46 protein-coding genes and 1 pseudogene (1 of these 47 only partly in view) are annotated in these 57,671 nt (G+C 56.2%); 15 read left to right on the top strand and 32 right to left on the bottom strand.

Annotated elements, in window-relative coordinates; genetic code table 11:
- Positions 1-47: 47 nt before the first annotated feature.
- Together UTM25_RS06765 and UTM25_RS22610 are read right to left on the bottom strand one after the other, a co-directional pair.
- Positions 48-320 (bottom strand): hypothetical protein, encoded by a 273-nt coding sequence (locus UTM25_RS06765; RefSeq protein ID WP_182015724.1) that lies wholly within the window; start codon positions 318-320, stop codon positions 48-50.
- A gap of 79 nt (positions 321-399) precedes the next feature.
- Positions 400-576 (bottom strand): YnfU family zinc-binding protein, encoded by a 177-nt coding sequence (locus UTM25_RS22610; protein ID WP_213076229.1) that lies wholly within the window; start codon positions 574-576, stop codon positions 400-402.
- A 153-nt stretch (positions 577-729) separates the two neighbouring features.
- Between UTM25_RS22610 and UTM25_RS06760 the strand changes: the two genes are divergently transcribed.
- Positions 730-963 (top strand): hypothetical protein, encoded by a 234-nt coding sequence (locus UTM25_RS06760; protein ID WP_004132711.1) that lies wholly within the window; start codon positions 730-732, stop codon positions 961-963.
- A gap of 19 nt (positions 964-982) precedes the next feature.
- Here UTM25_RS06760 and UTM25_RS06755 read toward each other — a convergent pair whose 3' ends face one another.
- Together UTM25_RS06755 and UTM25_RS06750 are read right to left on the bottom strand one after the other, a co-directional pair.
- Entirely contained in the window at positions 983-9,565 is an 8,583-nt protein-coding gene (locus tag UTM25_RS06755) for a GH36-type glycosyl hydrolase domain-containing protein (RefSeq protein ID WP_194399250.1), read from the bottom strand.
- Between the two features lie 155 nt (positions 9,566-9,720).
- On the bottom strand, positions 9,721-9,885 hold the full coding sequence (locus tag UTM25_RS06750) for a YnfU family zinc-binding protein (RefSeq protein WP_265095224.1): 165 nt from the start codon (positions 9,883-9,885) through the stop codon (positions 9,721-9,723).
- Between the two features lie 64 nt (positions 9,886-9,949).
- Here UTM25_RS06750 and UTM25_RS22605 point away from each other — a divergent pair.
- Together UTM25_RS22605 and UTM25_RS06730 are read left to right on the top strand one after the other, a co-directional pair.
- Positions 9,950-10,444: pseudogene (locus UTM25_RS22605) on the top strand (helix-turn-helix domain-containing protein); the annotation flags it as partial.
- A 63-nt stretch (positions 10,445-10,507) separates the two neighbouring features.
- Positions 10,508-10,786, top strand: coding sequence for a hypothetical protein (locus UTM25_RS06730; protein WP_233469358.1), 279 nt, complete (start codon positions 10,508-10,510; stop codon positions 10,784-10,786).
- Positions 10,787-10,828: 42 nt separating this feature from the next.
- Here UTM25_RS06730 and silA read toward each other — a convergent pair whose 3' ends face one another.
- Genes silA through UTM25_RS06710 form a run of 4 tightly spaced genes read right to left on the bottom strand, consistent with a single transcriptional unit; the run spans position 10,829 to position 16,997 of the window.
- On the bottom strand, positions 10,829-13,969 hold the full coding sequence (gene silA / locus UTM25_RS06725; protein WP_320714505.1) for a Cu(+)/Ag(+) efflux RND transporter permease subunit SilA: 3,141 nt from the start codon (positions 13,967-13,969) through the stop codon (positions 10,829-10,831).
- 10 nt (positions 13,970-13,979) lie between these two features.
- A complete protein-coding gene (locus UTM25_RS06720; RefSeq protein WP_194399252.1) occupies positions 13,980-15,230 on the bottom strand; it encodes an efflux RND transporter periplasmic adaptor subunit in 1,251 nt (416 codons plus the stop codon).
- Between the two features lie 11 nt (positions 15,231-15,241).
- On the bottom strand, positions 15,242-15,583 hold the full coding sequence (cusF, locus tag UTM25_RS06715; protein ID WP_194399253.1) for a cation efflux system protein CusF: 342 nt from the start codon (positions 15,581-15,583) through the stop codon (positions 15,242-15,244).
- Between the two features lie 28 nt (positions 15,584-15,611).
- Positions 15,612-16,997, bottom strand: a complete 1,386-nt coding sequence (locus UTM25_RS06710; protein WP_194399254.1) for an efflux transporter outer membrane subunit — start codon at positions 16,995-16,997, stop codon at positions 15,612-15,614.
- A 162-nt stretch (positions 16,998-17,159) separates the two neighbouring features.
- Here UTM25_RS06710 and UTM25_RS06705 point away from each other — a divergent pair, with 162 nt between their 5' ends.
- Both UTM25_RS06705 and UTM25_RS06700 read left to right on the top strand, forming a co-directional pair.
- Positions 17,160-17,843 (top strand): copper/silver response regulator transcription factor, encoded by a 684-nt coding sequence (locus UTM25_RS06705; protein ID WP_159515639.1) that lies wholly within the window; start codon positions 17,160-17,162, stop codon positions 17,841-17,843.
- The gene (locus tag UTM25_RS06700) at positions 17,833-19,287 is read left to right on the top strand and encodes a Cu(+)/Ag(+) sensor histidine kinase (RefSeq protein ID WP_194399255.1); all 1,455 of its coding nucleotides are present in this window, start codon (positions 17,833-17,835) and stop codon (positions 19,285-19,287) included. The genes UTM25_RS06705 and UTM25_RS06700 overlap by 11 nt, the downstream gene beginning before the upstream one ends.
- Before the next feature lie 4 nt (positions 19,288-19,291).
- Here the strand turns inward: UTM25_RS06700 and UTM25_RS06695 are convergent, their stop codons facing one another.
- Complete coding sequence (locus UTM25_RS06695) at positions 19,292-20,197, bottom strand: LysR substrate-binding domain-containing protein (RefSeq protein ID WP_194399256.1); 906 nt, start codon at positions 20,195-20,197, stop codon at positions 19,292-19,294.
- A 117-nt stretch (positions 20,198-20,314) separates the two neighbouring features.
- On the opposite strand from UTM25_RS06695, the gene UTM25_RS06690 reads away from it, so the two are divergent.
- Complete coding sequence (locus UTM25_RS06690; RefSeq protein WP_194399257.1) at positions 20,315-21,715, top strand: MFS transporter; 1,401 nt, start codon at positions 20,315-20,317, stop codon at positions 21,713-21,715.
- 101 nt (positions 21,716-21,816) lie between these two features.
- On the opposite strand, the gene UTM25_RS06685 is transcribed toward UTM25_RS06690, so the two are convergent.
- The 3 genes from UTM25_RS06685 to UTM25_RS06675 are packed head-to-tail and all read right to left on the bottom strand — an operon-like array spanning position 21,817 to position 24,527.
- Positions 21,817-22,812, bottom strand: a complete 996-nt coding sequence (locus UTM25_RS06685) for a DUF2891 domain-containing protein (protein ID WP_194399258.1) — start codon at positions 22,810-22,812, stop codon at positions 21,817-21,819.
- A 9-nt stretch (positions 22,813-22,821) separates the two neighbouring features.
- Positions 22,822-23,808: a DUF979 domain-containing protein gene (locus UTM25_RS06680; protein WP_039262431.1), complete on the bottom strand. Its 987-nt coding sequence runs from the start codon at positions 23,806-23,808 to the stop codon at positions 22,822-22,824.
- The gene (locus tag UTM25_RS06675; RefSeq protein WP_194399259.1) at positions 23,805-24,527 is read right to left on the bottom strand and encodes a DUF969 domain-containing protein; all 723 of its coding nucleotides are present in this window, start codon (positions 24,525-24,527) and stop codon (positions 23,805-23,807) included. Before UTM25_RS06675 ends, UTM25_RS06680 begins: the two co-directional genes overlap by 4 nt.
- A 199-nt stretch (positions 24,528-24,726) precedes the next feature.
- Between UTM25_RS06675 and UTM25_RS06670 the strand changes: the two genes are divergently transcribed.
- On the top strand, positions 24,727-25,272 hold the full coding sequence (locus UTM25_RS06670) for a winged helix DNA-binding protein (RefSeq protein ID WP_023311843.1): 546 nt from the start codon (positions 24,727-24,729) through the stop codon (positions 25,270-25,272).
- Between the two features lie 2 nt (positions 25,273-25,274).
- Here UTM25_RS06670 and glgX read toward each other — a convergent pair whose 3' ends face one another.
- From glgX to treZ, 3 genes are read right to left on the bottom strand one after another with little or no spacing between them, the layout of a single operon-like run.
- Positions 25,275-27,350 carry a glycogen debranching protein GlgX gene (glgX, locus tag UTM25_RS06665; RefSeq protein ID WP_320714501.1) on the bottom strand — a complete coding sequence of 692 codons (2,076 nt, stop codon included), beginning with the start codon at positions 27,348-27,350 and terminating at the stop codon, positions 25,275-25,277.
- Positions 27,351-27,365: 15 nt separating this feature from the next.
- Entirely contained in the window at positions 27,366-29,834 is a 2,469-nt protein-coding gene (gene treY / locus UTM25_RS06660; protein WP_194399261.1) for a malto-oligosyltrehalose synthase, read from the bottom strand.
- Positions 29,831-31,618, bottom strand: coding sequence for a malto-oligosyltrehalose trehalohydrolase (gene treZ, locus UTM25_RS06655; RefSeq protein WP_320714499.1), 1,788 nt, complete (start codon positions 31,616-31,618; stop codon positions 29,831-29,833). The genes treY and treZ overlap by 4 nt, the downstream gene beginning before the upstream one ends.
- Positions 31,619-31,750: 132 nt before the next feature.
- On the opposite strand from treZ, the gene UTM25_RS06650 reads away from it, so the two are divergent.
- The 4 genes from UTM25_RS06650 to UTM25_RS06635 all read left to right on the top strand — a co-directional run bounded on the left by UTM25_RS06650 (position 31,751) and on the right by UTM25_RS06635 (position 35,155).
- The gene (locus UTM25_RS06650) at positions 31,751-32,278 is read left to right on the top strand and encodes a GNAT family N-acetyltransferase (RefSeq protein ID WP_194399263.1); all 528 of its coding nucleotides are present in this window, start codon (positions 31,751-31,753) and stop codon (positions 32,276-32,278) included.
- 77 nt (positions 32,279-32,355) lie between these two features.
- Complete coding sequence (locus UTM25_RS06645) at positions 32,356-33,114, top strand: 5'-nucleotidase, lipoprotein e(P4) family (RefSeq protein WP_194399264.1); 759 nt, start codon at positions 32,356-32,358, stop codon at positions 33,112-33,114.
- 141 nt (positions 33,115-33,255) lie between these two features.
- A complete protein-coding gene (locus tag UTM25_RS06640) occupies positions 33,256-34,242 on the top strand; it encodes an MBL fold metallo-hydrolase (protein WP_194399265.1) in 987 nt (328 codons plus the stop codon).
- A 1-nt stretch (position 34,243) separates the two neighbouring features.
- Entirely contained in the window at positions 34,244-35,155 is a 912-nt protein-coding gene (locus UTM25_RS06635) for a LysR family transcriptional regulator (RefSeq protein WP_194399266.1), read from the top strand.
- Here UTM25_RS06635 and UTM25_RS06630 read toward each other — a convergent pair.
- Positions 35,146-36,030 (bottom strand): LysR substrate-binding domain-containing protein, encoded by an 885-nt coding sequence (locus UTM25_RS06630; protein WP_194399267.1) that lies wholly within the window; start codon positions 36,028-36,030, stop codon positions 35,146-35,148. The genes UTM25_RS06635 and UTM25_RS06630 overlap by 10 nt on opposite strands.
- Positions 36,031-36,142: 112 nt before the next feature.
- Here UTM25_RS06630 and UTM25_RS06625 point away from each other — a divergent pair, with 112 nt between their 5' ends.
- Positions 36,143-37,630, top strand: a complete 1,488-nt coding sequence (locus UTM25_RS06625) for a UbiD family decarboxylase (RefSeq protein ID WP_194399268.1) — start codon at positions 36,143-36,145, stop codon at positions 37,628-37,630.
- 62 nt (positions 37,631-37,692) lie between these two features.
- On the opposite strand, the gene UTM25_RS06620 is transcribed toward UTM25_RS06625, so the two are convergent.
- Complete coding sequence (locus UTM25_RS06620) at positions 37,693-39,114, bottom strand: hypothetical protein (protein ID WP_194399269.1); 1,422 nt, start codon at positions 39,112-39,114, stop codon at positions 37,693-37,695.
- Positions 39,115-39,334: 220 nt separating this feature from the next.
- Between UTM25_RS06620 and UTM25_RS06615 the strand changes: the two genes are divergently transcribed.
- Together UTM25_RS06615 and UTM25_RS06610 are read left to right on the top strand one after the other, a co-directional pair.
- The gene (locus UTM25_RS06615) at positions 39,335-39,622 is read left to right on the top strand and encodes a VF530 family DNA-binding protein (RefSeq protein WP_194399270.1); all 288 of its coding nucleotides are present in this window, start codon (positions 39,335-39,337) and stop codon (positions 39,620-39,622) included.
- 7 nt (positions 39,623-39,629) lie between these two features.
- Positions 39,630-40,922 (top strand): glycoside hydrolase family 10 protein, encoded by a 1,293-nt coding sequence (locus UTM25_RS06610; RefSeq protein ID WP_194399271.1) that lies wholly within the window; start codon positions 39,630-39,632, stop codon positions 40,920-40,922.
- A gap of 39 nt (positions 40,923-40,961) precedes the next feature.
- On the opposite strand, the gene dsbG is transcribed toward UTM25_RS06610, so the two are convergent.
- From dsbG to UTM25_RS06575, 7 genes are all read right to left on the bottom strand, one after another.
- Positions 40,962-41,720 (bottom strand): thiol:disulfide interchange protein DsbG, encoded by a 759-nt coding sequence (gene dsbG / locus UTM25_RS06605; RefSeq protein ID WP_194399272.1) that lies wholly within the window; start codon positions 41,718-41,720, stop codon positions 40,962-40,964.
- A gap of 41 nt (positions 41,721-41,761) precedes the next feature.
- A complete protein-coding gene (locus UTM25_RS06600; protein ID WP_194399273.1) occupies positions 41,762-42,373 on the bottom strand; it encodes a DsbA family protein in 612 nt (203 codons plus the stop codon).
- Positions 42,374-42,380: 7 nt separating this feature from the next.
- The gene (locus UTM25_RS06595) at positions 42,381-44,405 is read right to left on the bottom strand and encodes a protein-disulfide reductase DsbD family protein (RefSeq protein ID WP_194399274.1); all 2,025 of its coding nucleotides are present in this window, start codon (positions 44,403-44,405) and stop codon (positions 42,381-42,383) included.
- Between the two features lie 47 nt (positions 44,406-44,452).
- The gene (locus UTM25_RS06590; protein ID WP_194399275.1) at positions 44,453-44,824 is read right to left on the bottom strand and encodes a hypothetical protein; all 372 of its coding nucleotides are present in this window, start codon (positions 44,822-44,824) and stop codon (positions 44,453-44,455) included.
- Positions 44,825-44,911: 87 nt separating this feature from the next.
- Positions 44,912-45,472, bottom strand: coding sequence for an RNA polymerase sigma factor (locus tag UTM25_RS06585; protein WP_194399618.1), 561 nt, complete (start codon positions 45,470-45,472; stop codon positions 44,912-44,914).
- Between the two features lie 5 nt (positions 45,473-45,477).
- A complete protein-coding gene (locus tag UTM25_RS06580; protein ID WP_194399276.1) occupies positions 45,478-45,897 on the bottom strand; it encodes a hypothetical protein in 420 nt (139 codons plus the stop codon).
- Positions 45,898-46,053: 156 nt separating this feature from the next.
- Positions 46,054-46,293, bottom strand: a complete 240-nt coding sequence (locus UTM25_RS06575) for a hypothetical protein (protein ID WP_133549050.1) — start codon at positions 46,291-46,293, stop codon at positions 46,054-46,056.
- A gap of 316 nt (positions 46,294-46,609) precedes the next feature.
- Here UTM25_RS06575 and UTM25_RS06570 point away from each other — a divergent pair, with 316 nt between their 5' ends.
- Positions 46,610-47,251 (top strand): hypothetical protein, encoded by a 642-nt coding sequence (locus UTM25_RS06570; RefSeq protein ID WP_194399277.1) that lies wholly within the window; start codon positions 46,610-46,612, stop codon positions 47,249-47,251.
- Positions 47,252-47,632: 381 nt separating this feature from the next.
- Here the strand turns inward: UTM25_RS06570 and UTM25_RS06565 are convergent, their stop codons facing one another.
- The 8 genes from UTM25_RS06565 to UTM25_RS06530 all read right to left on the bottom strand — a co-directional run.
- The gene (locus UTM25_RS06565) at positions 47,633-49,183 is read right to left on the bottom strand and encodes a methyl-accepting chemotaxis protein (protein WP_194399278.1); all 1,551 of its coding nucleotides are present in this window, start codon (positions 49,181-49,183) and stop codon (positions 47,633-47,635) included.
- Positions 49,184-49,272: 89 nt separating this feature from the next.
- A complete protein-coding gene (locus UTM25_RS06560) occupies positions 49,273-50,289 on the bottom strand; it encodes a LacI family DNA-binding transcriptional regulator (protein ID WP_194399279.1) in 1,017 nt (338 codons plus the stop codon).
- Positions 50,290-50,317: 28 nt separating this feature from the next.
- Complete coding sequence (locus UTM25_RS06555) at positions 50,318-51,724, bottom strand: sucrose-6-phosphate hydrolase (RefSeq protein WP_194399280.1); 1,407 nt, start codon at positions 51,722-51,724, stop codon at positions 50,318-50,320.
- Positions 51,724-53,094, bottom strand: coding sequence for a sucrose-specific PTS transporter subunit IIBC (locus UTM25_RS06550; RefSeq protein ID WP_194399281.1), 1,371 nt, complete (start codon positions 53,092-53,094; stop codon positions 51,724-51,726). Before UTM25_RS06550 ends, UTM25_RS06555 begins: the two co-directional genes overlap by 1 nt.
- A 66-nt stretch (positions 53,095-53,160) precedes the next feature.
- A complete protein-coding gene (locus UTM25_RS06545; protein ID WP_194399282.1) occupies positions 53,161-54,678 on the bottom strand; it encodes a carbohydrate porin in 1,518 nt (505 codons plus the stop codon).
- A gap of 173 nt (positions 54,679-54,851) precedes the next feature.
- Positions 54,852-55,742 (bottom strand): aminoimidazole riboside kinase, encoded by an 891-nt coding sequence (locus UTM25_RS06540; protein WP_194399283.1) that lies wholly within the window; start codon positions 55,740-55,742, stop codon positions 54,852-54,854.
- An 88-nt stretch (positions 55,743-55,830) separates the two neighbouring features.
- Complete coding sequence (locus tag UTM25_RS06535; RefSeq protein ID WP_194399284.1) at positions 55,831-57,042, bottom strand: EAL domain-containing protein; 1,212 nt, start codon at positions 57,040-57,042, stop codon at positions 55,831-55,833.
- Between the two features lie 95 nt (positions 57,043-57,137).
- On the bottom strand, positions 57,138-57,671 hold the 3' end of the coding sequence (locus UTM25_RS06530) for an alpha/beta hydrolase (RefSeq protein ID WP_194399285.1). It continues 948 nt past the right edge of the window; only the last 534 of its 1,482 coding nucleotides appear in the window; its start codon lies beyond the right edge, outside the window; its stop codon occupies positions 57,138-57,140.

Here is a 57,671-nt window from a genome sequence, read left to right as displayed (position 1 = left end):
TGAATTGTAAGCCAGCAAATTTATTCTGTTATAAATCCATGGTTTTATCATTGATACTCAAGGAATTGTCTTCTTGATTCATCATCATCAAGGTACTCAAAAGAAAGAAGCCGAATTTTGGTAAGTTTATAAAACCACTCACAATCGTTTCGTTGAATAATTTCGCCTGGTTTGAAACATATCCCGGATGCCACCCGAATAATCGCATATTTACCATTACTAAACCTGACCCGGTGAATACAGAAAAGTTGGCCAGCCTGTCCGTGACAGCTGTTCGACATGATATGCCCTTCAATAAAAACAGATTTTTTAGATTTCATTATCATACCCTCGACAACAGCAGTACAGGAGGAATGTTGTCATTTTCCGACATCACTGACGTTACGTGGCAGAAGCTGATCAGCCGCCGATACACCAGCATTCTGAAGGTCTGAACAACAGTCCGCAGGCAGGGCACTCAAGAACCGCATCTTTTCTTAGTTTACCTGCTTTCTGATCGGCTCTGTGTGCACATACCGGGCAGGCAACATGAACCGGTCTTTCTTTAAAATACCTGAGCCCATTTGTATAAGACATAAATAATTCTCTGAGGAATAGAGTAATTATTATACACTTTAATATAAAAATAACTGGCATAAGTTATGTTAAGTTGTGTCTGAATCAGGATATCAGATATTGAAAATTGAACGTCTTATTTATGATACACTACCCTTCCGTGAGAAATTTAAGATGAAATCAGAAGACACCCTTGACTGGTATCCGGCACAATTACCGCCTGTGAAAATTATTCTTGGCGAAGCCGTGCTGGCTGTGGGTAAACAGGGCCGACCGATTAATACCCGCACCTTGCTGGAATACCTTCAGGTCATGCAGGACAAACAAAAAAGGCGGGATGACAAAATCGCCATGCAGACTGCGATTGATGTTCTCAGGGATAATCAGCGCATTAACGGCAGACGTTAATGCACCTCCGGGATCAGTGTCAGTTCTGAATGATCTCAACCGTATGGTTTTGTCCATCATCCTTCAGCGGTATTCTGTCATCAGGGAGGAGAACACCATCCAGCGTCACGCAATATTCTGCATCGCCGCGTGAAACACTAATCTGATAATGGCTTTCACCATATTGATATGCCATAGAAAAAGACGACCACTCATCCGGTAACCTGGCATGAACACTAAAGTCAGTGCCGGAACGTTTTATCCCCAGTAATTCCTCGGTAAGTAAACGCCAGGCCCAGGCTGCTGAACCGGTATACCAGCTCCAACCTGCACGTCCGGTATGGGGAGCGACGCTGTAGACATCAGCACTCATGACATAAGGCTCAGCTTTATAAATCCCGACAGAGTCCGCATTCAGGGTATGATTTATAGGGCTGAGCATTGACCAGAGTTGCCAGGCTCGTCCGGCATTTCCCATTCGGGCAAAGGCCATCACTGCCCAGATGGCGCCATGCGTATACTGCCCTCCGTTTTCCCGCACGCCGGGCAGGTACCCCTGTATGTAGCCCGGATTTAGACCGTGTCCGTCGAAAGGAGGCGTTAACAGTTTGATCAGCCCTCCTTCGTTATCCACAAGGTGCTTATCCAGCGCCTGCATGGCCTTTGCGCACCGTCCCGGGCTCGCGGCGCCGGACAATACAGACCAGCTCTGCGCAATCGCATCAATCCGGCAGTCCTGTGAGGTTTTCGATCCCAGGGGAGTACCATCGTCAAAATACCCGCGCCGGTACCATTCCCCATCCCAGGCGTGGGCTTCGAGATTACTTTGCAGGCGCAGAGCCTGTGAACGGCACATCGCGGCGACGCTTTCATCCAGCCTGCGCTCCGCCAGCGCTGCAAACCGCTGCAAAATGTCGTACAGGAAGAAGCCCAGCCAGACGCTTTCACCTTTGCCTTCGATACCCACCCGGTTCATCCCGTCATTCCAGTCACCAGCCCCCATCAGCGGCAGGCCATGCTCCCCGAAGCGAAGTCCATAGTGAATAGCTTTGACGCAGTGTAACCAGAGTGTCTCTTCGGTGCCGCTGATGACCGGCGTGTCATAGACAGACTCTTCACCAGGCTGAAGCGAGCGTCCCTCCAGATAAGGAATGCGTATTTCCAGTGCATCCATATCCCCCGTCGTTTCAACATAGTGGCAAACAGCAAGCGGCAGCCAAAGGTAGTCATCGGAACAGCGGGTACGCACACCGTTGCCGTGTGGCGGGTGCCACCAGTGCTGCACATCCCCCTCGATAAACTGCCGTGATGCACAGAGTATTATCTGTTCACGCATCCGGTCCGGAGCAGCGTGGCTCAGAGCCAGCGTATCCTGCAGCTGATCGCGAAAACCAAATGCACCGCCAGACTGATAGTAGCCACTCCGGGCCATAAGACGGCAGGCGACCGTCTGATACAACAGCCAGCCATTAACCAGTAAATTTACGGACGTGTCTGGGGTGTTAACTACGATTTTATCGAGAACATTGTGCCAGTGATTATGAATCCGGTTCAGCTCCTGGCGGACCGTATCCTCGTTCATGTAGCGGGCCAGCGTCTCCTGAGCACAAACATCATTCTCCTCTGCGCCGAGGATAAAAATAAACGTCCTCTGGTCCCCGTCAATTAATGTAACCGCCGATTGCACCGCTCCGCAGGGATCCAGACCGGCCCCCGTCTTACCAGAAAGCTTTTGCAGTTTCATGGCCGAAGGGGCGTGAAGGGAACCATTACGGCCAATAAACTCCCGGCGATCCCCTGTCAGAGAACAGTCATTACCGCTGACGGCAAAAAATGCAGTTCGGCCGCCACCATTATCACCATAAAAGTTATTCGCAAGCACCCCGCAGCCACCGGGCGTTCTGGCCACATGTGTCACAATGTGAGGGGCTGAGCGCGTTCGTGTTTCTCCGAGCGTCCACTCTACATAGCCTGTGACGGAAAGTTGACGTGTCCGTCCCGAAGAGTTGCTGAGCGTCAGGAGCACCAGTTTAACCGGATCTTCTTCAGCAACCAGGACCGTCAACTCGCTGTCTATACCACTCTCACGATGGGCAAAAACGCTGTAGCCAAAACCATGGCGGGTCAGGTAATCACCGTGTCCGCGAACAGGTAAAGCCGTCGGCGACCAGCACTCCCCGCTCTCTTCATCGCGCAGGTAAAATGCCTCGCCGCTGCGATCGCTCACCGGATCGTTTTCCCACGGCGTCAACCGGTATTCATGGGCATTCTCATACCAGGTATAGGCCTGCCCTGCCTCTGAGATCACACAGCCAAAACGAGAATTTGCCAGTATGTTCGACCAGGGAGCCGGTGTAAGCGCATTTTCCCGAAGGACGATCTGATACTCCCGCCCATCCTGAGAAAATCCACCGTACCCATTGAAATGGCATAACTGACTGGTATCAGGGCTCCAGTCCGTATGTTGATTACGCTCGCGCACAGCACGCGGAATGAATGCCCTTGCCGGCGATTTCAGGGTATGAATACGCTGGTTAAGCTGCTCATTAATACCCCCTGCGCGGTCATCAAGATAAAGACAGGCCACGCTCATCAAAAGCAACTTATCCTCAGCGGAGAGATGCTCACCGTTCCGGACAAAAAGCCCGCCCTTTTTATCCAGCAGACTGGCTTCAGACCCGGCATAAATTAACTCCATAATCTGATTTTGTAATCCCTGCTGGTAGCCGCCGGGGCTGTTATTCAGGATAACCAAATCAACATCCAGCCCTTTCTGTCTCCAGTAACGGTGTGCCTGAATCAGTGTGGTCACTGAGGTGATACTTTCCTCGCTGGTTATACTCAGCAGCACTATCGGCAGATCCCCTGAAATTGCCCAGCCCCACAGTCCGGACTGGCCACGCCGGTTGCGGCCGATCGCCTGGCCTTCGGCACGCAGCTCCTGGACAGGGTAAAGCACAGCGCTGGCGAGACTATTGAATAACGTGGCATCATCTTCACTGGCGTTCATCTGGCGCAATACCACCAGACTGTGAGACCAGGCCAGTTCAAAGACGCGATCGGCGATAGGGTAATCGCGATATTTCTCCAGCAACGCCAGGCTCTGCTGACGGGTCTCGCTGATGCCATAAATGATATCAATCGTAACCGGCTGCCCCGGCTGCAGAATGATGGCGTTGCGAATTGCCAGTATCGGATCCAGCACCGAGCCCGACGTGTTGCCTAGCATCCCTCCCGTCTCTATTGCCTGTGCATTCGCAGGGTTTCTGCCACGTCCAATAAACCTTGCCCTGTCCGTTTCAAACGACACGTTATGTCGGTTATCGCCGTGCACCACCATCATGTGAAACAGGCAAGAGCCCGGTTCATCCGGTGAGCGCGGGCGCCGGTGGCAAAGAATAGCGTCACGCTCAGGAGCCAGCTCAGTCTGAATAAACAAATTGCTGAATGCCGGGTGTGCCAGATCGCTGGCATCAGGTGCCAGTACAACTTCAGCATAGGTTGTCAGCTCCAGAAAGCGAGGCTTACGACCACGATGAATCAGTGTGAGCCGTCGCAATTCAACATCATCCTCCGGAGAGATCACCACCTGAGTTTTGACGCTGAGTCCCCCTAAGCTGCGTCTGAATTCTGCCCCCGCATCGGTGAACAACACTTCCTCGTCTTGTCCGCTGGTGTAGCCTGTTGGTTGCCAGGTATTGCTCCACACATCTCCCGTCTGGGTATCGCGGATATAGCAGAATGCTCCCCAGTTATCACGGGTGGTATCACTGCGCCAGCGCGTTAGTGCAATATCATTCCAGCGACTGTAACCACCGCCGCCCGCGGTCAACATCAGATGATAATGGCCGTTGGACAGGAGTTGAATATCCGGGGCGGGGGTATCCACGCTATAGAAAATACGGGGCTCATAGCGAACGGGTTTGACCATGCCCTCATGAGATTCAAAATGACGGCGCGGACTGTACAGATCGACCGCATCCGGCACGCGCTCCTGTAACAGCAGACTCGCTGACCGGAATACCGTGCTGGACATAAAGCGTTCAGTCATGGGGGCGTCAAGCAGCACATGAGCCAGCGCCTGAAATGCCATACCCTGGTGATGCGCCATCCAGGACTGTACCACCGCATAGAGCTGACCGGTTGCAAGACGTGAGGGTGTATAGTCCAGCGCTTCATAAAAACCGTATTCTCCGCATGCACCATTTTTTTGCAGCCTGAACAGGTTCTCACAGGCTCTCTGTGGGAAAACCATCAGCGCCAGCAGCGTGGCGTAAGGAGCAACAACCATGTCATCGGCAAGTCCCCTGCGCAGACCGAGCCCCGGTACGCCAAATGCCTGATACTGATAATTATGCTGAACATCAAAAGCATGAAAGCCAGACTCAGAAACACCCCATGGTACCCCGCGTTCTTTCCCCCAGTGAATCTGGCGCATAACCGCCGACTGACTCATTTCATCGAGCAGGCTGCCGGGGCTGGAGGGCATCACCAGATTCGGCATCAGGTATTCAAACATGGACCCGCTCCATGACATCAGGGCAGTTTCATTATCAATCGTGGTAAACAATCGACCCAGCGCGTACCAGCTTTTAAGAGGCAGCTGATTAGTCGCAATGGCAAGAAAACTGGTCAGGCGGATTTCAGACGGCAGGAGATCGTAGTGGCTCTTGTCAGGCATATTGGTGTCACAGTTATAACCGACGCTGAGCAGACTGGTTGCTTCACTGTACAGAAAGGCGAAATCCATCCGGGCATGCTCATCCAGCCGCTGTTCCAGCTCGGTGATAATATTAAGTCGCATTCGGGCCTGCTCCGCCACTGACGCCGGAGGCGTTCCTGTACCGGTTAATGTCGGACGGGCAAGCTCGCTCAGCGTTGGCAGCGTCTGTTCATTCCAGGATGCAGGCAACCAGCCAAGCAACAGAGACCACTCATGGCAAAGCTGAACCAGTTGATGCTCCAGATGTCCAGCCCAGCGCATCTGAAGAGGAGATCCCTGATGACATGCGCTGGTCAGATGGTTGCACTGGGTGCGCATGCTTTTCAGTTCGCTGAAAAGCGCCTGCGGAGAGAGCGACACCGCGTTCAGGCAATGCTTGCGCAGCAGTCTCAGACTGTCAGGTGGGTTCTTACCCCACTGTTTTTCCAGAATATCCAGCGTATCGTTCAGTCCTGCCAGTATCTGTTGGTTGCTTAAAACAGGCTGATGACGCATGGCGGACAGGCCTGCACGCAGGGTCAATAAATGCCCGGCCATATTGCCGCTGTCGACGCTGGAGATATAGCGTGGACTTAGGGGGACCAGCGTACGGGTGTCATACCAGTTGTAGAGATGGCCCCGGTAGTGCTCCATTTGATCCATCGTGTCGAGCGTGAGCGACACGCGCCGGAGCACCTCTCCGCCAGGCAGGTAGCCAAAGTCCCATGCCGTCAGGTTAGCCATAAGTGAAAGACCAATATTGGTAGGAGAAGTTCGGTGTGCCACCGTCGGCTGTGGTATTTCCTGATAATTATCAGGCGGAAGCCAGTTCTCTTTTGCTGTGGCAAATGTTTCAAAAAAAGCCCAGATTTCACGGCTTGTCTGGCGTAACAGCTGTTTTTGTTCCTGATTAGGCGAAAAAACCTTACGCACGGGCTGGCGACTCAGCCAGCTCATCAGCAGCGGTGCCACACTCCATACCAAACCGATCGGTAACGCAATCCCCAGCAGCTGTGGGGCAAATTGTCCGGTCAGTATTGTCAGCGCCACGCCACCGGCAACGTTCAGCCACATCGCCTGATAAAAATGTGCAACAGTGGGTCTGGCCTGACTGCTGTCCTGGCTGTGGCTGACCCACTGGCTGAGGTGACGCCTGCTTATCCCCAGTCGCCATAGCGTCACGGCGATCGCTTTCAGCGAATATCCGGCTTCGTGCGGCAGTATCGCAAAATTAAGGCTGATACCTGACAGACGCTTTAGCGCGCCCGCCCCCACCAGTAACAGATGCGGCTTCACGCGGCGACGCAGAGGTTTATGCAGAAGGTCGTGGCTAATGCAGAGGATGGCTGGCAACAGCCATATCAGCAACAGTATGCCCAGCCAGTAAACCGGATTGGGTACCCAAAGCAGAGCGAAGAACAGCAATATCAGTAAGGAGGGGGCGACCAGACTGCGACGTAGATTATCGAGTAATTTCCAGTAAGAAAGCGCGGTCAGCGGATTCCTGACCCGGGTACCATCGGCTTTTCTGACGCGTGGTTTTAGCCAGTTAAGCAGTTGCCAGTCACCCCGGATCCAGCGTGAACGTCGTGCAACATCCGACAGATAATTATTAGGGTACTGTTCGTACAGTAACACTTCGCTCAGCAGACCCGAACGTGCATAGCATCCTTCAAGCAGATCGTGGCTGAGTACCAGATTTTCCGGGCAGGTATTGGCAGTGGCCTGCATAAAAATGTCAACATCGTAAATCCCTTTGCCCACAAACGATCCTTCCCCAAAGAGATCCTGATAGATATCCGAAGACATCATAGAATAGGGGTTATTACCCGGTATGCTGCTGCGCAGGGCGGCGTAACGCCCCTGACCGTTACGTGGTATCTCCTCCGCAAGACCGGGTTGTAAAATACCAAATCCTTTGACCACCCTCTGGCGTACCGGATCATACTCTGGCGTATTCAACGGATGGGCCATCGCCGCGACCAGTTTGTGAGCCGTATCGCGCGGCAACACCGTATCACTGTCCAGGGTAATGACGTATTTAATGTGATCCGGTAAAAGGTGGGCCGGCATGTCTGCAACGCTGACGAATTGGGTTCCCGGATGGCGCAACCAGCTGTTCAGCAACGCCAGTTTTCCCCGCTTGCGTTCGTAGCCCATCCACACTCCTTCCGAGGGGTTCCATTCAGGCTGACGATGTAACAGATAAAAACGTGGTCGGCCGGAGGGGTAGCGCCGATTCAGCGCCTGCGTATCAGCGATAGCCTGTCTGAGCAGCGCGTGACTTTCCGGCGAGGGTTCATTTTCAGAATCTGCAAAATCAGTGAGCAGCGCGAACCTGAGATTTTCGTTTTCATTCCCCAACCAGCAAACTTCAAGGCTGGTGAGGAGCTGGCTGAAACTTTCGTGGCTGGTCAACATGCAGGGAATGACTAACATAGTGGCACTGTCAGCGGGAATACCGGCTGAAAAATCCATCCCCGGCAAGGGGCGAGGAACGCGAAAACGGGTGGTTGCGTCACTGAGTAAATCACTCATTAACTGAGTTAAAGCGATAACCAGAGGTAATATCACCGCGATTAACAACCAACCTGCGCCCTGCATGGCAGTTTCGTGCAATATTGCCGCGGTCGCTGCGGTTGTCAACAACGCCAGGCTGCCAAGCCATGACAGCAGGGTTATTCTGTTGAAACTGTGCCGCAAGCGTATGAGTCTTGAGGTGTCTGCCAGAAGATGTATATCCAGTGCCTGTCGACCTTCGCCGGCGAGATAATAACCAATATGATGTTCCGGTGTATTGGGGGCTTTTTCCTCTGAAAGCGCCAGCACCCTGTCAGCAACCTCAGGCTCGCTGAGCCCACTGTCTCTGGCCAGGACCTCAACTACGTGCCGGTAATGATCCCGTGTATTGAAGTGCATCCGGGGATAGATACCGGCAGGATCATTTCTTAATGCCTGTTCGACGACGCTTATCGTTTCGGCGAAATCAGCCCAGTCCGTTTCACCCAGTAATCGCAGACCTGCGATGCTGTTACTGACAGACAGCTGGCTGGCGGCAAGCTGTTGATTGAAGTTATTTATGAGAATGTCAGTGGTGACTCCCTGTTCCCGAAGGCACTGATCAACCCAGGTAAGAGGTAACGACAGCGCGTTGCCGTGCCCCTGCAGACGCCGCACCAGTTCTGCGACAAACGCGCTGGATAACGGAGGACGGGAGCGCGCCAAATCGGCAACCACCATAATTAAATCACCAGGCGCACTCTCTGCACATTCGAAAATCCTGGTTATCCACGTATCTGCCAGGTTTCTGTCCTGTTGCGCTTTTATCACTTCCATACTGATACGACGAAGATTTTCAATCAGCGCCAGGCGCAGCATTCCCGGTAATGCCCAGATTTCACCTAGTGTCAGCGGCGTCACCTGTTGATAGGCAGCGAGATAGCTGGTCAGACTGGTGGCATCCCAGCGGCCATCACCGTGAGCAATGGCCTCTGATGCGATATGATAAATTCTTGGGCAATTCAGCGGCGACGTCAGCGACGGGAGACCTTTACCAAAACTTTTCGGCAAGTGCTGGCGGACGGTACGGATTTGTTCCTCAATCAGATAATAATTGTCCAGCAACCACTCCCCGGCGGGCATGATACTGGTCTTTTTACCTGCATTAAGCTCATAGCAGTTTTGGGTGATAACGGCCTCATTGTCGCCAAGCCGTTTCAGAAGATAATAGGGATGTTTATCCGGTGATACTTTATGGGTCCGCGCCAGCTTCTGACCATAGCGTTCCATCTGGGCAGTCGAAAAGAGTTCTGACCGCGGAGTGCTTTCGCTTGCAGGATCGTTCGCCGAAAACGTTACGTTTTCGGCAGCATTCATCGGAATACGGGAGCGGTTAAACCACGCTCTGGGGTTCATTTTCATAGCATTGCTCTGATGCGACATTAGCGCGCAGGAGCAGTTGCGAAATCAGTTCAGAAACGTTCTCTCAGGATGTGCGTCAGGCATCAGGGATTTAACAGCTGCCGGAATCTAACATAAGTATAGGACATGAGCTCTGTTCTGCGGTTTTGGTCGAGCTAGCGTCGGGAGATAAACAGAGCCTTACATCCGGGGCAAAGCATGGTCTGGTTGAGCCGGATTTTTGACAACGGTTGTGCTGATTTTAAGCCACAATCAGGACAGGCAGCAGTGGCAGTAGACGCACCGCTGAAGAGTTTCATTGCGTAATTGATAACAGACATAACCATTAACCTTTCAATGAATGAGATTCACTGTACCACGTGTGGTTAAGTTTTGACCTGTTAAATTGCACAGGGAAGCCTGCCTCCGGTCAAAAAACGAGACGCTGGAACGGGTGTAGGGATCGGTACTGTTACTGATGTTTTGCTGGAGCCTTTCTGCCGCCTGCTCTCTTTGCTTGACGAGCCTCAAGCCATTCCTGTTCTCGAGCCGCTGATTCAAAGAGAGATACATTACAGGCTTTTGATGAGCGATCGGTCCGATCATATCATGCAGATTGCCGCAGTAGACGGCCATGGCTACCGTATCGGTAAAGCTATTGACTGGTTAAAGACCCATATCGCGTCACCTTTACGTGTCGAGGAGTTGGCAAGCCGCGTGCAAATGAGCACGCCCTCTTTCCACCAACATTTCAGACAGCTTGCGGGAATGAGTCCGCTACGGTATCAGAAATGGCTGCGCCTCAATGAAGCCAGACGACTGATGCTGAAAGAGCATTGCGATGTCACCAAGGCGGCCTATGCCGTCGGTTACGAAAGCCTGTCCCATTTCAGCCGGGAATAACACGTATTCGTCTGGGTTGTCCTGATCGCCCTTCTGTTCGCTGGCCTTAACGGCGTGACGATGTTTATGATTGGCAAAGGCAGCATGCGCGCCGTGAGGTTACACCTTACGCTGGCGGTGATAAGCCTGGTATTAACGGCAGCCTATCTGCTGGTCGCGCTGAGCGGTAGCGCAGCTCCGGGCGTCAGTCTGACCGCGGCGCTAGTGAGTATCGGCATGCTACTGCTTAGCGGCAGCTGTATCCTTTCAACCGCCTTCTATAAGATGCTGCTGTTTACTCTGCATAATCGTGCCTGGCGCAAGCTTCCCAGCCAGACGCGGGCTAAAACAGCGCGCTAAGCGTTCATGCCGTAAAAAACCCGCCATCTCTGGCGGGTTTTTTTATGGTTTTTTATGCCTGCGCAACCAAATTAACTTGTACGCCGCCGGAATAATAAACAGCGATAGCAGTGGCGCCGTGATCATCCCGCCAATCATCGGCGCCGCTATCCGGCTCATGACCTCTGACCCTGCGCCCGTCCCCCAAAGAATGGGCAGCAGACCGGCAATGATCACCGCGACGGTCATCGCCTTTGGCCGCACGCGAAGCACGGCGCCATGGTAAAGGGCGTCATCCAGCCCCTGTTCGGTGAACGTGTCCCGATGGGACAACGCCGGCTGAGCCTCAACGGCATGACGCAAATACATCAGCATGACCACCCCAAATTCTGCCGCCACCCCGGCCAGGGCGATAAAGCCGGTGCCGGTTGCCACAGACATATGGAAGCCCTGCCAGTAAAGGAACCAAATTCCCCCGACCAGGGCGAACGGCAAACTCATCAGGATCAGCAGCGCTTCATCCACGCGGCGGAACGCCAGATACAGCAGAATGAAGATGATCATCACCGTCATCGGTACCATCAGCTTCAGTTTCTTGTTGGCGTGTTCGAGCAACTCAAACTGCCCGGAGAATGAGACGCTGGTGCCCGGCCTCAGCTTTATGTTCTGACTAATGGCCGTCTTAATGTCGTTCACCACCGACACCATATCCCTGCCGCGGGCATCGATATAAATCCAGCTCGCAGGCCGGGCATTCTCCGTTTTCAGCATCGTGGGGCCGGAAACCACGTTGATATCCGCCACATCGCCCAGCGTGATCTGCTGTTTCATCGGCGTCAGGATCGGCATCTGCTTCAACGCGTTCGGGCTGTTCCGGTAGTCCTGAGGATAGCGGATATTAATCGGGTACCGGGCGACGCCTTCCACCGTTTCCCCTACCGTCGCGCCGCCGATGGCCGAGGAGACAAAGAGCTGTACATCGCCCACCGTCATCCCGTAGCGCGAGGCTTTTTCCCGGTTGATATCGACGTCAATGTAGCGCCCGCCCTCCAGACGTTCAGCCAGGGCAGAAACCACGCCCGGCACCGTTTTGGCTACCGTCTCGATGCTCTGCGCCGTGGCGTCGATATCCGACAGAACGGTACCCGACACCTTGATACCAATCGGGCTTTTGATCCCGGTCGAAAGCATATCGATGCGGTTACGAATGGGCGGAACCCAGAGGTTCGCCAGGCCGGGCAATCGAACGGTCTTGTCGAGCTCGTCAACGATCTTGTCAATCGTCATGCCGGGCCGCCACTCATTCTCAGGCTTGAGCTGAATCGTGGTTTCCACCATTTCGAGCGGCGCGGAGTCCGTTGCGGTCTCTGCTTTACCCGTTTTACCAAAAACAGAGGCCACTTCCGGGACGGTTTTGATGAGCTTGTCCGTTGTCTGTAACAGCGAGGTTGCTTCTGCCGGAGAGACGCCCGGCAACGTCGACGGCATATACAGCAGATCGCCCTCATTAATCTTCGGCAGGAACTCACCGCCCACCTGGCTCAGCGGCCAGATAACCGTGAAGATGGACAAGGCCGCGACCAGCAGGGTTGTTTTTGGCCAGTGGAGCACCCTAATCAGGAGCGGATGATAGGCTTTAATCAGCAGCCTGTTCAATGGGTTACTGGTCTCTGCGGGGATTTTACCCCGGATCCAGAATCCCATCAGGATAGGGATAACGATGATGGCCAACGCGGCCGCGCCCGCCATGGCGTACGTTTTGGTGAAGGCCAGCGGGCCAAACAGTCGCCCTTCCTGACCCTCAAGGGTAAAGATTGGAATGAACGATAAGGTAATAATCAACAGGCTGATAAACAGCGCTGGCCCCACCTCCACGGAGGCATTGGTGATGACGTTCCAGCGCGTGGCGTTGTCAATGTCTTCCCCGGGATGCTGACGATCCCACTCTTCCAGCCGTTTGTGCGCGTTTTCAATCATGACGATGGCGGCATCCACCATCGCGCCGACCGCAATGGCAATGCCTCCCAGCGACATGATATTGGCGTTCAGGCCCTGAAAGTGCATGATAATAAAGGCGATACACAGGCCAAGCGGCAGAGAGATAATCGCCACCAGCGCGGAACGGACGTGCCAGAGGAACAGGGCGCAGACGATGGCCACCACGATAAACTCTTCGAGCAGCTTGCCGCTCAGGTTATCAATGGCCCGGTCGATGAGCTGGCTGCGATCGTAGGTCGTTACAATCTCAACGCCTTCCGGCAGGCTGGCCTTCAGCGTCTCCAGCTTGTCTTTTACCGCTGTAATGACCTCGCGCGCGTTTTTGCCCGAACGCAGGATCACCACGCCACCCGCAACCTCCCCCTGCCCGTTTAATTCGGCAATACCGCGCCGCATTTCCGGCCCCGTTTGTACGCGAGCCACATCACGAAGGTAAATAGGTACCCCGTTATCTGCGGTTTTCAGAACGATGTTACTGAAATCGTCCATCGTCTGCAGATAGCCGCTGGCGCGGACCATATACTCCGCTTCCGCCATTTCAACTGACGATCCCCCCGCCTCCTGGTTAGACGACTCAAGGGCCTGCTTAACCTCCGGCAGGCTGATGCCGTACTGAGCCAGTTTTAACGGATTGACCTGAATCTGATACTGCTTTACCACGCCGCCGACAGAGGCCACTTCAGCAACGTTCGGGATAGTTTTCAGCTCAAATTTCAGGAACCAGTCCTGCAGCGAGCGCAACTCTGCGAGATCGTGTTTTCCGCTGCGATCCACCAGCGCATACTCAAATATCCAGCCCACGCCCGTGGCGTCAGGACCGATTTCAGAGCTCACGCCGGCAGGCAGCTTGCCCTGAACCTGGTTCAGATACTCCAGCACGCGCGAACGGGCCCAGTACAAATCGGTGCCGTCTTCAAAAATGACGTACACGTACGAATCACCAAACTGCGAAAAACCGCGCACGGTCTTTGCGCCGGGAACCGATAGCATGGTGGTCGTGAGTGGATAGGTGACCTGGTTTTCAACAATCTGCGGAGCCTGGCCGGGATAGCTGGTTTTGATAATCACCTGAACGTCAGAGAGATCGGGCAAGGCATCGACCGGGGTGTTGATGATGGTCCATGTCCCCCAGACGCTGAGGAATAGCGCTCCCATCATGACCAGGAAACGGTTAGCGACCGACCGCCGGATAATCCATTCAATCATCATCGTCTCCTTAATGGCCTGAATGCGCGTCGTCAGCTGCTTCAGCGTGGCGCATGCGCTCCAGCGCGCCGGTAATATTGGCCTCCGAGTCAATCAGGAACAGACCGCTGACCACCACCGACTCCCCCTCTTCCAGTCCGCTACCAATACCGGACTGCTGCTGAGATTCATGCAGAACGTGGATCCTTTTCGGTACAAAATTCCCGTCCGCATCAACCGTAATCACGCGCTGTTCTTTTCCCGTATCGATAACGGCCTGGGAGGGGATCAGCAGCATTTCCTGACTTTGGGTATTCAGCTTCAGGTAGGCGTTCATGCCCGGTTTAAGCAGTTCATCCCTGTTAGAGACCTGCAGGCGCACCTGCAGCGTACGGGTGTTCTGATCCACGCTCGGCAGGATGTTCCATTTTTCAACCGGGAAGGTTTTGTCCGGATAAGCCGGTATCGAAACAGCAAACTGCGAGGTCTCTTTCAGCAGATAAGCAATGGATTCAGGCACTGCCGCGCCGATCCAGACCGGATCCATCCCCTGAATTTGCGCTACCACCTTATCTTTCGAAATATTCATGCCGGTACGCAGGTCAAAGGCGGTGATCGCTCCGTCGATCGGCGCCCTGATGGTAAAGCGGGTCTGGATAGTGCGGGTCGCACGCAGCCTCTGAATATCCTCATCCGGCATACCCGCCAGGCGAAGCCGTTCCAGAACCCCTTTTATTTGCGTTGGCGTTCCTCCGGTGCCGGATAACAGCAGAAACTCGCTCTGCGCCTCTACCCAGTCAGGAATGGTAATATCAATAAGCGGCGTGCCTTTCTTTACCTTATCGCCCGTCGTCAGCGGGTACACTTTCTCCACGAAGCCTTCCGCGCGCGCCTGCACAATGACAAACTGATAGTCGTTATAGCTAACGTTCGCCGGGATAGTCTGGGAATAATTCAGCGTTCCGCGCGTCACTTTTTGCGTTTTTAATCCCAGATTCTGAACCTGCGTCGGATCGATACGGATACCGGCACTGCTTTTATTTTCGTTTTCATCCGCATATTTCGGTACCAGATCCATATCCATAAACGGCGATTTACCGGGCTTATCGAATTTAACGTCGGGTTTCATCGGGTCATACCAGAAAAGCACCTTTCTTTCAGAGACGCTATTTTCTGTTTTTTCAGATGAATAAAGTTTCTGCCATGCCGTCACCGATAGCAGCCCTCCCGCAATAAGGCTGCTGACTATCATGGCAGCATATTTTATTTTGAATGAGGCCATGCCGTTTCTCGCTATTTAATGCTCTTGAGTAAAGAGATATTGCCCTGCTGAACAAACGAAAAATTCACGTGACTGCCGACTTTTAAGGCATTGATACTCTCGTCAGCCTGAATGAACGTGAAACGCATGGTCATCGCGGGCCAGCCAATTTCCGGGATGGCTTCATGGGAAATCGTGACTTTTTTATTCTTGAGATCAATGTCCTTCACGATGCCGGTTCCCGTGATGACCTGCTCTGAGGTCCCTTCGCTGGCAGCACTCATCATCTCGTGCTGATGAACCTCAGCCTGGAGGCCGGTAGAAAACACAATGGAGATCGCACCAAATACAACGGCCTTAAGTGAATTGCGCATGTTTATTTTCCTGTTTAATTAAATAACGTTATTCGACCCATCCGCCGCCGAGCGCGGTGAAAAGATTAATCTCATTAACCTGCCGGGCATAAATAAGGTCGAGAATATTTTGTTGGGTGGAGAAAAGAGAACGTTGCGCGTCAAGCACGTCGATATAGCTGACCGCGCCGCTGGAATATAGCCCTCTGGCACGTTGAAGCGTGATACGGAGTGAATCCAGATACCGCTGTTGTGCAGCAAGCTGCTGGTTAATGCTGTCCCGCAGCGCGAGCGCGTCGGCAACCTGTTTAAAGGCGGACTGAATTTTTTGTTCGTAATTAACCACCGACTGCTGCTGGCGAATTTCGGCCAGCTTCAGGTTGGCCTTATTCCTGCCTGCATTAAAAATGGGAAGTTCAATTTTAGGAATGAAATTCCACATCCCGCTTCCTGACGTGAAGAGGCTGGACAACTCCGTGCTGCCTGTTGAAAGCCCGCTGGTCAGCGATATGGACGGGAAAAAGGCGGCGCGCGCAGCGCCGATATTCGCATCGGCCGCTTTAAGCTGATACTCCGCTTCCATAATATCCGGGCGCTGCAGCAGTATCGCGGAGGAAAGATGGGGAGGCAGTTTTACCGGCGCAACGTCGCTGGCGTTCATGCCGCCGTCGCCCGGCAGCGCGCGATACGTGCCGAGGACCAGCTGCAGGGCATTATTGGCCTGCGCCAGCTCCCCCTCTCTTTTGGCTATATCTGCCCGCGTGCTTTCGATCTGTCCCCTGGCCTGTTCCAGCGCCAGGACGGTCGTACTGCCGGTCACCAGCTGCTGCTCTACGAAAGCGTAAGACTGCCGGTAATTGTTCAGCGTTTCCCGCGCGATACGCAGCTGTTTATACGCCAGCTGCTGGTTGAAATAGCTCTGCGACACGTTAGAGACGAGCAGGATATGCACGGCTCGACGGGCCTCTTCGCTGGCGAAAAAGTTTTGTCGGTCGGCATCGCTCATGCTCCTCAGCTTGCCGAAAAAGTCGAGTTCATAGCTAAGCGCAAGACCGGCGTCGTACTGCTGTGAGGTCGGTTTGTCACTTTTCTGCCCGCCGCTGTACGTGATGCCCGAGGAGGCATTCAGCTGAGGATAGCGATCCGCATCCGTCACGTTGAACTGCGCCCGGGCTTCCTCGACTTTCAGGGCGGCCATTTTCAGATCGCGATTGTTCTTCAGGGCCTCCGTAATCACCCCCGCAACCTGAGGATCGACGAAAAAGTTGCGCCAGCCGGTGTCCTGATACCCAGCCGCCGCGGGTGTCAGGCCGTTACGGGAGAGCGAAAACTGCCGGGGGACAGGTGCTTCCGGCCGCTGGTACTCCGGAGCCATCGAGACGCAGCCTGCCACAATAAATACCGTAGTGATGCTTAGTTGTTTTAACAGGAACATAACGGTTCAAATGAAGTCCAGAGTAATTTTAGGGCTACTCTACGCAACGCATCCTGTTTGACGGGTGACAGGATAATGACAATGTTGTCATTTTTAGCGTAAGTCATTGTTAACGGCGGTACGCTCACTAGAATGTCATCAGCAGCCAGTCAGGGGAGCACGATGAAAATACTGATCGTCGAAGACGAAATTAAAACCGGTGAGTACCTGAGTAAGGGGCTGACTGAAGCGGGGTTTGTTGTGGACCACGCTGATAATGGCCTGAACGGCTACCATCTCGCCATGACCGCTGAATACGATCTGCTGATTCTGGATATCATGCTCCCCGATGTGAACGGCTGGGATATTGTCCGCATGCTCCGCTCGGCCGGCAAAGGGATGCCTATCCTGTTGCTTACGGCTCTTGGCACGATTGAACACCGGGTTAAAGGGCTTGAGCTGGGCGCGGATGATTACCTGATTAAGCCTTTCGCCTTTGCTGAGCTGCTCGCCCGGGTAAGAACGCTGTTGAGACGCGGGAATACGGTGATCGCGGAAAGCCAGCTTCAGGTGGCAGACCTGACGGTTGACCTCGTGTCGAGAAAGGTAAGCCGGGCCGGAAGCCGCATCCTGTTAACCAGCAAAGAGTTCAGCCTGCTGGAGTTTTTTATGCGTCATCAGGGAGAAGTGCTTCCCCGCTCCCTGATTGCCTCCCAGGTATGGGACATGAATTTTGACAGCGACACAAACGCGATTGACGTGGCGGTAAAGCGGCTTCGTGCGAAAATCGATAACGATTATGAACCGAAGCTGATCCAGACGGTGCGCGGCGTGGGCTATATGCTGGAGGTGCCGGATGCACGTTAAGCTTCCCAGGCGCCCTTTTTCGCTTGCCCTGCGACAGACCTTTTTTATTAGTCTCTCCACGATACTGGCCTTTTTCGCCTTTACCTGGTTTATGCTCCATTCCGTTGAACAGCATTTTGCCGAGCAGGATATCAACGATCTGCAGCAAATCAGCATTAAGGTGCGCCACATACTGCAATCACCGGTCGATTCCGATCAAAATAAAATCAGCAAGATCAAAGAGTCGATCGCCGGCTACCGCAGCGTAGCCGTCCTGCTCCTGGATCGACAGGGAAATACGCTGTTCAGCTCGTCGCAAGGGGCGGCACTGCGCCCTGCGATGAACACGGCGGATTTTAGCGAACACTGTCGCATGCAGGATGTGTTTCACTGGACGGTTGAAGATTCTGCCACGCCTGTGCACGCCGGGTCCGACATGAACAGGGAAACGTACCGGATTATCGCCTCGTCAGGAACGGCGACGCTGGAGGGCAAAACGCAGGACTACGTCATGCTGATCGGGCTCTCCATTAATTTTCATCTGCACTACCTTGAGGCGCTGAAAAAGAATCTCCTGGCGATTGCCGCGGCAATCAGTCTGCTGATTATTCTTGTCATTCGCATCGCGGTTCGTCAGGGGCATTTGCCCCTGCGTAACGTCAGCAACGCCATTAAAAATATCACTTCAGAAAACCTGGACGCACGGCTGGAGCCGTCCCGCGTGCCCGTTGAGCTGGAACAGCTGGTCATCTCCTTCAACCATATGATCGAAAAGATTGAGGATGTCTTTACCCGTCAGGCGAATTTTTCCGCCGATATCGCGCATGAAATCAGAACCCCCATCACCAACCTGGTGACGCAAACGGAAATCGCGCTGAGCCAGAACCGCTCACAGAAAGAGCTGGAAGATGTTCTTTACTCCAGTCTGGAAGAGTACAACCGGATGACCCGGATGGTCAGCGACATGCTTTTCCTGGCGCAGGCGGATAATAACCAGCTCGTCCCTGACCGGGTGATGTTTGATTTAAGTGCGGAGGTCATGAAAGTCTTTGATTTCTTCGAAGCCTGGGCGGAAGAACGCAACGTTACGCTGAAATTTAGCGGGATGCCCTGCCTGATAGAAGGCGATCCGCAGATGTTCAGAAGAGCAGTAAATAATCTGCTCTCCAATGCCCTGCGCTATACGCCAGCGGGAAAAGCGGTGACGGTCTCTATCAAAACTCAGGGTAACGACGTTGAACTGATGATTGAAAATCCCGGTACGCCGATCCCTCAGGAACATCTGGCAAAGCTGTTTGACCGCTTCTATCGCGTCGATCCATCGAGGCAGCGCAAAGGCGAAGGCAGCGGGATCGGGCTTGCCATCGTGAAGTCCATCGTCTCCGCGCACCACGGAAAAGTCCGCGTGGAATCGGATGCGGTATCGACGCGCTTCATCCTCTCCGTGCCGGGAAAAGTGGCCTGAGGCGTCAGCGCACGGTCCGACACACTTCCAGCACCTTTTCCCTGAGCCAGCGATGCCCCGGGTCCCTTTCCATGCGCGGATGCCACATCTGTGACACCGTAATGGTCCGGGTTTTAAACGGCAGTTCAAAGACGTTTACGCGCTCGTTCATCGGCTGATTGAGCAGGTACAGCGCCGGCACCATGGCAATCAGATCGGACGCCAGCGCCACGGATAACGCCGTTGGAAATCCGGGCACCACGCTGGCGACCTTGCGCTTTATCCCCCTTTCCGCCAGCGCGTCATCGACAAACCCGTGTAGCGATCCGTCCGGTGAGGCCACCACGTGGCCCCACGCGACATAATCATCAAGGCTGACGTCGGGCCGTAGTGACAGCGGATGTCCCTTGCGCACCGCGCCAACAAACCGATCCTGAAAGAGCCGTTGCAGCCGTATTTCAGGCCCCATATTGCTCTGCACGCCGATCTCCAGGTCGACAAGCCCCTCACGCAAATAGCGCGATGTTTTTTCAGGTTTCGGCGAGAAGCGGATGCATACCCCGGGCGCAACGCTCGCCACCGCCGCAATCAGCAGTGGCCCAAACGCCACCACAAAACCGTCGTTGGCTCTTATGGTGAACAGCCGCTCGAGACTTTCCACCTTCAGCGCGTCGGTGGAGGGCTGCAGCACCGCCCTCGCCTCATGCACGGCAGTTCTGGCGCGGTCCCGCGTGGCTTCGGCCCAGGGCGTCAGCACCATATGACGACCGGCCCGCACCAGAATAGGATCGCCGGTCACCTCCCGCAGCCTGCTCAGGGTGCGGCTCATGGCAGAGGTGCTGAGGTTCAAACGTCGCGACGCGCCCGCCACGCTGGCTTCGGCCAGCAGAACGTCGAGCGCAACCAGAAGGTTAAAGTCAGGATCGGCCACGGTGACTCCTAAGATAAGGCGTTATATGCAACGATTAAGTGCAGCTGATGCGTCTTCCGCCCTGTATACCGCATGCTTATAGTTTCGTCATCACTATTCTTATGCGGAGTAACGACGATGACGCTATTTTCAAACCTGCCCGGTGATGAAGGCTTACCCGGTCATGAACGCGCCCGGGTCATGGCCGCCGTCATGACCACCACGCTGATGGGCGTCTTTGACGGCACCATGATCAACATCGCGCTGCCCTCCATGGCAAGGGCGATGCAGGTACCCGCAAACGTTGCGGTCTGGTTCGCCAACGGTTACCTGCTGTCAGCGGCAATGACGTTAGCCATCTTCGCGGCGCTGGCGGCGCGCGTAGGCTATCGCCCGGTGTTTCTTGCCGGGCTTGCCACCTTTACGCTCACCTCGCTCGGCTGCGCGCTGGCAGCGACGCCGGAAATGTTAACCGGCATGCGTATTCTGCAGGGCATCGGCGGCGCGGCCACCCTGAGTATCGCCCCGGCGATCCTGCGCTCCGTTTTTCCGGGTCGACTGCTTGGGCGTATTCTGGGGCTGCACGCCCTGCTTATTGCCTCCAGCACGGCGATTGCCCCCGTGCTGGGAGGAACCATACTGGACGCGCTGAGCTGGCAGTGGCTGTTCGCCATTAACATTGTCCCGGGCAGCGTTGCCCTGCTGCTGGCGTGGCGGGCCTTGCCGCGGGAAACGGCCGTTGACCGCTCGCCCTTTGACGCGCCGGGCGCCGTGCTCTCCGCCGCGCTGTTAGTTTCAGCGATCATGCTGGCCGACAGCCTTCAGCACGTGACGCAAAACATCAACCAGGCGGCCACAGGCTGGGGGCTGCTCGTGCTGGTCAGCGCCCTCGCCTTTATGTGGCGGATCCGGCGCGCGCGAAGTCCCATACTGCCGCCCGTCATGTTCAAAAATGGACGCTTTACCCTCGCCGCCCTGACCTCGCTGGCCTCGTTTGTCAGTCAGGGCATCACCTTTGTCGCGCTGCCGTTTCTGTTTCAGAACGTGTATGGCTACAGCCCGGTGGTCTCCGCGCTGCTGTTCACCCCGTGGCCGATTGGCATCGTGCTGATCGCACCGCACGCGGGGCGCTGGGCAGATACGATTTCCGCGCCGCTGATCTCGACAATCGGGCTGATGTTTTTTGTCGGTGGTCTGGTCCTGCTGGCGACGTTGCCGGACAGCCCTTCCGCATGGAATATCTGCCTGCGCAGTCTGGTTTGCGGGATTGGGTTTGGCTGCTTCCAGAGCCCCAATAACCGGGAGATGCTCTCTAACGTGGCGCGGGAATATGCCAGCTATGCCTCCGGCGTGTTGTCTATCGTCAGGACGTTTGGGCAATGTCTCGGCGCCGCCGCGGTGGGCGTGCTGCTTGCGACGGCCGGATCAGACCATGACCGGGCCGTGCATCTGGCGCTATGGATAGCCGTGATAGCCTCGACGGGATCGGTGTTGTTTAGCGTGAGCAGGCTGCGCCCTGTGGTTCGGGCATCAGCCTGATTCGCCCGGCGGCGCTACGCTTGCACGGGCCTACAAGGAAGCTTGGCACAATGTAGGCCGGGTAAGCGCAGCGTCACCCGGCAAAAAGACGACTCGTTCGTTTACTCCAGCGCCAGCAGCGCAAAGCTCGCCAGCCAGTGCCCGCCGCTGTAGTGGCTGCCGACAACATGCTCAACGCTAGCCGTCAGGTGTTTCGCCACCGCCTCGCGCAGCGCCTGCTGCGCCGGATGGTTTGCGGGAAGCGCTTTAGCAATGTGCTTCATGCACCAGGCGCGGCTGAGGTTTAACCCGTCGAGATGGGCAATTTTCGGGTCGGTACGGTCGCTCACTTCCGCCGGGTTCATCAGCGCCGCAACGGAGCCCACCTCCGGGAGAAACGCGTCAAACCAGGCCGGGAAGTCCTCCAACACTTTGCTCAACAGCAGCGCTTCCGTCAGCGCGCCGGAAATATACTCATCACCACCGGGCTCGTAGTGGGCAGGATAGCGCGTGTCGGCGAGATAAAACCGCTCCGCCGCCGTCACAATCGCCTGCTCAAGCGCGCTATCTTCCACGGCGCGGGCGTAATCCAGCGCCAGCGCGAGGGCAAACGCGGTGTTGTAGTGCGTCCCGACGCGGATCGGATAGGTGAGCTTGCTGAGGTAATCCACCAGCCGGTTACGAATATCCAGGGTTAGCGGCTCAAGCGTCCGGTACCAGCCAGCGGCCTGCGGCAGCGACGACTGTTTTAGCTCCCGGGCCAGCGCCAGCAGCCAGCCGTAGCCATACGGGCGCTCAAACGAGGCGCGGAATGGCGCGGTGAAATAGGCCAGCTCCTTCGCCACGTTCTCGTCCGTCAGGTGCTCGTCGACAAGCGCGACGATCGCATCCCGGCTCGGCAGTTCAGGGTAGAGGCGCACGCAGCGCAGCAGCAGCCAGTAGCCGTGCACTGCCGAGTGCCAGTCAAAACAGCCGTAGAAAATCGGGTGCAGTTCGCGAGGCGGCAGCACGTCGCCATCATCATTCAGCAGGTGCATGATGTGGTTCGGGTATTCCTGGCGCAAATAGGTCAAAGGCATGCGGGCAAACGCGTCAGCCTGATGTTGCGTTAATTCCATAACAGCTCCTTAGCGAAACACGAGGAAATACATGAGGAACACGTTCACCACCAGCAGGGTTAACGCGGTCGGGATCTGGATCTTGATCACCTGATATTTGTCTTTCAGCTCCAGCAGCGCGGCGGGAACAATGTTGAAGTTAGCGGCCATCGGCGTCATCAGCGTGCCGCAGTAGCCCGCGTACATGCCAATCGCCAGCAGCGGCGCCGGGTTGCCGTGATGCACGTTGATCAGGAACGGCAAGGCGATCCCCGCGCTCAGCACCGGGAAGGCCGCAAACGCATTCCCCATGATCATGGTAAACAGCGCCATCCCCACGCAGTAAATCACCACCAGCATAAAGCGGTTATCCGGGTTAACGAACAGGCTCACCACCTTCTGCACCGAATCACCAGTATTGGCCGCCACGAACACGCCGCCGAGCATGGCGAGCATCTGCGGCAGGATCACCGCCCAGCCGATGGTATCGACAAGACGACGAGACTGACGAATAGCGTGCAGCGGCGTGCCTTTGGTCAGCCACCATCCGGTGAGGATCGCCGCGACGCAGGCCACGCACAGCGCCGCCAGGGTGAGCTGCTTTTGATCGAGCAGGAACACGCCGCCAACCGAAACTCCTTTCAGGAACAGCGTCCCGATAACCGTCACCACCGGGATCATCAGCGCGGGCAGAAACAGCCAGTTTTTAAGGCGGTTTGACGACGCGAGACGTTCGTCTTCGGTGGACATTTTATAGTGCCCTTTCCCGACAAGACCAAAACCCGCCAGCAGCGCGATAGCGATAACGCCGCCGCCAACGATCCGGTACGCCAGCGATTTCCCCAGCTCCTGCACCATCAGGTCGCCGAACAGGAAGATCCCGCCGAATAAGAACCAGAACAGCGCCGTGGTAAAACGCTTCGGATTGGCGCGATCGCGCAGGGTCATCACAACCAGCAGCATCACGACGAAGCCGATCAGGTAGTACACGCGGTTAATGGTGATAAGCGTCATCATTGCGCGGCCCCCTGCGTGCCCTGCTCCGCGCGCCAGGCCATGACGTCGCGACGGATGCTGGCATCCAGACGCAGCAGGCGCGTCATATGAATAACTAATGCCGCAATGGCGGTTGGGATAGCCCACAGGCCGATGTGCAGCGGTTCGATGCCCGCAATACCGTTCTCTTTCAGGAACGCGTCGATCAGCAGCACCGCGCCAAAGGCAATAAAGATATCTTCCCCAAAGAAGACAGCGATGTTGTCACACGCGGCGGCATGGGCTTTGATTTTGTCGCGGATGTGCTGCGGCAGCTCGCCGTATTCGTTCAGCGCCGCCCCTTCGGCCATCGGCGCCAGCAGCGGGCGCACCGTCTGAGCATGACCGCCCAGCGACATCAGCCCCAGCGCGGCGGTGCCCTCACGGGCGACAAAATAGAGCATCAGAATACGCGCCGAGGTGGCACTGGCGATCTTAGCCACCCAGGCCTGGGCGCGCTCCTTGAGCCCGTAATATTCCAGCAGACCAATCACGGGCAGGATCAGAATGAAGGTCGCCAGCGATCGGCTATTCACGAACTTTTCGCCAAAGGTCTCCAGCAGCATCCCGAAATCCATACCGACCAGCAGACCCGTCGCCAGCCCCGCCACCACGACCACCAGCAGCGGGTTGAAGCGCAGTGCAAAACCAATAACCACGATCGGTATCCCGATCAGCGGCAACAGCGTAGTACCGTCCATAACGTTTACCCTATCCAAAGTGAGCGTTGCGCGCCGACGGCTATTTTTTTAATTTGCGGCGAGCAATGTTGTGTTTTTCGTCAGGTTTAGGAAAACCCGCGCTAAAAAGCTATATCTGAACCTCAAAAACATGTAAACAAATTATCAATAAAATGTTCTTATTTTATCGATGAGTTTACATTTCTGGCTAAGGAACGTTATGACCTCGAAAAAGAGTGCTTCACCCGATCGCGACGATATCAACGACGGCCGGATCGTCTCTTCCCGCCATCTGGTGTCCGAGCGCTGCGCGGAACTGTCAGAGCTGGAGTACGCGCTGATCATGACCAGCAACGCGTTCAATAAATGGATGGTGCGCTGCATGACCGCAGCCGGTGAACCCGATATGGGCGCATTTGACGTCTCGCTGCTGCATCACGTGAACCACCGCGACCGCAAGAAAAAGCTGGCCGATATCTGTTTCGTTCTTAACGTGGAAGATACCCACGTGGTGACCTACGCCCTGAAAAAGCTGGTCAAAGCGGGCTACGTGACGAGCGAGAAAGCGGGCAAAGAGCTCTTTTTCTCGACTACCGAGGAAGGAAAAGCGTTGTGCATGAAATACCGGGACGTGCGGGAGGCGTGTCTGATCGCAATCCACGCGGAGAGCGGTATTGCCGGGAAGTCGATTGGCGAAACCGCGCAGCTGTTACGTACTATCTCCTCTCTGTATGACACCGCCGCCCGCGCGGCGGCATCACTCTAGGGCTAAGGACGTCTAAAGAGGGTAATACTGCGTCCGGCCAGTTCGTACTCTACGGTTTCGGTGAACGCTGTCCCGGTGGCAGCGCCATCTGCCGTAGACAGCTCCAGCACCCATCCCCCTTCGCCAAACTGCGGGATCTGGAACGGCACGGTGCCTTCAAACGGGTTGAACAGCATCAGCACGTCGTGCCAGATGCCGTCCTCCTGCCTGAGATCCGGCCTGCTGATGGAGACGCCGAGCGTTGAGCCTTCGTCCCACTGCTCGGCCTGCTGAGGGCCGCCTCCGGCATTGAACCAGCGGATCTCCAGCCCGTCGCGCCAGCTTTCACGGCGCAATAACGGCTGCGATGCGCGAAGCGTAATGAGCCGTCGGGTAAACTCGCGCAGCGCAGCGTCGTTTTCGGTTATTCCGTTCCAGTCGATCCACGAAATTTCGCTGTCCTGGCAGTAACCGTTGTTGTTGCCCTTCTGCGTGCGGCCAAACTCGTCCCCCGCCAGCAGCATCGGCGTGCCGTGGGAAAACAGCAGCGTGGTCAGGAAATTACGCTTCTGCCGTTCGCGGGTGGCAATAATATCCGGGTTCTCCGTCGGCCCTTCTTCGCCATAGTTGTACGAGCGATTGTCATTATGCCCGTCGTTATTGTCCTCGCCGTTGTCGGCGTTGTGCTTCTCGTTGTACGACACCAGGTCATTCAGCGTAAAGCCGTCGTGAGCGGTGATGAAGTTAACGCTGGCCCACGGACGACGCCCGCGCAGATCGTACAGATCCCCGGAGCCCAGCAGGCGTGCGGCAAAGTCGTTGGAGACGTTATCACCCTTCCAGTACTCGCGTACGGTATCACGGTATTTGTCGTTCCATTCACCCCAGCCCGGCGGGAAACCGCCGACCTGATACCCGCCGGGACCGATGTCCCAGGGTTCACCAATCAGCTTAAGTCTTGATAACACCGGATCCTGAGTCATGGCGTCGAAGAAACCGCCGCGCGGGTCAAACCCTTCCGGCTCGCGGCCCAGTATCGTCCCCAGGTCGAAACGAAAACCGTCAATATGCATCGATTCTGCCCAGTAGCGCAGCGAATCCATCACCATCTGCAGCACGCGCGGGTGCGAGGTATTGACCGTGTTTCCCGTCCCGGTGTCGTTGATGTAGTACCGGTGCTGGTCCGGCAGGGTGCGGTAATAGCTGTAGTTATCAATCCCCTTAAACGAGAGCGTGGGGCCAAGCTCATTTCCTTCCGCCGTATGGTTGTACACCACGTCCAGAATCACCTCGATGCCCGCATCGTGATACGCGCGCACCATGTCGCGAAAGCCCTGGATCCCCGCCGGGCCGTAGTAGCGCGACGCCGGAGCAAAAAAGCCGAGGGTGTTATAGCCCCAGAAGTTCTTCAGGCCGCGGTCGAGCAGATGCTGGTCGTCCGGGAACCAGTGAACCGGCAGCAGCTCCACCGAGGTGATGCCAAGACTCTTGATGTAGTCGACCGAGGCTTTGTGTCCCATCCCCTCAAACTTGCCGCGCAGCTCCTGCGGGATGGCCGGGTTCATCTGGGTAAAGCCCTTTACGTGGCTTTCATAAACGACGGCGTGCGGCCAGGGAACGTTTGGCCGGCTGTTGTCCTGCCAGTCAAAGGCGTTCGGATCGATGACCTTGCATTTCGGGGTGAACGGCGCGCTGTCGCGCGTATCAAAGCTTAAATCTAATTCGTCATGCCCCAGCTCATAGCCGAAATGGGCGTCGTTCCAGTCGATATCGCCAACCAGTTCTCGAGCATAGGGGTCGATAAGCAGCTTGTGCGGGTTAAAGCGGTGACCGTTTTCCGGATCGTAAGGGCCGTAGACGCGATAGCCGTACAGCGCGCCGGGCTTCAGATCCGGCACATAGCCGTGCCAGACCTCATGGGTATATTCCGGCAGTTCCAGCCGGGCGATTTCGTTTTTCCCGGACGGGTCAAACAGACAGAGTTCCACCCGCTCGGCGTGAGCGGAGAACAGCGCGAAGTTGACGCCCTTCCCGTCATAATTCGCCCCCAACTGCTGGCCATGACCGGCCCGAATTTCAAACGTACTATCCTTTGTCATTTTCGTTCTCCACGATTATTCGCAGGTAAGCAGAACCAGTACACATCCCTTTTCTGACGTTAAATTCAGCGTCTCTTGCAGAATGCGGCTCTCACCGCTGAACAGATCCCGATAGCGTTTCCCCGCCAGCTCCCCGGGTATCGCCACCGTGGTATTGACCCACAGCTGATGATTATCGGTGACATCAAAAACCAGACGCGGCACGGCGACAATCAGCGCCTCCTCGTCCTTAACGCGCGCATAGACAATCAGATTCTCCTCGCGCTCGCCGGAGACCTTAAGCGGCAGCCAGTCGCCGTAGCGGAAAAGCACGTCGTAGTGTGGTCGAAGCCGCAGCAGCGTGGCGGTGACGAACTGCTTAACGCGCCCGTCTCGCCAGCAGGCGGGGTTGTCAAACACCGTGACATCCGCCGCGCTGAGGTTGTGCACCAGCGCGTTGAAATCCGGCTCCCGCCGGTTATCCGGGTCGACGAGGCTAAAGTTAAGCGCCTCGCTGCCCTGATAGATATCCGGCACGCCGGGAGCCGTCAGCTTGATTACCGTCTGGCTGAGGCTGTTCATCAGCCCGGCCCGGATAAAGGGCTGCATCGCCTCGCTAAAATCATGCAGGAACAGCGCGTTGTCCGGCGAAAGCAGGTGCCGCGCGTAGCTCAGCACCACGCTCTCATAGCTCTCGTTGCTGTCGATCCAGTCGGTGCGCTGTTTTGCCTCGCGCAGCGCTTTCTCGAGGAAGCCGATAAAACGCGCGTCGAGTGCTTTAAGCCCTTCGGCGTCGTCCGGAGACTGCGTGGCAGGCCAGACGCCCGCCAGCGCCTGATAGATCATCCAGGTATCGGCGGCGTTCGGCGCGGTGCCGTCATTGAGAAAACGCACCTGGGTCTGGTTCATCTGTCGCCAGCGGGCCAGGTTCTCACCCCAGCGTTCCGGCGCTTCCGTCAGGGTGTAGAGACGCGCCCGGGCGTCTTCCCCGCGCTTGGTGTCGTGAGTTGAGGTGCCCAGCAGCGCGTCGGGCTGACGGGCCAGACGAATGCGCATCTCCTGGTGGAAGCGGGATAATGAAAACGCGCGCGGCGTCGGGTCGGCGCCCACTTCATTGAGCGCCAGCTCGAGGTTGTGGCGAAAGAACAGCGTGTCTTCAACGGACTTCGCCATCAGCGGCCCGGTAAGCTGCTGGAAGCGGGTTCTGAAAAGCGCGGCGGACTCGCGACAATCTTCCGGCAGGTCGCCGGTAAGAATGCGCACAATCAGACTCAGCGCCGCTTCAGAGGTCTCCACGCTGGCGACCACGCGGTTAAGCAGCGCCACGTCAGGCGGGGTTAATCCCTCCCGGGTGCCGTAGGTGCGGTAGACCGGGAAGGCGATAAGCAGCTCGCGCAGCGCGTAGCGGATCTCCTCGCGCGGCAGCGCAACCTCATTGCGGCGGGCCAGATCGTCAGCAAGGTTTAGCAGCGTAGTGAATTCACCCTCAAAATTGCGATCGGTCATCAGGCCCTTGGCATCGCGCAGTTCCGCGTGGCGATCGACCGTTATCCCCAGCGTTTCGTCGTGGATGGTCTCCAGGCGCGACAGGTTATCGTCGTCGACCAGCACTTCCGCCAGCGAGGCGATAAACTCGTAGCCGGTGGTGCCGGATACCGGCCAGTCGGCGGGGAGCTGTTCTCCCTTCGCGAGAATTTTTTCAACCGTGATGTAGCAGTCGGGTCCGGTTTTCTCCCGCAGGCGCTGCAGATACCCCAGCGGATCGGCCAGGCCGTCGACGTGGTCGATTCGCAGGCCGTCCACCATGCCGGCGTGAACCAGCTCAAGGATCAGCCGGTGCGTATCGTCGAAGACCGGCTCGTCTTCAACCCGAACGCCGACCAGCCCGGTGATCTCGAAGAAGCGCCGCCACGAAAGCTGCTTCGGCGCTTCCCGCCAGGACATCAGCCGCCAGCTTTGCGCGTCGTGCAGTTCAGCGATGCTCTTATCCTCACTGTACGTGCCGGGGTTGAGCGGATACTCGGCGTCATAGTAAACCAGCGCGGCCTTGTTCGTGACAGTGTCACGTTTTAGGGCGATCGCCCCCTTCTCCAGCTCCGCCTCAAAGGTGTCGCCGAGGAACGGCAGCGTCAGCGGGCTCGACCCGTCGATATCGAAATAGCGGAAATAGCGGCTCTGCTGGCCGTATTCAATTACGTCCCGCCACCAGGCGTTTTCCAGCGAGGTGGACATATGGTTCGGGACAATGTCCAGAATCAGCCCCATGCCGGCCTGCTTAAGCGCCGCGGCCATGCGGTCAAAACCGTCTCGTCCGCCGATTGCGGGGTCAATTTCATTCGGGTTGGTCACGTCATAGCCGTGAGTGGAACCCGCTGTGGCGGTAAATACGGGCGACGCGTAGAGATGGCTGACGCCGAGATCTTTCAGGTAAGGCACCAGCGCCGCAACGCGGTCGAAGGTCATGCCATTGCGGAACTGAATACGGTACGTGGCGGAAGGGATCATAACGATGCTTCTCCATCAGCAAAGCGAACGACAATACCGTTCGGCGGTAAAACGTCAGTGACTTCCGGCCAGGCAAAGCGCGTCTCACCCGAGAGATCGGGCAGCGCGACGGGCTTATTACCGATATTCAGCGCCAGAGAGAGCGTCCCCGACGGGAAATGCCAGCTCACCGCCACCATGCCGGGCGCGGTCTTGATTACCTTGCCCTCAACGGCGCCGCCATGACGCGGAAGCGGAACGATATGGCGATGACGCAGCGTCAGCAGGTGGCGCGTGAAGCGCAGCCACGTTTTGCCTTCATCGGTGGCAATCTTATTCCAGTCGAGTTTTGAACGGATAAACGTGTTCACGTCGTTCGGATCCGGGACGGTTTCATCGTGCCCGGCATGGCCCGTAAACTCTTTCGCGCGCCCTTCCCGCACCGCCTTTGCCAGATCGCCGTGAAAATCGGTGAAGAACAGGAAAGGATGCGTTTCACCAAACTCCTCGCCCATAAACAGCAGCGGGATATGGGGAGAAAGCAGCAGCGCGGCAAGCAGCACCCGCGTCTTGTCGGCACCGGCCAGGGTGATAAGCCGCTCGCCCTGGGCACGATTCCCGGTCTGATCGTGGTTCTGAATAAAATCGACGAAGAACTGCGGCGGCTGCGTCTGGCACTCCACTCCGCGGGATTCGCCGGTTTGCAGCGAAATCTCGCCCTGATAGACAAAGCCTTCCGCCAGCGCCCGGGCGAACTTTTTCTCCGGCTCAAAGGCAAAATCCTGGTAATACGCGTGGGTCTCGCCGGTGGCAAACACGTGGGCAGCGTTGTGGAAATCATCATTCCACTCGGCGGTGAACAGCGGCGTGTTGCCCTGTTCATCGCGCGGGTGCAGGAAAATCACGTTGCGGCTGTCTTCCGTGGTCAGGTGAACGTGGCGGTGCGGGATCGCCTCGCGGATTTTTGCGGCAATCTCCTCCAGAATGTGCGTCTCAGCGCTGTCTTTAATCTGGTCGATGGCGTCAAAGCGCAGGCCGTCAAGACGATACTCCGTCAGCCAGTAGAGCGGCGCATCGGTGATGTACTGCCTCACCGGCTCGCGTTCGTAAGCGATGCCGTTGCCCCACGGCGTCATCCGATCTACATCAAAGAACGTGGGCGACAGCAGAGGCAGATAGTTTCCCTCGGGGCCGAAGTGGTTAAGCACGATATCGAGCACCACGGAAAGCCCCAGCCCGTGCGCAGCGTCGTTAAACGCGTGGAAATCCTCCGGCGTACCGTAGGCAGAGTGCGGGGCGTACAGCAGCACGCCGTCATACCCCCAGCCGCGGGAACCGCCAAACTGAGAGACGGGCATCACTTCAAGCTGGGTAATACCGAGCTCAGCCAGATACGGCAGCTTGTCGATGGCGGCCCGGAAGGTGCCCTCCGGGGTAAACGTGCCGATGTGGAGCTCGTAGATAACCGTATCTTCCCACGGCCGCCCTGCCCAGTCCCGGTTGACCGGCTGATAGCGTTGGGGATCGATAACGATGGAGCGGCCGTTAACGTCGCCCTTTTGCGCGCGCGAGGCGGGATCGGGCACCGTCATGCCGTCCTGCAGAACAAATTGATATTCTGCACCGTGCGTGACGCCGGATACGTCTGCCTGAAACCAGCCGTCGCCAGCTGCCGTCATCGGTACGTCGCCGGCCGCCAGACGTAGCGTAAGTTCTTTCTGTCCTTCTGCCCAGACGCGAAAACGTACAACGTCATCGGAAATAAACTCAGCACCCCACTGCTTTTGAAATGTCCTGAATTCCATTCATTGTCCTCGAATGACCCACATTTTACGCGGAACGAAGTACAAGCTTAGTTCAGGATTAAAAGTGTGTTAGGCCAGCGGATTTAACCGCTTCGTCTATTCTTTATGAAATTACTCACTACCGGGAATACTATGCAGATTCGAAAAGGACTCAGTAACGACCTCGCTCGCCTTGAATGCTGTGACTTTTCTTTCACCATTAGCCACATTGCGCGAGAGCCCTTTATCCACTGCGATTTGCATATCGAAGCCGTCGCCGTGCCCTGGATTAAAACCTACGAGCTCGATATCCAAACCCTTGAAAACCACTGCGTTAATCCGGACGCCATATTTCTTATTGCCGAAACGGATGACGGTGAAATTGCAGGATTTATTACCGCTTCGATCGGCTGGAATAAATTTATCTCAGTGGATTATATTGCCGTTGAGCGTACAAAACGCAGAACCGGCGCCGCACAAAAATTGATGGCAGCCGCCCACGTCTGGGCCCGCAGCGTAAACGCGCCGGGATTACGGCTTGAAACACAAAATGTGAACGTTTCTGCCTGTCTGTTTTACCGCAACTACGGGTTTACCCTGGGCGGATACGATCGTTATCTCTACAACGCCTTACCGGAAAAAGACGAGATCGCCCTGTTCTGGTATTACATGCTGGTCTAACGGCGCGGCCTTCATATTTCTGTCATTGAATTTCATTAGGCTTTCAGGATTTTAACCACGGTGTTGAGGAAAGAAGTGTGAATTCAATGGCTAAGGCATTACTGCTGGCATTACCTGTTTTGAGTGCAACGGCAGCGGCGACGGCCGCCGGGGGCGATCTGTGTGAACCCAAAGCGTACGAAATGGCGCTGCGCTATCAGCAGAAATCGGCAGAGATCGTGGCTCTTCAGCTGCAGACGTATCGGTTTGCCACCGAGCGTTTCAACGAGAAGCTAAAAGAGCTGAAAACGCCTGAAAATTACGCCGTGGTAATGGACCTGGATGAAACGGTGCTGGATAACACCCCTCTGCTGGTGCGCGACACCGAGCAGTGTCACGACTATACAAAATGGGACACCTGGAGCGATTGGGAAAAACAGGGTAAACCCGGCTTAATTCCGGGCGCGAAGGCGTTTCTTGACCATGTGAATCAAAGCAAGGTCCGTATCTATTATGTCTCGGACCGCATGCAGGAAAATAAAGCCGATACGCTCAGGACGTTAAAAGACCTGGGACTTCCGCAGGTGTCCGATGAAAGCGTGCTTCTGGACACGGTCAGCAAGGAAGAGCGTCGCCAGAGCATCCTCAAAAAGCAGCAGATCGTGATGCTGTTTGGCGACAGCCTGCCGGATTTCGCCGTGCAGTTTAAAAATAAAAAGCCGAGCGAGCAGCAGCGTGAGTTGGTTGAGGCCAGCGCGGAACACTTCGGTAACGACTGGATTGTGCTGCCAAATGCCGCTTATGGCTCCTGGTCCAAAGCCACGCCGGACAGCTGGCACGCACCGCTGAAAAAATAACATGTTACGAGCCGGGAAAGGCAGCATCGCCACCCGGCTTCTGCGCTGTGCTATCCACTGCGTTTATAGGTCCTATCATTTCTGGGCAGGTTCTTATAATTTTACGAAGAAGTAAGATGAGCGCTTTCAAAGGAGACTCGTATGCTTACCGTGAAAAAACTTGCTCTTTCTACGCTGATTTCCAGTTCATTGCTTTTCTACCCTGCACTGCAGGCGTCGGCAGAGACGCCCCAGCACGTCGTTAAACAACCGGCGGGCGGATACAGCGTTCAGGTCGGCAACGTTCTGGTCACCTCGTTTACGGACGGGACCGTCGCGCAGGATCTTCGCAAGCTGCTGCGCCGGACAACGCCGCAAAAAATCGATGCGCTGCTCGCGAAAAATTTCCAGACCAACCCGCCTGAGGTATCCATTAACGCGTTCCTGATTGCGATGCCCGGACATAAAATTCTGGTGGATACGGGCTCAGGCCAGCTCTTTGGCCCCGGCAACGGCGGACGTCTGATTGAGAGCCTTGCCACCCAGGGAATTAAACCCGAGGATATTACTGAAGTCCTGCTGACCCACGCCCACTCCGATCACGCGGGCGGCCTGGTGAAAGACGGCAAGGTGGTGTTCAGCAACGCGCGCGTTTTCGTTGGCAAACCGGACGTCGACTTTTTCTTTAACGACGAGAATCAGAAAAAAACCGGCTACGGCAAGAACTACTTTGACGTCGCGCAGAAGACCTTAAAACCCTATCTTGATGCCGGTAAAGTGGTGCCTTTTAGCGGCACATCTGAGATTCTCCCGGGGCTGACCGGCACGGTTCATCCCGGCCATACGCCCGGCTCAGCCTTCTACACGCTGACGAGCAAAGGCGAGAAGATCACCTTTGTCGGCGACATCATTCATGCCGAGGCGGTACAGTTCCCGCAGCCTGACGTGACCATTACCTACGATGAAGATCAGAACAAAGCCGCAAGCGTGCGCGAACATGCGTTTGCGGACTTTGCGAAAAATAAAGACCTGGTCGCCGCGCCCCATCTGCCGTTCCCGGGTATAGGCTATGTCACCAAAGGCGAAAACGGCGGCTATGCCTGGGTCCCTGTGACCTATACCAACCGGGACGCCGGCAGCGCGAAATAAGATGACGCCCAGCTCTGACATGGACATAGACCTGCTCCTGACCCTGGACGCCCTGCTTCAGGACAGGAATATCACCCATGCGGCCGCACGGCTGGGTATCAGCCAGCCCGCGCTGTCCGCTCGTCTCGCGCGTCTGCGAACGCTTTTTGGCGAACCGCTGTTTATTCCCTCCCCACATGGACGTGGGGTGCTACCCACGCCGCGAGCGGAAGCGCTTAAGCCGCAGGTAGAGAGCGTGCTGCGCGGCATCAGCGCGATGTTTTCTCCCGCCACGTTTGATGCCCCCACCAGCAGTCGGACCTTTGTTATCGCCCTGCACGAAAACCCGGCGCTGATGCTGGGCAGCGGGCTGCTTAACCAGGTGGGTACCGCTGCTCCCGATATTCGCCTGCGCTTCGCCCTGCCACAGATGTCCGAACTGGCGCAGCAGCTGGAAAACGGAGATGTGGATATCTACATCGGCGTGAGCGCGGGCGCCCATGACGGATGGGTGAGGCGCAAACTCCTCGACGACGCGTTTGCCACCGCCCAGCGCAAAGGCCATCCGCGCGGGACCGGAGCGTTAGACCTGGAAAGCTACTGCGCGCTTTCGCATCTGGTGGTGTCGTCGGCGGGGGATCCGTTTACCGGCTTTGTCGATCAAACCCTGGCCGGGCTGGGCTATCAGCGACGCGTTGCGATGTCCACGCAGAGCTACGCCGTGGCGCCTGCGCTTGTTGCCGGTACTGACCTGGTGTGCACCCTGCCGGAACGGATGCTGAAACAGTTTGCCAGCACGCTGGATCTCTTTGCGCCGCCGCTGCCGCTCCAGCCGATTACCATCTACATGTACTGGCACCCGAAAAACAGCCTGGATCCGGCGAATGCCTGGCTGCGCGAGCAGCTGCTGCAGGCCGCCGGGCGTCAGGTCTGATCGAGGGTAATCAGGAATTTTTTAAGCACTTCTGAGCGAATAATCCGGTGGCAAACCAGCGTCAGCTCGCTTTCACGGAGCCGGTCGAGGATGTCCACGTAAACCACATTCTCAACGCTCACCGCCTTTGCCGACGCGGGCAGCAGCGCCAGCCCAAACCCCGCCGAGACCAGGCTTATCACCGTGGGCACGTCGGTCGCGTTTTGCACCGCGTCCGGCTGAAAGCCCGCCCCGCTGCAGGCGTCATAAAAGTATTGTTCCAGCCCCATTCCCTCCGGGTCGCGCAGGGAGATCCATTTTTCGTCCTTCACCGACGAAAGCGTTAGCGCGGAAGATCCCGCCAGCGGATGCTGACGATACAGCGCCAGCACCGTTTTCTCCGAGGCGAACGGGCGGCTTTGCAGATCGTCAGGCAGCGACGGCAGCGGCGCCCGGATAATAGCCACATCGAGCTGGTTGCTCTGCACGGCCGCGTAGAGCGTCTGCACGTTTCCCGTCACCAGCGACATGGTAATGGCCGGCCAGCGCGTGTGCATCTGGCGCAGCGCGGCGGGCAGCCTGCCGTCGAACATCGCGCTCGACACGCACCCCAGGTTTAATACCCCCTGCTCGCCCCTTGCCGTTTGCCTGGCGTCCAGAACCGCCTGCTCGGTGAGGGAAATGGCGAGCCTGGCTTTCACCAGAAATGCTTCACCCGCGGGCGTCAGGGTTAAGCGGCGGTTCGCCCGGCTAAAGAGCGTGACGCCTAAACGTTCTTCCAGCGCCTTTATCTGCTGGCTCAGGGCCGGCTGCGCCATGTTCAGACGCTCAGCGGCCCGGTGCATGTGGAGCTCTTCGGCCACCACGATGAAATGGCGCATCTGACGAAACTGCACGGAACGCTTCCTATTTTGATATTAATTTACTTATCAATTTAGCATTAATGATGCAATTGATGCTATTGGTCATTGCCATGAAAATGGAGGTATTCAAACGAGGGAGGAAAATATGGAAAACCAGATCAACGATCTCCGCAGCGCCATCGCCCTACTTCAGCGCCACGAAGGGCAGTATCTTGAAACCGATCATCCGGTCGATCCCAACGCGGAGCTGGCGGGGGTCTACCGCCATATCGGCGCGAGCGGCACGGTAAAACGTCCAACCCGTACGGGCCCGGCCATGATGTTTAACAGCGTGAAGGGCTATCCGGGCTCCCGCATCCTGGTGGGCATGCACGCCAGCCGCGAGCGCGCGGCGCTGCTTCTTGGCTGCGAGCCCTCTGAGCTGGCAAAACACGTCGGCCAGGCGGTGAAAAAGCCGGTTGCGCCGGTTGTCGTTCCGGCCTCGCAGGCACCCTGCCAGGAACAGGTATTCTACGCAGACGACCCTGACTTCGACCTGCGCAAGCTGCTTCCGGCACCGACAAACACGCCGATTGATGCGGGCCCGTTCTTCTGTCTGGGGCTGGTGCTGGCAAGCGATCCGGAAGACAGCTCGCTGACGGATGTCACCATTCACCGTCTCTGCGTCCAGGAGCGCGACGAGCTTTCCATGTTCCTTGCCGCCGGTCGGCATATCGAAGTCTTCCGCAAAAAGGCGGAAGAGGCCGGGAAGCCGCTGCCGGTGACGATCAACATGGGTCTCGATCCCGCCATCTATATCGGCGCATGCTTTGAGGCGCCCACCACGCCGTTTGGCTACAACGAGCTGGGCGTCGCCGGGGCGCTGCGCCAGCAGCCTGTCGAACTGGTACAGGGCGTGGCGGTAAAAGAGAAAGCGATCGCGCGGGCGGAAATTATCATCGAGGGCGAACTACTCCCTGGCGTGCGCGTAAGAGAAGATCAGCACACCAATACCGGCCACGCGATGCCGGAGTTCCCGGGCTACTGCGGCGAGGCGAACCCATCCCTGCCCGTGATCAAAGTGAGAGCGGTGACCATGCGAAACCACGCGATCCTGCAAACGCTGGTGGGACCGGGAGAAGAGCATACCACCCTGGCCGGTTTACCGACGGAAGCCAGCATCCGCAATGCCGTTGAAGAGGCGATTCCGGGCTTCCTGCAAAACGTCTATGCGCATACCGCGGGCGGCGGTAAATTCCTCGGGATCCTGCAGGTGAAAAAACGCCAGCCGTCAGACGAAGGACGTCAGGGCCAGGCGGCGCTCATTGCCTTAGCCACCTATTCGGAGCTGAAGAACATCATTCTTGTCGACGAAGACGTTGATATTTTCGACAGCGACGACATCCTGTGGGCGATGACCACCCGCATGCAGGGCGATGTCAGCATCACGAATATACCGGGGATCCGCGGCCATCAGCTGGATCCGTCCCAGTCGCCGGATTACAGCACCTCGATTCGCGCCAACGGCATCTCCTGCAAGACCATCTTCGACTGCACGGTGCCGTGGGCGCTGAAGGACCGCTTCGAGCGCGCGCCGTTTATGGAGGTGGATCCGCGTCCGTGGGCGCCGGGGCTTTTTACCCAGACAAAATAACCGCTTGATAGCTTAAGGCCGCGCATCAGCGCGGCCTTTCTGTCCCATTACTGCTGTTCAGGTCAGGGCTTCATTTTATTCTGTCTTTGTTTTTTCTCCCAAGGGTCATCATGACCGGGTGCTGGCGCTTCACGCACCAGGCCGCCCCATGGAGATCGATGCTTTCTTACTGATTCGGATAATGCTTTTTCTAACCGTTCATCTTCTTGACAAAAATCATTAGCCATTTTCGGCAACCCGAGATACTCAGAGAAGAGATGTAAGGTTTCTTCATAAGGAAGTTTCTTCTTCAGCAAAGGTGTTAAAAACGAAATAATCTTGCGCGATGAGTTAGAACGCTTTAACAAATAAGATAATTCCTTTTCAATTTTCTCAACCACGGGAAGCTCATTATTTTCCATTAGCGCACTGTCAATTATCTCTTTCAGAGCCAAGTACTCCCCAACACTCCTCACTGAACTTTTATTTAAGTTAAAGTACTTTTCCGGAATACCGAGCTGAACACCATCAAAATGATGGGTGCTGATAAAAATCCATTCTTCCATGCCAGCGACTTTAAATACCCCCGCAGGATTGTCCTCTACGAGGGTTTCAAAAAGATTGATTAATGCTATTTTAGTGAGAAGAACACATACAGCATGATTTAGTATAATTGACCGGGGATGCACTGGGTCAGGATCCACAACGTTCACCGAAATTTCTTTTCCTGTATCCATAGACGCATGCGTACAGACGAAGGTACTGACAGGGATGGGTTGTTTACCTTTCCAGCCAACCGCAGTCACGCTTTCTAGCTGTGCAATGCCCTCTTCTATCCTTTGCCATCTGCTGGAACTTTCACCTCCTTTGCTTTCAAAAGTATGCCACTCACCCTGAGTTGTCTCGATGAAGTAATCAGGGGTGGTCTTTATGTCCTTTTTTCGCGTAAAGCTCAGTGAAGCTTTTTCCGCAAGTCCTGCATGAATAAAATGTTTTATTTTTTCATGTCTGGAGCTTAACCAGAAAGTTGCAGACTGATAACAAAAAAATCCGCCAATGATAAAGGAAATAGTAGATTTTTCTGAACTTTCTACACACTGAAAGAAATTCTTAACTTTAAACGAACGACTATTACTAATACCAATACAAGCACTGGCCAGTTTCAACCTCGCAATCGTATATCGCCCAATACCTCTTCGGATTTGCGCATTTAATACACTTTCTGCAGTCCAGTTTATACATTGCGCATATCCACATTCTAACGCGCCAGGAATAGCATACAGATGAGTTTTGGCGACAAGAGTATCTACAGGTGTCGACATGTTCTTTGGCGGGACATAATCAATACAGACATCACTGTATGACGGGTTATTTTTCTTTTTTGTATAACCTGCATGCTGACAGAGTGAATTATACAACTTAATTTTTTCTATTTTGACGTTCCTGTTCTGGACAAGCTGAGGCGAAACCTTCAGATACGAAAATTTATTGCCGTTGTTGCTCATAATCATTTTTCTCGTGAAAGGTTAGAATCTTAGAACGTTTAGCTCCGGACGCTATTATACGTACATGCACAACACGCTTAACGCATAAATAAGGTGGGTTTACTTCTTCACAGTCACCCTGGATGCATATCCCATCTGGATTGCATTGCCGCTTCCCCTGCTTTCTTGTACCCTTTCACCGGTAACCCCAACCCCACTAAAACTGAGACCTTCGACGCCTATGACTGCACATATTTCCAACGATCCTTTGCACGGCGTAACGCTCGAGATGATGGTCAACGCCCTGGTGGCGAAATATGGCTGGAGCGAGTTGGGTGACAGAATCAAAATTAACTGTTTCAGAAAAGATCCCAGCGTTAAATCGAGCCTGAAATTTCTGCGCCGCACCCCGTGGGCGCGCGCGGAAGTGGAAACCCTGTATCTGGACTCCCTCAACGATGAGGTAAGCACAGAACAGGCGGAGCCCGCCTTTAATCCCTGGGCCAACAGTCGGATTATCAAGAGCTAATACGCAAATGACGCGACACGTAAAACGGATTGGTGCGCTGGCTGCCTGCGCGCTTTTACTTGTGAGCTGCTCCTCCAAACCGCCGAAATCACTGGTTACCCCTCTTCCCACCGCGAGTAAACCGACGCCGCAGGCAAACGAGCCGATGCGCGGGATCTGGCTGGCGACCGTCTCTCGTCTCGACTGGCCGCCGGTAGCCTCGGTGAACGGCCGCAGTGCCGATCAGCGCATCGCGATGCAGAAGCAGGCGCTGATCGGCAAGCTCGACAACCTTAAGCACCTCGGGATTAACACGGTGTTTTTCCAGGTGAAGCCGGACAGCACGGCCCTCTGGTCATCAAAAATTTTGCCGTGGTCGGATATGCTGACGGGCAACATCGGCGAATATCCGGGATACGATCCGCTGCAATTTATGCTGGATGAAGCGCACAAGCGCGGCATGAAGGTCCATGCCTGGTTCAACCCGTACCGCGTGTCGACCAACACCAAACCGTCAACCATCGCCGCCCTGAACCGGACTTCCTATCAGACCCCGTCCAGCGTCTATGTCCAGCACCCGGAGTGGGTGCGCATCTCGGGCGACCGCTTTGTTCTCGACCCCGGTATTCCGGAAGTGCGGGACTGGATCACACGGGTAGTGACCGAAGTGGTGGCGAACTACGCGGTAGACGGCGTGCAGTTCGATGATTACTTCTACGCCGAATCGCCGGGGTCCGCGCTCAATGATTCGCAGACCTGGCGGCAGTACGGCCAGGGATTTGCCTCAAAGGCCGACTGGCGAAGACACAACACGCAGCAGCTGATCGTGCAGGTTTCCCGCGCGATTAAACAGACTAAGCCCGAGGTTGAGTTTGGCGTCAGCCCGGCGGGCGTGTGGCGTAACCGCTCCTTTGACCCGGCTGGCTCGGACACCCGCGGCGCCGCGGCCTACGATGAATCCTACGCCGATACGCGTCAGTGGGTGCAGCAGGGCCTGCTGGACTACATCGCTCCGCAGATTTACTGGCCCTTCTCCCGGGATGCCGCGCGCTACGACGTGCTGACCAAATGGTGGGCCGACGTCGTTAAGCCGACCCACACTCGCCTGTATATCGGCATTGCGTTCTACAAGGTGGGCGAGCCGTCGAGAAATGAGCCGGACTGGACGGTTCAGGGCGGCGTGCCGGAGCTGAAAAAGCAGCTCGATCTCAACGATTCGCTGCCCAACGTGAACGGCACCATCCTGTTCCGGGAAGATTACCTGAACCAGCCGCAGACCCAGCAGGCGGTCAACTACCTGAAAGGACGCTGGGGAAGCTAAGTCACTATCAGGCAGAAACGCCCCGTTTCTGCCTGTTTTTTACGGCTTCGGCCCGAACATCGCCTCAAGCTGCTGCGCATCCGGCATACCGACCACCTGCTGCAGCTCATTTTCCGCATTCAGATAGTAAATGGCCGGCGTGGCGTTAGCGCCCAGGCTGTCCATCAGCGTCTGGTGCTTCTGCAGGATCGCTACCGTTTCGCGGGAAGCCCCGCCCTCTGGCTTCGGCAATTTTTTCCCACCGGACAGCTCGTATTCTCGCCAGGCCGCAACCGGATCTTTCGCATTCAGAATCGCCGAGGCGTTACGTCCGCTGTTCGGGTTGAGAAACGCCACCAGCAGCGTGTTGAGCTGCACCTTGCCCGCCTTCACCCACGGCTGGGCTTCGGCCCAGAACTGCTTGCAGTACGGACAGAACGGATCGGCAAACACAAAGACTTTACGCGGGGCATTATCCGCCCCTTCCTTCAGAGGATGCGCCGCGTTGAGGTTCTTCCACATCTCGCGGCCCATCGGGGCGTAGATCTCTTTCTGGAAATAGCCTTCGCTGAGGTTCTTCCCTTTGTCATCATAAAGATAGCCTGAAATGACGTGCTTGCCGTCCGGGGTTAAAAAAAGCGTCACGCCCATGTCCTGATACTGCCCAAGCCAGGCGGGCGCGCCGCCTGGCGCATCCAGCTTCTTGATGATTTTAATGTTCTGCTGCTCGCCGAAGTGTTTCACCACGTCCGGTATGGCATCAGCCGCCTGTACCAGCCCTGACGTCGCCAGCGCTGAAAGTAACAGTAATTTTTTCATTTCCCTCTCCGGTTTGTCGGGGGCATTCCGCCCCCTTCAGGTTAGCGGTTTTTCAGTGCGTCACTGACCATTTCGTCGAACTGTTCAAACGGCACCCAGCCGGGCAGCAATCCCTCGCCGATGAGCGTGGCGGGCGTGCCCTGAATACCCATTTTTTCCGCGACGATCAGGCTGCGCTTGATCGTCATCAGGCTCTCGTCATCCGGCGTCGTGACGCTCACGCCCGCTCGCCTCTGCGCCTCCTGAATGCTGACGTCATCGTGGTAGCCCTTTTTCGCCATCAGAGTGTGGTTAAGCTTCATAAACTGCCCCGGATCCTGACGCCAGAGCATTAACGCATCCCGCGCCGCGGTCAGCGAACTTTCCGAGCGGAAAGGTAAAAATTTAAAGACCACCGCGACGTCCGGATGCTTTTCGACGATCTTCTCCAGGTACGGATCGAATTTTTTACAGTACGGGCAGTTGTAGTCGGTAAACACCACCAGGGTGAGCTTTGGGTTTTTCGCGCCGATGCGCGGGGAGTTCGGATCGTTAAACAGAAAATCAGCGATCGTCTTCTGCGCCCGCTGCTCCTGGTCCGGCGTCAGCGGCTGGGCAGCGAACGCCTGAACCGGCGCCAGCAGGAGCAGAAGCGTAATAAGGAATTTTTTCATAACACAATTAGCCTTTTGCGTTGTTCAGGGTGGCGATAAGAGTGCGCTTGTCCAGCAGCGGCGAGAGGATTTCGCCGTCAGACAGGCCGGGGCCATACACCGCGTTAAACGGAATAGCGTAACGATTTCGCTTCTCCAGAAAATCCGCGATAAACGCGGACGGCTGGCTCCAGTCTCCGCGCAGGGCCACCACGTCCGCCTGGCGCAGCGCGGCAATGATGTCCGGCTGATTCAGCACCCGATGCTCGTTGACTTTGCAGGTCACGCACCAGTCCGCCGAGATATCCACAAACACCCGTTTCCCCTGCGCCAGCGCCTGCTGGATGGCCTCCTCGCTGAGCGGCTGCCACGGGATGGCCTGAGCGGCATTCTGCGCCGGAGCGTCAGGCGGAGCGTTAAGCAGCCCGCGCGCCTGATACCCGCCGAGCGCCGACAGCGCGATCACAACGATCCAAAACAATGGGGAGGATTTTTGCCCCTTCAGCGCGAACAGCGCGAGCGCGACGGCGATGAGCACCAGCATCACAATCTGGCTGACCGCCTCGCCAAGATGCACGCTTAACAATGTCGCCAGCCACAGGCTGGAGGCGAGCATCATCAGGCCCAGAACCACTTTTAGCGTGTTCATCCAGCGGCCGGGTTTCGGCAGCAGCATGGCCGTTTTCGGCACCAGAGCGACAAACAGCCACGGCAGGCTCATGCCCACGCCGAGCATCAGGAAGATCAGCCACAGGGAGTGCAGCGGTGCGCCAAGGGCAAAGGCGACCGCCGTACCGAGGAACGGCGCGGAGCACGGCGTCGCCAGCAGCGTGGCGAACATCCCTTCGCAGAAGCTGCCGCCAATCCCCGATCCCCCTGCCGTCGCCAACCGTCCCGTGGCGGCAGAAGGCAGCAGCATCTCAAACACGCCAAACAGATTCAGCGCAAACAGGAAGGTGACGGCGACCATCAGGCCGATAAACCACGGGTTCTGGAACTGAATACCCCACCCCAGCGACGCCCCGGCCAGCTTCAGCGCGGTCACCATCCCCGCCAGCAGCATAAAGGAGGTGAGGATCCCGGCGCTGGTGGCCAGAAAGCGCAGCCTGATCGCGCGCCTGTCCGATCCCGCCTGCAGGATGCTGTTAAGCTTCATGCCCATGACCGGCAGCACGCAGGGCATCAGGTTGAGGATCAGCCCGCCCAGCAGGGCAAAGAGCACCATTTTTCCCGTCCCTTCAGGCACAGAAGACGTAGCTGGCGTCGCGCCAACGGCCATGGTGGTTTGCTGCGCATTGCCGCCACTGGTCAGCACAAACGACAGCCTCTTGCCTTCCAGCGAGGTGGGCTTATCGCCCCATTCGTCGGTCACGGGAACCGTCACCCGAAGGGTATTGCCGTCATGTTTGATAACCGGCTCGCCGGGAAGAATGTCGCCCTCCAGCGGGTCAAAGTAGATCCCCGGATTATCCCACTTCCCGTCCGTCGTGCCGGTAATCACCAGCTTGTCGCCAGAGAGCCAGGCGGAGAGATCCATGGATACGCCTGTCGTACCGGGCACGGCGCGCATCGCCTGCTCGAACTCGCTGCGGAAGCCCTCATCCACCGGCTGGGTAAAATCAAGGTGCAGCGGGTAGTCCGTCAGCAGGCAGACGTTACTGCACGTCGAGAGCGTGAGCGTTCCGTCGAGCGTGTCGCCCTTCACCCCGTCGAGCGCGATCGGGATAGTGACCTTATCGTGATAGCCCTGCGTGGTCATGCCGGAGATATCGAAGCGCGACGGGACCGGCCAGGACCAGCTATCCGTTACGCCTTCCGGCCAGCTGATTTTTGGCGCGACGCCGCCCTCGCCCGGCGATCGCCAGTAGGTTTTCCAGCCGGGCTTTAGCTCAACGGTGAGCAGGCCCTTAATGTGCGTTTGTTCCCTCTCCGCCTGAAAGCGGATGCGGGCGTGATCGTTTTGTGGGGAGACCAGCCAGCCGGTGTCTGCCGCATGGGCAGCGCCGATGCAGAACAGCCACAGGAAGACGAATCCCCTGAAGAGGTTAACCATGTTTTACTCCGTGAACAGTGAAAATTATCGTGAGAGGACGATGATTTTCATTCGCGGAAAACGCAGTTTTTAAGGTGTATTCGGGGAGGCGGTGCCTGGACGGGCTGTTCTGCGGGAGCGAATGCCCGCCCTTGCGTAAACAGCTGCAGCAGCGCGAAGAAGATAATGATGGCCGGCAGCGCGCCGTCGAAGAACAGCGGCTGGGCACAAAGCAGCGAGTGTGCGCCCAGCTGACAGGGCGACAGGCCAGGCTCTTCCGTGTTGCTGCTTTGAGCCGGGGCATCAGCACTCAGGGAAATCTGCGGATCCAGTCCCTGTAAAAAATGGTTGAGCATCACAGCACGCTGCACGAGGCAAAGCGCCATCGCGAGACAGGTGACGATCAAAAGCCATTTTCCGAGGAGCTGACGGTTGCGCATAATATTCCAGAGTGACGAGACGTCCCGATCATAAACCATAGTGATGAATCTACAAGTGCCGGAAGTGTAAGGTTTTGTCTGTCGCCGCTATTCGCCCGTCAGCGCGTCGTAGACGTCCCGCAGCCGCGTGCGCAGAAACAGAACCGCCTTGTGCTTGCGGGATAGCAGCGCCTGCTCGCTGGCGCCCGTCTCCTCTGCCAGCATTTTAATGCTGTAGCCGTGGAGTTCGGTCTTTTCAAACACCTCCCTCTGCGGCGGCGTCAGTTCAGACAGCGCCTGCCCCAGCTCTTCCCACAGCAGCGTTTTAAGGTACTCCTCTTCCGGCGTGTGCGCCACGCCGAACAGGGTTTCAGCCAGCTCGTCCTCCGGGAAACCCTCTTCGTCTTCGCCCGTAAAATAGCCGGAGAGCGACACCTCGCGCTTTTTACGCGCCCGGTCGGTCATCTCGTTACGCGCCGCGCGGAACAGCCAGGCGGCGACGTTTTCGACCGGCTGCTCCACTTTCATCAGCTGATACGTCACTTCCTGCAAAATGTCGTCGGCATCATCGCGAACGGACGTCCGCCCGCGAATGAAGGCTGTCAGCCGGGCGCGGCAGGCATTGAGCGCCGACATCAGCATGGATCCGCCCGCCTCCCCGGCTTTCATTTCGCTCACTCTGCTTCCGGCGCTTTTGGCGTGGCGTCGTCGCGTTTTTCCTCACGATGACCGTGCCAGCCGCAGTGGCCGCGTCCGTGGCGACCAAACCCTTCGCGGCGCTGCTGAATAAACGCCTCGCGCTGTTCTGGCGTCATGTTCATCCAGCGCTCGTGCATCCGGCGGTGCGCGGCAAACATTCCCGGGCGGAAACCCAGCCCGCCAAACAGAATGCGACTCAGCACCAGAATGCCCAGCGCCTGCCAGAAGCCAATGGCTTTTACGCCGAGGATGGCCGGGAGCAAGGCGTTCCACAGGGTCATCACCACCAGGCCGAGCACGATGAAAATCACCGCGCCGATGACTAAGCCCTTACCCATACGGTGGCGACCGAATCCGCGACCGTGGCCTCTGTCGTGCATATCAAAATCTCTCATGGTGTTTACCCCGTTTACAGTAACTGATTATGGCTTGTGATGAGGTAGACGGATGAGGGATGGAAATATTGCTGGGGGGAATAAAAATTTTTGGGCTGACGATTTGGACTCATAGCGGTAACGGCTGGCAGGCGCTATGAGTCGCTTGCAGTCAAATCATCTCGTACGAAGAATTCGCTTAACCAGTGCGATAGCAATAACGGCCAGTATGATTGACAACAGTGCCAGGAAGATGAGTAAGGACAATAGTGGATTTAACAAGCCACCTAAACTGGTGAAGTCGCTGATACGGCCAAGTTGCTCGGACGTGCATACACGCAGAATGATCTCAGGAATAATAAGCAAAAATATAATGACGGTCAGGACATAAACCAAAGCACTCTTGCGCTTTCCCATTTCAGTTCTTGCCCCTCTATCAAACATTATAAATGATAATAAGATAATGATACTGCAAGGTTATATAAAATGGCACAAAAATCATAAACCACATCCTGTTCGAGGTATTAAAGTTTTACTAAAAACTGCCGATTTATGAGTTACCACTTAATTTTGAGACCCCAAAATGCTTTCTGATATTTTTAAAAATAAAGATTTTATTATTTATTTTATTTATGGCGCTATATTTATATTAATCATAAACAGAGCGTACGGAATGTCTAATTTACTAAGATTTGTCTTTCGCTACTTGGCAATTGGCTACTCAGATGTAAGAATGAAAGAACTTGATGATAAATGGTTTGATATCCAACTATTCAAAATCACCAATGGAATTAACACTACTAACCTAAATGACGCGCGACTAATACAAAGAGGGTTAAATGAGGGGGTGTTAAAGCCATCATGGTTTTTATTTACTAGTTCATGGGGAGACATCACCATAAAAATGTCGAAAAAGAAATTAATCTTATCCTCTTTAATGGGGTTTGTTATATTTTGCATGGGGAATTATGCATGGATTGAGCAAACCAAGATTGTAGATGGATTCGTCAAAATCGAATATAAGGAATTTAGTTATTACCTTTCTAAAGAAAAGCTGATCATAACATCACTTGACAGATCCATTGATAACGCCACCGTTCATAGTAAAGAGGATTGCATGAGTATCCCGAAGTCAATCGCTAAGGACTCAGTGTTCTCTATAGCATGCACGAAGTTACTTGATGATAGATTGTCGTATATATGGTGGCTTGAAAAAGAAATCCAGTCTGTAAATAGCAGAAAAAACACGCTAAAACTTATATCTTACATTTATTGCATCACTAGCGTTCTGTGGGGTTTTTCATTATACCGATTCAATCGTGCCAGCACTCATGTCGTAAATTATAAGTTATCAATACAAAATCAGACCTCATAGAGAAAAGTAAAAGACCACCTTCGACCATTTTTATAGAAGGTGGCTTTCGAGAATGCCCCTGTAAAAGGTATTGCTACTGTAAGTCTATCCATTTTAGCTCCATATATTTTACAAATGTCTTGTTTTGTGTTGTTTGTTTCGAATGTAATTTCAGACATAGCGATATACAAACTTATCCCGGAGAAAATAGATTAATAAAAAGACCTACCGAACACTAAAAATGTTCACTACATGTGAGAATAGCTACCTCGCTCCATAGCAAATCAAAAAAAGCATGTTAGTCATTACAAATGTAAAAAATCACCGCCGCAAACTGTCAGAATTATAGAATTGTGGTGGAAGTCGTAAACGACGAGGCCCTCTCAGGGGCCTCGCTTCAAATCAAGCCTGCACCGGCAAATTAAAACTCGAAATACTCCGCGAAAGCTGCTGCGCCTGCTCTTCCAGCGATGCCGCTGCCGCAGCGGACTGCTGCACCAGCGCGGCGTTCTGCTGGGTCACGCCATCCATTTCGGTCACCGCCTGCCCGACCTGGCTAATCCCGCGGCTCTGCTCTTCGGAGGCGACGGAGATCTGCTCCATCAGCGTATTCACTTTATTCACCGACGAAATAATCGAGTCAATCACCTCGCCCGAGCGGCTCACCAGCTCCGCACCGTTTTTCACGCTGGAAACCGACTGCGCGATCAGGCTCTCGATATCCTTGGCCGCCACCGCGCTTTTCTGCGCCAGGGTGCGCACTTCGCTGGCCACGACCGCAAAGCCTCGGCCCTGCGTGCCGGCGCGCGCCGCCTCAACCGCCGCGTTCAGCGCCAGGATGTTGGTCTGGAAGGCGATGCTGTTGATCACGCTGGTAATGTCTTCGATGCGCTTCGAGTTCGCCGCGATGGTATTCATCGTGTCGATGACTTCGCGGGTCACCGCTTCACCGGTGTGGGCATTTTTCACCGCGTCCTGCACCAGTTTTCCGGCCTGATACACGTTGTCGGTATTGTTCGCCACCGTCGCGCTCAGCTCCTCCATGCTGGCCGCCGTCTGGGTTAACGCGGAGGCCTGCTGTTCGGTACGTGAAGCCAGGTCGATATTCCCGGAGGCAATCTCCTGGGCCGCGTGCGTCACGGTATGGCTCGCATCGCGCACCTGGGCGATGGTCGCCAGCAGCGCCTGACGCATCTGCTCCATTGAGCTCATGAGATGATCGATTTCGTTACTGGAACGTCCCTTGACCGGCACCGGCACGTCCAGCTTGCCCGCCGCAATCTGGCTGCAGTGCTCGCGCGCCAGGTTTACCGGCGCAAAGACAAAGCGCTTCATCAGCAGGCTGACGGCAACAATCACCACTACAAACAGGCAGGCAATAGCGGCAATAATCGCCAGGCCAGAGACGAAATTGCTGCTCGCATCCTCGTTCAGGCTTTTGGCGTATTTCTGGTGGACGGAAAGGACCTGGTCTAGAACGATTTCGTACTGGCGGTCAAGACGGGAGACTTCCGGGATCAGCGCGTTAAATTTGGCCACATCGTGCGCCTCGGCGGCATCGATCAGCGGCGCCAGCCCCTGGTTGCGGTAGTTTTGCCAGGCGTCCTGATAGGCAGTCACCAGCGACGCTTCATCCGTCAGACGCGGCGAAGCCATAAAGGCCGCAAAGGCGTGGTCTGCTTTGGTCAGCGCCTCCTTCACGGCGGTTAGCTTTGCAGCTCCGTCTGCCGGGTTGCCCGCTTCCACCATCTTCACATACTCCATCACCCGCACGCGCAGCGTACGGCTATGGTTGATGGGGTCAATTATGGACAGCACAACCTGGATCTCTTTGTTGACGTTATCCAGCGAATTATTACTTTTAATGATGAGGCCAACGCTGGTCACAATGCTGACAACAAAGAAGAAAAGCAGTGAGAACAGGACAATCAGGGACGACTTTTTCAACGACATAAACCAATACCTCAAGGAGAATTATTCCTTATGGTTATCGGCCATTCCAAAACTTAAATTAATTAAAGTTATTGAAGTATCGAACCGGGCTATTTCGCTGGCTTATAGCGTCGCTGCAGGGTGGCATTGAGCTTGCGCTGCAACGGCTGCGGCGTCTCCCCTTCGATCAATTTGCTAATCAGATCAAAGCAGTGCCACGCCAGCTGGCGGTTATCCTGGCGAATGGTATCCACCGGGATCGTCAGCGAATCGTAGAGATAGTGATCGTCAAAACTGGCTAACCTGATATCACTTTGCAGCAGGTTGTGCTGGCCCATATAGCGCAGCACCCCTTCCAGCAGCCCGCAGGCGGCGGCGAACAGCGCTTTCGGCGGACGCCCCAGGCGGGCGCAGAGTTCAGCAAACATCTCGTAACCGGAGCTCGGGTGATAGTTGCCGTGAATGATCCACTCGGGGCGAAGTTCCACACCGGCATTACGCAGACCTTGTTTGAACCCTTCCAGACGGTCGCGCGTGGGGGATAAGCGGGGCTGTCCGCCGAGGAAGTAGAACTCTTCAGGATGCTGACGCGCAATGTCGGCCACCAGTTCCGCCGTCGGGGTAATGGAGTCGGTGATCACCAGCGGCAGCGCGCTGTCGTTGATGTGGCGGTCAAACAGGACAACGGGCAGCTGCTCGCTCAGCTTGTGGTAGTCCGCATCGTTAAGCATGCTGGAGGCCACAATCAGTCCGTCAACCTGACGCGCCACCATGTTGTTCACCACCACCGTCTCCTGCCCCGGGTTTTCATCGCTGCAGGAGATCAGCAGCTGAACCCCCGCCTCGCGGCACAGCGTTTCCAGCTCGTGAGAAAACACGGCAAAACCGTAGTTGGTGATCTCCGGGACCACCAGACCAACGGTATGGCTGCGGTTATCGCGCAGCGACCGGGCGTGAATGCTGGGCTGATAGTGGTGCTCTTTTGCAATCGCCAGCACGCGCTCGCGCGTCTCCTCCGCCACGCGAAGCTCTTTGCTGCGCCCGTTGAGGACCAGGCTGGCGGTGGCTTTTGACACACCCGCCAGCTCCGCGATGTCTTTAATGGTGACGCGTTTTGTTTTTCTCACAACGACTTAGATCCGGCTGCCAAAACCCTCATTCTATCATGCAGGCGCGCAGCGACCAGTAGCGTAATGTGATATCGGACGCACCTTCGAATCGCACCCGGGCCGGATGGTCAGGAAAATAGCGGCTGCTCATTACTCCTTCACCGTGATTGATGAAGATTTCAACGCTGGAGCTGTCGCAGAGAACGCGCAAATGGCTGACGTCGCCCTGCCAGTAGCGGGTCAGCGTTTCACCGGTTTTCAGGCTCGCGCGTTCAAGACGTATACCCTGCTCATCGACCGTGAGACGCAGCGCGCCGCCAAAATCGACATTTACCTGCGATGCGCTCAGCTCAAACTCCAGGCGCGTCGCGTCCAGGTCAGGCGCCTCGCTGGCGCGCCCCTCCCAGCGCTGCTCATCTTCACGCAGCGCCGCCAGCTCGCGCGCCGGTGTCTGCCAGAGCCTGCCGTCGCGATAGCGTAATTCGCGCGGGCAGGTCATCTGGTGCATCCAGCCGTGCGCCCGGGTTGGCTGAAGCATCTCTTCCCCGTCCGGTACGCCCATCCAGCCGATTAGAATGCGTCGACCGTCTTCCGCCAGCGTCGTTTGCGGAGCGTAAAACTCAAAGCCCGCGTCCAGCTCGTGCAGCTCGCCGTGATCGAACGCGGCGCTGGCATAGTCAAACGCCCCGCTCATCCAGGTAGCCGGATAGGTGTTGAGATATCGATGCGGCTCGCGCGCCAGCCCCTGCGGACAGCTTATCAGGACGTGCGTTCCATCGAGCGCGAACAGGTCCGGACACTCCCACATATACCCCGCATCCGTCAGGCCGTTAACCCCGTGACCGGCGATTTCTCCGCAGGGCGCCCAGGCGTGCAAATCGGCTGATTTAAACAGCAGCACCTTGCCGCGCTTTTGCACATCCTGCGCGCCCAGCACCATGTACCACTCCCCGTCGTGCTGCCACACCTTCGGGTCGCGCACGTGGCCGGTGTAGCCTTCCGGCAGCGCCAGCACCGGCCCCAGCTTCGTAAAGGTCCCGTCCAGCTGTTCCACGGCGAGGCACTGCCAGGCCGTGCGGCTGCCGTCATCAAACTTAACGTTGCCGGTGTAGCACAGGGTCAGTACGCCGTGGTTTTCCACGGCGCTACCGGAGTAGCAGCCGTTGCGGTCATACTCTTCATCCGGCATCAGCGCCAGCGGCTCGTGCTGCCAGTGCATCAGGTCCGCAGAGCTCCAGTGCCCCCAGCATTTAAACCGATGCTCGCAGCCCAGCGGGTTCCACTGATAGAACAGGTGGTAGCGGCCGGCAAACCAGATAAACCCGTTGGGATCGTTCATCAGCCCCGTCACCGGCGCGGGGTGCCACTGCGGATAGTGGCTATCCGCCAGCGCCCGCGGCTGACCTTTCATAACGGCCTGCAGAATCGCAGGCCAGCGGGAAGGTAACGTCATTATTCAGAGTCCGTTTTATATTTCAGCAGCAGCGAGACGGTAAACGCCACGCCGAAGGCAATCACCATACCGATAATATAGTTGAGCAGCGAGCTGGCCTGCACGATGGCCATCCCCGGAATGGCGGTCAGCCCCACGGCGGTCATGTACACATGCACGGAGACCACCCAGGCTCCACCCACCGCGCCGCCGATCAGCGCGGCGATAAACGGCTTAACAAAGCGCAGGTTGATACCAAAAATGGCCGCTTCGGTGATGCCCAGCATCGCAGAGAACGCGGACGGTAAGGTAATGGCTTTGATTTTGGCATCTTTGGTTTTGAACCACACCGCCAGACAGGCGCCGCCCTGCGCCACGTTCGCCATGGCCCAGATCGGCAGCAGGAAGTTAACGCCAATCGACGGGTTACCCAGCAGCCCGGCTTCAATCGCGTGGAAGCTGTGGTGAATACCGGTGATCACAATCACCGAGTAAAGCCCACCGAACAGCAGCCCGGCCAGCCAGCCCGCGTGTTCAATTAACGTACTCAGGATAAAGGAGATGCCGTCGCCCAGAGCGCGTCCCGCCGGGCCGATAATCAGCAAGGCGATAAAGCCGGAGATAACGACGGTGAGGAACGGCGTCAGGATCAGGTCTAAGGCATCCGGAATCACGCGGCGCAGGTTTTTCTCCACGATGCTCATGAACCAGACGGCCAGCAGCACCGGGAATACCGTGCCCTGATAGCCAATCATCGCAATCTCAAGGCCGAAGAAGTTCATGGTGTGGAAGCCGGAGGCCACGCCCCAGGCGTTGGTCAGCGCCGGGTGGGTCAGGATGCCGCCCAGCGTCGCGCCGAGATACGGGTTACCGCCAAATTCACGCGCAGCGGTAAAACCAATCAGAATAGGCAGAATGATAAACGCCGCGGAGCTACACATATCCAGCATGATGTAGATGGCGTTATCCGCATTAACCCAGCCGTAGGTTTTCACCATGCCGAGCAGACCCATCAGCAGGCCGGATGCCACAATCGCGGGAATGATCGGGACAAAGATATTCGAGAGCAGACGGGCAATGCGCTGGAACGGGTTAAGCTTGCGCGCCGCCAGATCCGCGGCCTCAGATTTACTGGATTCGCCGATCCCCGCCGCCTGAATAAACGCGGCGTATACCTTGTTGACCACGCCCGTACCAAAAATCACCTGCATCTGTCCGGCGTTACGAAAACAGCCTTTTACGCCGTCGACCTTGCCGATAGCCTGCTGATCGGCAAGCGCGTCATCAACCAGCACCAGACGAAGACGCGTTGCGCAGTGCGCCGCGCTGGCGATATTTTCCTTGCCACCGAGCAGCGGAATAAGCTCGCGGGCGATTTGATTAAAATCCATAGATACCTCTGCCTGACTTCTTTTTATGATGTGCGAAACGCTCCCGACTGGCGGGAGCGTGATGGGTTAAAACCAGGTTTCCATCTGGACCCCAAAGTTCCATTCCCCGCCGGCGTTAAAGCCGCTGCTGCCAAAGGCATCATCGCTGGCGTAATGATCCAGTTTGCTGCTCCAGTCCATCCAGGTGGCAAACAGACGCAGCTCCGGACGGCTGAAGAAATCGCCAATTTTGCTCGCTTTTAACGTCGGCGCAAAGGTCAGCTTGTAGAAACTGCCGTTGACGGCGTTGCGGTCCTTATAGCCTTCCGGATTTAAATCCATGTACTGATAGCTTCCCTCAAACGCCAGGGCGAAGTTCTGCGTCACCTCTTTAATCAGGCGGGTGTTGAGCGTCACCCACTCGTAGCTGTCGCCCTTCACGTAGCGATCTTTACTGCTCTGCGCCAGGACGGCGGGCGCAACGCTCCAGCCACCGCCGATTGGCGTGACACCGTAACTTGCGAAGCGCCAGGTATCCGCCTCAGACAGCAGCGCGCCGTCGGAGCCGATGCTTTTCACCTCCGCACCCAGCCCGTGACCATACAGCAGCGCCGTTTTGGCGGTCCCTTCCCGCAGGCCGTAGAAGCTCTCGTTATGCAACCCGACCAGCGCATGAACGCCGGTATTGGCGGCATCGGTTTTGATGAGATCGCCGTTGGTGTCTTTACGGTCGTCGTTATCCTTCGCCCGCAGGCCGCTCACCATCAGCTGGAGCGGTCCGGCGAAGTGGTTCATGCTGAGGATATAGTTCTGAACGTTATTGTCAGTCTGCTCCACGCTGCCGAAGTTGCGGCCGTAGATGGAGAAGTTGCTGCGCAGCGAATCGTTCCATTTCACGTCATAGACGCCGCCGCCGGTACCGGCCAGGAACACCACGTCGGAATCCAGCCAGTGAATGTCAAAGTTATCGCGGTCGAAGCGTTTACCCGCCCAGAAGGTGCTGCCCTTCAGCGCGCCGGTAAAATCAGGCAGATTGCCGAGTTCCGCGAAGGCCTGACGAATATTGAGATCGCTGGTATCGGCTGACCAGTCGTTATAGGTTCTCTGACCGTCGGCCAGCATCGCCTTAAAGCGCGTGGTGGCCCCGTTATCCAGAGTTTGCTTGTGCTCCAGGTTCAGCTCAACGTAGGTGTCTGCTTCATTACCCAGACGCCCTACCGCACCGCCGGTTTCACCGGCCGGGGTCAGATACGGGCCGCTTTTGCTGCTGGAAGCTGCATCGTTCATCAGCAGGCCAGAGCGGGCGTAGCCGTGGAACTCAAACCCGCTGCTTTGATCCGCCTTCTTCTCCAGCGCGGTGGTGCGCTGCGCCACCGCCTGGGCTGTCGTTTGCGTCTGCTGCTGCGCGGCAACCAGCTGCTGGGTTTTTTGTTCTGCATCGGCGGCGCGTTTCTCAGCCACCTGCGCGCGCGTTTCCGCAGCCTGGAGGCGCTGCTCCATGGCGGCAAGACGCGCTTCGATACTTGTCATATCCGTTTGGGCAAAAACAGAGGTACTTCCGGCCAGCATGCCTATCATCACGGCAAGTCTGCGTTTTTTATACATTTTGTCGCATCCCTAAAAGAAGTCATTAAACGTGCTAAATTGCTAAACCGGTTTAGGTTGCTGATACTAAACCTCTGAATTTTGGATCGGCAATCTTTTTTGCTAAACCGTTTTAGTAAGTGTGATCGAGGCGACAATTCAGGCCGCCGGAAGGCGGCCAGTGAAGGACGGAATTACAGTTCGTGCTGCCAGGGCAATGCGGTCATCGCCCCCTTGGCCGTGGTGGCTAATGCGCCGCAGCGCTGGGCTAAGGCGATGACCGGCGTCAGGTCCTGCCCGGCGGCCAGGCCGAAGAGCAGTCCGGCGACGAAGGCATCGCCCGCGCCGGTGGTATCGACACACTCGACGGGCGTTGCCGGATAGTGCTTCACGGCGCCGTCATGCCAGGCAATCACCCCCTCTTTTCCCTGGGTGACCAGCACCAGACGCGCCGGGCAGCGCGCCATCAGCGCGTGCAGACCGACGTTTACCTCTGCATCTCCGGTTAAAAACGCCAGCTCTTCGACGGAGAGTTTCACCACGTCGGCGCTCTGCAGGGCCTGTTCCAGGCAGCGGCGCAGTTCGTTTTCATCCGGCCAGAGATCCGGGCGAATATTGGGATCGAAACTGACGCAACCGCCCGCCTCGCGAATGGCAGCCATCGCCTGAAATGTCGCCGAACGGCTCGGCTCGGCGCTTAACGCTATGGAACAAACGTGCAGCCACTCCCCGGCGCTGAACGTCGGCAGATCGGCGGTTTCCAGAAACAAATCGGCGCTCGGACGCACCATAAAGGTAAACGAGCGTTCGCCGTGCTCGTCGAGATCGACCACCACCGTTGAGGTGCGGTGCGCCGGATCAAGGCGCATCCACTTCACGTCGACCCGCTCGTTGGCTAATGTCTTAGACATAAAACGTCCGAAAGGATCGTTGCCAACTCTGCCGATAAAGGCGCTCTGGCCGCCCAGCCGGGCAATGCCCACCGCGACGTTTGCCGGTGCGCCGCCGGGACACTGCAGCAATCTGCCTTCTCCATCGGGGAGCAGATCCACCACCGCATCGCCAAGAACCCAAATTTTCTTCATGTAATCCTCTTAGCTAAACTATGTTAAACCGTTTTAGCTATTTAAGCACAGGCAGGACGAAGGGGAAATAACGCGGGAGGAAAATTGGCTAACGCACCAGATGCGGCCAGTGAATATCACCGACGCCATTAATCTGCGGGCGGGCAAACAGAAAGCCCTGGAAACGGCGGATACCGGCAGACTCGAGCCAGCACCACTCCTCTATCTTCTCGATCCCTTCGGCCACCAGGGTAATTTCAAGATCGGCGCAACAGCTGACGATGGAGCGCACAATCGCCTGCTTCGGGCCGCTGAGGTGGATATCGCTAACTATCTCCCGGTCGATCTTAATTTTGTCCGGCTGGAACCGGGTCAGCAGCGAAAGACCGGCATAGCCGGAACCAAAATCATCAATCGCCAGACCTACCCCCTCACCGCGAAGCTGTTTAATGGCGCTATTGAACTGGTTGAACCCGGATATCATCTCGTTTTCAGTGACTTCAACGACCACCTGCTCCGGCTGAAGACTATGTTGCTTAATCTGATCGACCAGAAATTCCACTGCGTTGGGGACATTCACCAGCGACATGGGCAGCAGATTGACCGCAATTTTATGGCTGCCAATGCCCAACTTTTCCGCGAGAGCAAAGGCATACGCTTTCGTCTGGAGATCGACTTCGTAGATTTTGTCCGGGTCGAGGGCGCTGAAGAAATGCTCCGGGCTGCCGCCTTCGTTGCCGCGAATAAGGGCTTCAAGCGAACTGATCTTCCCCTCCGAGGGCTCAACGATGGGCTGGAGCGCAAACTGACAGGTTTGGTTGGCCATCAGCCCCAGACGTTCGCCAAAGGGCAACGCCTCGGGTGACAGCGTCCATTTTTCAGGGACGTAGCGTGCGCCCGACACGGCCGGACGTTTGCCCATAATAAAGGTCTGAATAAACTTGAACACCCGATCGTCGGAAGTCAGATAGCTATCCAGCTTGCTGTAATGCAGGATCGACTGCAGCACCTCTTTCGGCGACTGCGTCTGCAGATCGAACAGCAGCATACCGACGTTTTCAAAGCGTCTGCGCGGGCCATAGTCCCGCATCAGTTCCACCACTCCACTGTGCCGCTTATCTTCGCGGATTTTATGGAACAGCTTAACCACGCTCTCTTCCGACCCTTCCAGGATTTGCAGAACGTCACTCCCTTTAGCAAGGAGTACACCGGTAATATTCAGATTTGCGTTACGGCCTCTGGCGCGCTCCACCAGTTCCCGCAGCTCGGTGGAGGGGCGGGATAAATTGAACTGGCTTCGGTAAATCAGGGTCGTCAGCACAAAAATGGGTTCCGATGAGAAAGAGAGGTGCCTTGAAGCTATTATTTAACATACTTAATCAATGCGACCTAACATATTCACACCACAGAGGAACGTTACTTTTCCCCGTCCCCGATCCGGCTATCAATCCTCTCCTGCATGTAGTCGTAGAACGGGTTCGACGTGACCCGCATCAGCGCCTCTTTTCCGACGCTCAACACGGACGTTTCGCCCCAGAGCGCAATTGTCCCCAGACTGATGCCGTAGCGGTTTTTCACCCCTGGCTCACGGCCATAGAGATCGTCATCCGGCGGGAACGGAACCGCAACATGCGACAGCGAATAGACATCCTGCGGCCAGGCCTGCGCAAGCGGCACGACAGTCTCCCGGGTGCTGCCTGCCGGGGTGATTTTCGCCACCGTCGAGAAACTGTGTGCGTCCGCATTGGTAACAATCGTGACACCGTAACGCCTCTGCGCAACCGGCAGCAGCGCCGAGGTTGCCGTCCACGACGACGGTTTGAAAAGCGGACGGAAGCTCGCCGCCTGGTTGATATCAAACACCACCAGCTCGCTGCCGTTTGCCGGAAGCTGGTCAAACAGGCCGGTCACCACCGCGCGGGTGCTGACCGTGGAGTCCATGACCGACTG

The organism is Enterobacter sp. 61D5 (assembly GCF_034107965.1).
Lineage (GTDB): Bacteria > Pseudomonadota > Gammaproteobacteria > Enterobacterales > Enterobacteriaceae > Enterobacter > Enterobacter cloacae_M.
This window is presented reverse-complemented; position numbering and strand designations above follow the sequence as displayed.

Coding starts and splice junctions, on each gene's coding strand:
- cusF (WP_194399253.1), bottom strand. CDS start 15,583: ATGCGCAATTCACTTAAGGCCGTTGTATTTGGTGCGATCTCCATTGTG.
- UTM25_RS06575 (WP_133549050.1), bottom strand. CDS start 46,293: ATGGGAAAGCGCAAGAGTGCTTTGGTTTATGTCCTGACCGTCATTATA.
- UTM25_RS06540 (WP_194399283.1), bottom strand. CDS start 55,742: ATGAAGAAAATTTGGGTTCTTGGCGATGCGGTGGTGGATCTGCTCCCC.
- treZ (WP_320714499.1), bottom strand. CDS start 31,618: ATGGAATTCAGGACATTTCAAAAGCAGTGGGGTGCTGAGTTTATTTCC.
- UTM25_RS06580 (WP_194399276.1), bottom strand. CDS start 45,897: ATGAGAGATTTTGATATGCACGACAGAGGCCACGGTCGCGGATTCGGT.
- UTM25_RS22610 (WP_213076229.1), bottom strand. CDS start 576: ATGTCTTATACAAATGGGCTCAGGTATTTTAAAGAAAGACCGGTTCAT.
- UTM25_RS06620 (WP_194399269.1), bottom strand. CDS start 39,114: ATGAGCAACAACGGCAATAAATTTTCGTATCTGAAGGTTTCGCCTCAG.
- UTM25_RS06720 (WP_194399252.1), bottom strand. CDS start 15,230: ATGGCCTCATTCAAAATAAAATATGCTGCCATGATAGTCAGCAGCCTT.
- UTM25_RS06670 (WP_023311843.1), top strand. CDS start 24,727: ATGACCTCGAAAAAGAGTGCTTCACCCGATCGCGACGATATCAACGAC.
- UTM25_RS06710 (WP_194399254.1), bottom strand. CDS start 16,997: ATGTTCCTGTTAAAACAACTAAGCATCACTACGGTATTTATTGTGGCA.
- UTM25_RS06765 (WP_182015724.1), bottom strand. CDS start 320: ATGAAATCTAAAAAATCTGTTTTTATTGAAGGGCATATCATGTCGAAC.
- UTM25_RS06680 (WP_039262431.1), bottom strand. CDS start 23,808: ATGATGACGCTTATCACCATTAACCGCGTGTACTACCTGATCGGCTTC.
- UTM25_RS06565 (WP_194399278.1), bottom strand. CDS start 49,183: ATGTCGTTGAAAAAGTCGTCCCTGATTGTCCTGTTCTCACTGCTTTTC.
- UTM25_RS06635 (WP_194399266.1), top strand. CDS start 34,244: ATGACGCCCAGCTCTGACATGGACATAGACCTGCTCCTGACCCTGGAC.
- UTM25_RS06595 (WP_194399274.1), bottom strand. CDS start 44,405: ATGGTTAACCTCTTCAGGGGATTCGTCTTCCTGTGGCTGTTCTGCATC.
- UTM25_RS06600 (WP_194399273.1), bottom strand. CDS start 42,373: ATGAAAAAATTCCTTATTACGCTTCTGCTCCTGCTGGCGCCGGTTCAG.
- UTM25_RS06750 (WP_265095224.1), bottom strand. CDS start 9,885: ATGTCTGTTATCAATTACGCAATGAAACTCTTCAGCGGTGCGTCTACT.
- UTM25_RS06625 (WP_194399268.1), top strand. CDS start 36,143: ATGGAAAACCAGATCAACGATCTCCGCAGCGCCATCGCCCTACTTCAG.
- UTM25_RS06760 (WP_004132711.1), top strand. CDS start 730: ATGAAATCAGAAGACACCCTTGACTGGTATCCGGCACAATTACCGCCT.
- UTM25_RS06545 (WP_194399282.1), bottom strand. CDS start 54,678: ATGTATAAAAAACGCAGACTTGCCGTGATGATAGGCATGCTGGCCGGA.
- UTM25_RS06555 (WP_194399280.1), bottom strand. CDS start 51,724: ATGACGTTACCTTCCCGCTGGCCTGCGATTCTGCAGGCCGTTATGAAA.
- UTM25_RS06590 (WP_194399275.1), bottom strand. CDS start 44,824: ATGCGCAACCGTCAGCTCCTCGGAAAATGGCTTTTGATCGTCACCTGT.
- UTM25_RS06685 (WP_194399258.1), bottom strand. CDS start 22,812: ATGGAATTAACGCAACATCAGGCTGACGCGTTTGCCCGCATGCCTTTG.
- UTM25_RS06610 (WP_194399271.1), top strand. CDS start 39,630: ATGACGCGACACGTAAAACGGATTGGTGCGCTGGCTGCCTGCGCGCTT.
- UTM25_RS06640 (WP_194399265.1), top strand. CDS start 33,256: ATGCTTACCGTGAAAAAACTTGCTCTTTCTACGCTGATTTCCAGTTCA.
- UTM25_RS06650 (WP_194399263.1), top strand. CDS start 31,751: ATGCAGATTCGAAAAGGACTCAGTAACGACCTCGCTCGCCTTGAATGC.
- UTM25_RS06675 (WP_194399259.1), bottom strand. CDS start 24,527: ATGGACGGTACTACGCTGTTGCCGCTGATCGGGATACCGATCGTGGTT.
- treY (WP_194399261.1), bottom strand. CDS start 29,834: ATGATCCCTTCCGCCACGTACCGTATTCAGTTCCGCAATGGCATGACC.
- glgX (WP_320714501.1), bottom strand. CDS start 27,350: ATGACAAAGGATAGTACGTTTGAAATTCGGGCCGGTCATGGCCAGCAG.
- dsbG (WP_194399272.1), bottom strand. CDS start 41,720: ATGAAAAAATTACTGTTACTTTCAGCGCTGGCGACGTCAGGGCTGGTA.
- silA (WP_320714505.1), bottom strand. CDS start 13,969: ATGATTGAATGGATTATCCGGCGGTCGGTCGCTAACCGTTTCCTGGTC.
- UTM25_RS06570 (WP_194399277.1), top strand. CDS start 46,610: ATGAAAGAACTTGATGATAAATGGTTTGATATCCAACTATTCAAAATC.
- UTM25_RS06585 (WP_194399618.1), bottom strand. CDS start 45,472: ATGAAAGCCGGGGAGGCGGGCGGATCCATGCTGATGTCGGCGCTCAAT.
- UTM25_RS06700 (WP_194399255.1), top strand. CDS start 17,833: ATGCACGTTAAGCTTCCCAGGCGCCCTTTTTCGCTTGCCCTGCGACAG.
- UTM25_RS06550 (WP_194399281.1), bottom strand. CDS start 53,094: ATGGATTTTAATCAAATCGCCCGCGAGCTTATTCCGCTGCTCGGTGGC.
- UTM25_RS06705 (WP_159515639.1), top strand. CDS start 17,160: ATGAAAATACTGATCGTCGAAGACGAAATTAAAACCGGTGAGTACCTG.
- UTM25_RS06690 (WP_194399257.1), top strand. CDS start 20,315: ATGACGCTATTTTCAAACCTGCCCGGTGATGAAGGCTTACCCGGTCAT.
- UTM25_RS06755 (WP_194399250.1), bottom strand. CDS start 9,565: ATGAAAATGAACCCCAGAGCGTGGTTTAACCGCTCCCGTATTCCGATG.
- UTM25_RS06730 (WP_233469358.1), top strand. CDS start 10,508: ATGTTTATGATTGGCAAAGGCAGCATGCGCGCCGTGAGGTTACACCTT.
- UTM25_RS06615 (WP_194399270.1), top strand. CDS start 39,335: ATGACTGCACATATTTCCAACGATCCTTTGCACGGCGTAACGCTCGAG.